The 48,315-nt window shown below is 72.5% G+C and carries 44 protein-coding genes; 21 read left to right on the top strand and 23 right to left on the bottom strand.

Features of this window, described 5'->3' with window-relative positions:
* Positions 1–854 precede the first annotated feature (854 nt).
* Genes ABZU46_RS16205 through ABZU46_RS16195 form a run of 3 tightly spaced genes read right to left on the bottom strand, consistent with a single transcriptional unit; the run spans position 855 to position 4,235 of the window.
* A complete protein-coding gene (locus ABZU46_RS16205) occupies positions 855–1,616 on the bottom strand; it encodes a succinate dehydrogenase/fumarate reductase iron-sulfur subunit (RefSeq protein WP_354858349.1) in 762 nt (253 codons plus the stop codon).
* Positions 1,613–3,550: a fumarate reductase/succinate dehydrogenase flavoprotein subunit gene (locus tag ABZU46_RS16200; RefSeq protein WP_354858347.1), complete on the bottom strand. Its 1,938-nt coding sequence runs from the start codon at positions 3,548–3,550 to the stop codon at positions 1,613–1,615. The genes ABZU46_RS16205 and ABZU46_RS16200 overlap by 4 nt, the downstream gene beginning before the upstream one ends.
* Before the next feature lies 1 nt (position 3,551).
* The gene (locus ABZU46_RS16195; protein ID WP_354858344.1) at positions 3,552–4,235 is read right to left on the bottom strand and encodes a succinate dehydrogenase cytochrome b subunit; all 684 of its coding nucleotides are present in this window, start codon (positions 4,233–4,235) and stop codon (positions 3,552–3,554) included.
* An 83-nt stretch (positions 4,236–4,318) separates the two neighbouring features.
* On the opposite strand from ABZU46_RS16195, the gene ABZU46_RS16190 reads away from it, so the two are divergent.
* Positions 4,319–5,248, top strand: coding sequence for a LysR family transcriptional regulator (locus tag ABZU46_RS16190; protein ID WP_354858343.1), 930 nt, complete (start codon positions 4,319–4,321; stop codon positions 5,246–5,248).
* Between the two features lie 49 nt (positions 5,249–5,297).
* Here the strand turns inward: ABZU46_RS16190 and hrpA are convergent, their stop codons facing one another.
* Positions 5,298–9,362, bottom strand: a complete 4,065-nt coding sequence (gene hrpA / locus ABZU46_RS16185) for an ATP-dependent RNA helicase HrpA (RefSeq protein ID WP_354858341.1) — start codon at positions 9,360–9,362, stop codon at positions 5,298–5,300.
* A 120-nt stretch (positions 9,363–9,482) separates the two neighbouring features.
* Here hrpA and ABZU46_RS16180 point away from each other — a divergent pair, with 120 nt between their 5' ends.
* Entirely contained in the window at positions 9,483–9,851 is a 369-nt protein-coding gene (locus ABZU46_RS16180; protein ID WP_354858340.1) for a cytidine deaminase, read from the top strand.
* Between the two features lie 15 nt (positions 9,852–9,866).
* On the opposite strand, the gene ABZU46_RS16175 is transcribed toward ABZU46_RS16180, so the two are convergent.
* On the bottom strand, positions 9,867–10,226 hold the full coding sequence (locus tag ABZU46_RS16175; RefSeq protein WP_354858338.1) for a YciI family protein: 360 nt from the start codon (positions 10,224–10,226) through the stop codon (positions 9,867–9,869).
* Between the two features lie 147 nt (positions 10,227–10,373).
* Here ABZU46_RS16175 and ABZU46_RS16170 point away from each other — a divergent pair, with 147 nt between their 5' ends.
* From ABZU46_RS16170 to ABZU46_RS16155, 4 genes are read left to right on the top strand one after another with little or no spacing between them, the layout of a single operon-like run.
* Complete coding sequence (locus ABZU46_RS16170; RefSeq protein WP_354858335.1) at positions 10,374–11,420, top strand: iron ABC transporter permease; 1,047 nt, start codon at positions 10,374–10,376, stop codon at positions 11,418–11,420.
* Entirely contained in the window at positions 11,417–12,514 is a 1,098-nt protein-coding gene (locus tag ABZU46_RS16165; RefSeq protein WP_354858332.1) for an iron ABC transporter permease, read from the top strand. The genes ABZU46_RS16170 and ABZU46_RS16165 overlap by 4 nt, the downstream gene beginning before the upstream one ends.
* A 20-nt stretch (positions 12,515–12,534) precedes the next feature.
* A complete protein-coding gene (locus tag ABZU46_RS16160; protein ID WP_354858330.1) occupies positions 12,535–13,458 on the top strand; it encodes an ABC transporter ATP-binding protein in 924 nt (307 codons plus the stop codon).
* Positions 13,458–14,405, top strand: a complete 948-nt coding sequence (locus ABZU46_RS16155; RefSeq protein WP_354858329.1) for an iron-siderophore ABC transporter substrate-binding protein — start codon at positions 13,458–13,460, stop codon at positions 14,403–14,405. The genes ABZU46_RS16160 and ABZU46_RS16155 overlap by 1 nt, the downstream gene beginning before the upstream one ends.
* 126 nt (positions 14,406–14,531) lie before the next feature.
* Here the strand turns inward: ABZU46_RS16155 and ABZU46_RS16150 are convergent, their stop codons facing one another.
* The 3 genes from ABZU46_RS16150 to ABZU46_RS16140 all read right to left on the bottom strand — a co-directional run bounded on the left by ABZU46_RS16150 (position 14,532) and on the right by ABZU46_RS16140 (position 17,949).
* Positions 14,532–15,566, bottom strand: coding sequence for a hypothetical protein (locus ABZU46_RS16150; RefSeq protein WP_354858327.1), 1,035 nt, complete (start codon positions 15,564–15,566; stop codon positions 14,532–14,534).
* Positions 15,567–15,630: 64 nt separating this feature from the next.
* Positions 15,631–16,275: a hypothetical protein gene (locus tag ABZU46_RS16145; protein WP_354858325.1), complete on the bottom strand. Its 645-nt coding sequence runs from the start codon at positions 16,273–16,275 to the stop codon at positions 15,631–15,633.
* Between the two features lie 450 nt (positions 16,276–16,725).
* Positions 16,726–17,949, bottom strand: coding sequence for an MFS transporter (locus ABZU46_RS16140; RefSeq protein WP_354858323.1), 1,224 nt, complete (start codon positions 17,947–17,949; stop codon positions 16,726–16,728).
* A gap of 403 nt (positions 17,950–18,352) precedes the next feature.
* Here ABZU46_RS16140 and ABZU46_RS16135 point away from each other — a divergent pair, with 403 nt between their 5' ends.
* Entirely contained in the window at positions 18,353–19,456 is a 1,104-nt protein-coding gene (locus tag ABZU46_RS16135; protein WP_354858321.1) for an LPXTG cell wall anchor domain-containing protein, read from the top strand.
* 14 nt (positions 19,457–19,470) lie between these two features.
* Here the strand turns inward: ABZU46_RS16135 and ABZU46_RS16130 are convergent, their stop codons facing one another.
* Both ABZU46_RS16130 and trmB read right to left on the bottom strand, forming a co-directional pair.
* Complete coding sequence (locus tag ABZU46_RS16130; protein WP_354858318.1) at positions 19,471–21,984, bottom strand: DUF3516 domain-containing protein; 2,514 nt, start codon at positions 21,982–21,984, stop codon at positions 19,471–19,473.
* 76 nt (positions 21,985–22,060) lie between these two features.
* Complete coding sequence (gene trmB / locus ABZU46_RS16125; RefSeq protein ID WP_354858358.1) at positions 22,061–22,681, bottom strand: tRNA (guanosine(46)-N7)-methyltransferase TrmB; 621 nt, start codon at positions 22,679–22,681, stop codon at positions 22,061–22,063.
* A 211-nt stretch (positions 22,682–22,892) separates the two neighbouring features.
* Here trmB and ABZU46_RS16120 point away from each other — a divergent pair, with 211 nt between their 5' ends.
* Positions 22,893–23,609: a hypothetical protein gene (locus tag ABZU46_RS16120; protein WP_354858356.1), complete on the top strand. Its 717-nt coding sequence runs from the start codon at positions 22,893–22,895 to the stop codon at positions 23,607–23,609.
* Between the two features lie 160 nt (positions 23,610–23,769).
* On the top strand, positions 23,770–24,435 hold the full coding sequence (locus ABZU46_RS16115) for a class F sortase (RefSeq protein ID WP_354858316.1): 666 nt from the start codon (positions 23,770–23,772) through the stop codon (positions 24,433–24,435).
* A 20-nt stretch (positions 24,436–24,455) separates the two neighbouring features.
* Here the strand turns inward: ABZU46_RS16115 and ABZU46_RS16110 are convergent, their stop codons facing one another.
* The 4 genes from ABZU46_RS16110 to ABZU46_RS16095 all read right to left on the bottom strand — a co-directional run bounded on the left by ABZU46_RS16110 (position 24,456) and on the right by ABZU46_RS16095 (position 26,766).
* Positions 24,456–24,596 carry a hydrolase gene (locus ABZU46_RS16110; protein WP_354858314.1) on the bottom strand — a complete coding sequence of 47 codons (141 nt, stop codon included), beginning with the start codon at positions 24,594–24,596 and terminating at the stop codon, positions 24,456–24,458.
* A 70-nt stretch (positions 24,597–24,666) separates the two neighbouring features.
* Positions 24,667–24,984 (bottom strand): antibiotic biosynthesis monooxygenase, encoded by a 318-nt coding sequence (locus ABZU46_RS16105; protein ID WP_354858312.1) that lies wholly within the window; start codon positions 24,982–24,984, stop codon positions 24,667–24,669.
* 26 nt (positions 24,985–25,010) lie between these two features.
* The gene (locus tag ABZU46_RS16100; protein ID WP_354858311.1) at positions 25,011–25,808 is read right to left on the bottom strand and encodes an exodeoxyribonuclease III; all 798 of its coding nucleotides are present in this window, start codon (positions 25,806–25,808) and stop codon (positions 25,011–25,013) included.
* A gap of 37 nt (positions 25,809–25,845) precedes the next feature.
* Positions 25,846–26,766 (bottom strand): PAC2 family protein, encoded by a 921-nt coding sequence (locus tag ABZU46_RS16095; protein WP_354858309.1) that lies wholly within the window; start codon positions 26,764–26,766, stop codon positions 25,846–25,848.
* A 401-nt stretch (positions 26,767–27,167) separates the two neighbouring features.
* Between ABZU46_RS16095 and ABZU46_RS16090 the strand changes: the two genes are divergently transcribed.
* From ABZU46_RS16090 to ABZU46_RS16080, 3 genes are all read left to right on the top strand, one after another.
* Entirely contained in the window at positions 27,168–28,025 is an 858-nt protein-coding gene (locus ABZU46_RS16090; RefSeq protein WP_354858306.1) for a peptidase M23, read from the top strand.
* A gap of 106 nt (positions 28,026–28,131) precedes the next feature.
* Positions 28,132–28,278, top strand: coding sequence for a hypothetical protein (locus ABZU46_RS16085; RefSeq protein ID WP_354858304.1), 147 nt, complete (start codon positions 28,132–28,134; stop codon positions 28,276–28,278).
* 46 nt (positions 28,279–28,324) lie between these two features.
* Positions 28,325–29,080 carry an EcsC family protein gene (locus ABZU46_RS16080; RefSeq protein ID WP_354858302.1) on the top strand — a complete coding sequence of 252 codons (756 nt, stop codon included), beginning with the start codon at positions 28,325–28,327 and terminating at the stop codon, positions 29,078–29,080.
* 16 nt (positions 29,081–29,096) lie between these two features.
* On the opposite strand, the gene ABZU46_RS16075 is transcribed toward ABZU46_RS16080, so the two are convergent.
* Positions 29,097–29,948, bottom strand: coding sequence for a GDSL-type esterase/lipase family protein (locus ABZU46_RS16075; RefSeq protein WP_354858300.1), 852 nt, complete (start codon positions 29,946–29,948; stop codon positions 29,097–29,099).
* A gap of 187 nt (positions 29,949–30,135) precedes the next feature.
* Here ABZU46_RS16075 and ABZU46_RS16070 point away from each other — a divergent pair, with 187 nt between their 5' ends.
* Genes ABZU46_RS16070 through ABZU46_RS16050 form a run of 5 tightly spaced genes read left to right on the top strand, consistent with a single transcriptional unit; the run spans position 30,136 to position 34,711 of the window.
* Positions 30,136–30,399 (top strand): DUF6343 family protein, encoded by a 264-nt coding sequence (locus ABZU46_RS16070; RefSeq protein ID WP_354858297.1) that lies wholly within the window; start codon positions 30,136–30,138, stop codon positions 30,397–30,399.
* Between the two features lie 12 nt (positions 30,400–30,411).
* Complete coding sequence (locus ABZU46_RS16065; RefSeq protein WP_354858295.1) at positions 30,412–31,827, top strand: NADP-dependent succinic semialdehyde dehydrogenase; 1,416 nt, start codon at positions 30,412–30,414, stop codon at positions 31,825–31,827.
* A gap of 52 nt (positions 31,828–31,879) precedes the next feature.
* Positions 31,880–32,845: a TIGR03885 family FMN-dependent LLM class oxidoreductase gene (locus ABZU46_RS16060; protein WP_354858292.1), complete on the top strand. Its 966-nt coding sequence runs from the start codon at positions 31,880–31,882 to the stop codon at positions 32,843–32,845.
* A 37-nt stretch (positions 32,846–32,882) separates the two neighbouring features.
* Positions 32,883–34,457 carry a Na+/H+ antiporter gene (locus tag ABZU46_RS16055; RefSeq protein WP_354858291.1) on the top strand — a complete coding sequence of 525 codons (1,575 nt, stop codon included), beginning with the start codon at positions 32,883–32,885 and terminating at the stop codon, positions 34,455–34,457.
* Positions 34,454–34,711 carry a UBP-type zinc finger domain-containing protein gene (locus ABZU46_RS16050; RefSeq protein WP_354858289.1) on the top strand — a complete coding sequence of 86 codons (258 nt, stop codon included), beginning with the start codon at positions 34,454–34,456 and terminating at the stop codon, positions 34,709–34,711. The genes ABZU46_RS16055 and ABZU46_RS16050 overlap by 4 nt, the downstream gene beginning before the upstream one ends.
* Before the next feature lie 43 nt (positions 34,712–34,754).
* On the opposite strand, the gene ABZU46_RS16045 is transcribed toward ABZU46_RS16050, so the two are convergent.
* The 5 genes from ABZU46_RS16045 to ABZU46_RS16025 all read right to left on the bottom strand — a co-directional run bounded on the left by ABZU46_RS16045 (position 34,755) and on the right by ABZU46_RS16025 (position 40,691).
* Positions 34,755–36,080: an MFS transporter gene (locus ABZU46_RS16045; RefSeq protein ID WP_354858286.1), complete on the bottom strand. Its 1,326-nt coding sequence runs from the start codon at positions 36,078–36,080 to the stop codon at positions 34,755–34,757.
* Positions 36,080–36,220 carry a hypothetical protein gene (locus tag ABZU46_RS16040; RefSeq protein ID WP_354858284.1) on the bottom strand — a complete coding sequence of 47 codons (141 nt, stop codon included), beginning with the start codon at positions 36,218–36,220 and terminating at the stop codon, positions 36,080–36,082. Before ABZU46_RS16040 ends, ABZU46_RS16045 begins: the two co-directional genes overlap by 1 nt.
* 127 nt (positions 36,221–36,347) lie before the next feature.
* On the bottom strand, positions 36,348–37,598 hold the full coding sequence (locus ABZU46_RS16035) for a DUF222 domain-containing protein (RefSeq protein ID WP_354858282.1): 1,251 nt from the start codon (positions 37,596–37,598) through the stop codon (positions 36,348–36,350).
* 144 nt (positions 37,599–37,742) lie between these two features.
* Positions 37,743–38,006, bottom strand: a complete 264-nt coding sequence (locus tag ABZU46_RS16030; protein ID WP_354858280.1) for a hypothetical protein — start codon at positions 38,004–38,006, stop codon at positions 37,743–37,745.
* 75 nt (positions 38,007–38,081) lie between these two features.
* A complete protein-coding gene (locus ABZU46_RS16025) occupies positions 38,082–40,691 on the bottom strand; it encodes a glycoside hydrolase family 9 protein (protein ID WP_354858278.1) in 2,610 nt (869 codons plus the stop codon).
* 273 nt (positions 40,692–40,964) lie between these two features.
* Between ABZU46_RS16025 and ABZU46_RS16020 the strand changes: the two genes are divergently transcribed.
* On the top strand, positions 40,965–41,690 hold the full coding sequence (locus ABZU46_RS16020) for a protein phosphatase 2C domain-containing protein (RefSeq protein ID WP_354858276.1): 726 nt from the start codon (positions 40,965–40,967) through the stop codon (positions 41,688–41,690).
* Between the two features lie 7 nt (positions 41,691–41,697).
* On the opposite strand, the gene hrpB is transcribed toward ABZU46_RS16020, so the two are convergent.
* Genes hrpB through ABZU46_RS16005 form a run of 3 tightly spaced genes read right to left on the bottom strand, consistent with a single transcriptional unit; the run spans position 41,698 to position 45,312 of the window.
* Positions 41,698–44,217: an ATP-dependent helicase HrpB gene (gene hrpB / locus ABZU46_RS16015; protein ID WP_354858355.1), complete on the bottom strand. Its 2,520-nt coding sequence runs from the start codon at positions 44,215–44,217 to the stop codon at positions 41,698–41,700.
* Between the two features lie 28 nt (positions 44,218–44,245).
* Positions 44,246–44,446 (bottom strand): DUF397 domain-containing protein, encoded by a 201-nt coding sequence (locus ABZU46_RS16010; protein ID WP_354858273.1) that lies wholly within the window; start codon positions 44,444–44,446, stop codon positions 44,246–44,248.
* Between the two features lie 41 nt (positions 44,447–44,487).
* Positions 44,488–45,312 carry a helix-turn-helix transcriptional regulator gene (locus ABZU46_RS16005; protein WP_354858353.1) on the bottom strand — a complete coding sequence of 275 codons (825 nt, stop codon included), beginning with the start codon at positions 45,310–45,312 and terminating at the stop codon, positions 44,488–44,490.
* A gap of 184 nt (positions 45,313–45,496) precedes the next feature.
* On the opposite strand from ABZU46_RS16005, the gene ABZU46_RS16000 reads away from it, so the two are divergent.
* Genes ABZU46_RS16000 through ABZU46_RS15990 form a run of 3 tightly spaced genes read left to right on the top strand, consistent with a single transcriptional unit; the run spans position 45,497 to position 48,282 of the window.
* The gene (locus ABZU46_RS16000) at positions 45,497–46,123 is read left to right on the top strand and encodes a GPP34 family phosphoprotein (RefSeq protein WP_354858351.1); all 627 of its coding nucleotides are present in this window, start codon (positions 45,497–45,499) and stop codon (positions 46,121–46,123) included.
* A gap of 48 nt (positions 46,124–46,171) precedes the next feature.
* A complete protein-coding gene (locus ABZU46_RS15995) occupies positions 46,172–47,695 on the top strand; it encodes an APC family permease (RefSeq protein WP_354858271.1) in 1,524 nt (507 codons plus the stop codon).
* The gene (locus ABZU46_RS15990; protein WP_354858269.1) at positions 47,692–48,282 is read left to right on the top strand and encodes a GNAT family N-acetyltransferase; all 591 of its coding nucleotides are present in this window, start codon (positions 47,692–47,694) and stop codon (positions 48,280–48,282) included. Before ABZU46_RS15995 ends, ABZU46_RS15990 begins: the two co-directional genes overlap by 4 nt.
* The last annotated feature ends 33 nt before the right edge of the window (positions 48,283–48,315 follow it).

Here is a 48,315-nt window from a genome sequence, read left to right as displayed (position 1 = left end):
CCCGGCGCAGGGATCAAGCCTGACCGCCCTGCGCCGGGCACGGTCGCCCCCAGCCCGCGCTGGTCGCCGTCCGTGCGTTCGCTGCTGACGCCGTTCGTGGACTGGGCTGGGTCGTGCGTGCGTTCGGGTTGGCGTGCCGTTCGTGGTCGGGGCGGGTCCTGGTGCGTGTGCTCGCTGCTGGCGCCGTTCGTGGTCTGGGCTGGGTCCTGCGTGCGTTCGGGCTGGCGTGGCCGTTCGTGGTTCGTGTTGGGTTGCCGTCCGTGCGGTCGGGGTTGGGTTGGCCGTTCGTGGTCCGGGCTGGGCGGCTGTCGGTGTGTTCGTCGCTGGGCGCGGTGGTCGCTGGCCCGTGCGGGGGTGGCCGCAATGTGCTCCTGCCCCGATGGAAAGGCGGTCGCCTCTTGATCGACTCGGGTTCCAGGAAGTCGGGGTGTCGTGGGCGCCGGGACAGCCCGACTTCCTGGAACCCGAGTCGATCTGGTCGTGCTGCCCGTCTAACGCCCCCGGAGGTGGCGAAAATCGCGGGCATTCACCCTTTTTGTCAACCGCGCTGGACCGAAGCGGCACGTACGCCGAGGGTGCGGCAGCATGATCGACTCCGTTACGCCGATGCGGCGGCATCCGAGCCCCTCGGGCACCGCCACATCGGCGATATCGAGTGGATCTTGCGCTCGGGCCAGGCCCACCGGGCCAGGGCCAGGGCCGGCCCGGGGTAAGGGCTGGAGTCGGACCGGGACGGTCGCTGCGTTCGGCGGGTGCCCACCGAACGCCTGACCGCCGTGCCCCGAGGGTCGGGGCACGGCGGTCAGGGTGGCCAGGAGTGGCTAGAAAGGGCCGGGGGTGGCCGGGGCGGCGGGTCAGGAGCCGGGGGTGTTGCCGCCCTTCGTGGTGGCCGCGAGGTAGTCGCGGTTGAGCCGGCCGATCGTGTTCAGCGGAATGCCCTTCGGGCAGGCCACCGTGCACTCGCCGGCGTTGGTGCAGCCGCCGAAACCGGCCTCGTCGTGCGCGTCGACCATGCCGATCACCCGGGTGTAGCGCTCCGGCTGGCCCTGCGGCAGCAGCGAGAGCTGGGTGAGCTTGGCGGCGGTGAAGAGCATGCCGGAGCCGTTCGGGCAGGCCGCCACGCACGCGCCGCAGCCGATGCAGGCGGCCGACTCGAAGGCGGCGTCCGCGTTGGCCTTGGCGACCGGGGTGGAGTGCGCCTCGGGTGCGCTGCCGGTCGGCGCGGTGATGTAGCCACCGGCAGCGATGATCTTGTCGAAGGCGCCCCGGTTGACCACCAGGTCCTTGATGACCGGGAAGGCGCTGGCCCGCCACGGTTCGATGTCGATCGTCTCGCCGTCGGTGAACTGCCGCATGTGCAGTTGGCAGGCGGTGGTGCCGCGCTGCGGCCCGTGCGCGTCACCGTTGATCATCAGGCCGCACATGCCGCAGATGCCTTCGCGGCAGTCGTGGTCGAACGCCACCGGGTCCTCGCCGTCGAGGATCAGCCGCTCGTTGAGCACGTCGAGCATCTCCAGGAACGACATGTCCGGGGACACGTCGTTGACCGGGTAGGTCACCATCCGACCCTTGTCCTCAGGGCCCTTCTGGCGCCAGATGCGCAGGGTCAGGTTCACTTGTAGCTCCGCTGCGTGGGGTGGACGTATTCGAACTTCAGGTCTTCCTTGTGCAGGACCGAGGGCTCACCGGTGGCGGTGAACTCCCAGGCCGCCACGTACGCGAACCGGTCGTCGTCGCGCTGCGCCTCACCGTCGGGGGTCTGGTGCTCGGCCCGGAAGTGCCCTCCGCAGGACTCCTCGCGGTGCAGGGCGTCGATGCACATCAGTTCGGCCAGCTCGAAGAAGTCGGCTACCCGGCCGGCCTTCTCCAGCGACTGGTTCAGCTCCTCGCCCGTGCCGGACACCTTGACCCGCTGCCAGAACGCGTCGCGCAGGTCGCGGATCTCGCCGATCGCCTTGCGCAGCCCGGCCTCGCTGCGCTCCATGCCGCAGTGCTCCCACATGATCTGGCCCAGCTCACGGTGGAAGGAGTCCACGGTCCGGTCCCCGTTGACGGCCAGCAGCCGCTGGATCCGGTCCTCGACGTCGGTACGCGCCTCGACCGCCGCCGGGTGGCTGGCGTCGACCTTCTCCAGCGGGCCCGAGGCCAGGTAGTTGGCGATCGTGGTGGGCAGCACGAAGTAGCCGTCGGCCAGGCCCTGCATCAGCGCCGAGGCGCCGAGGCGGTTCGCGCCGTGGTCGGAGAAGTTCGCCTCGCCGATCACGAACAGGCCCGGGATGCTCGACTGGAGGTCGTAGTCGACCCACAGGCCGCCCATCGTGTAGTGCACGGCGGGGTAGATCCGCATCGGCACCTCGTACGGGTCCTCGCCGGTGATCCGCTCGTACATCTCGAAGAGGTTGCCGTACTTTGCCTCGATGGCGTTGCGGCCCAGCCGGCCGATCGCGTCGGCGAAGTCGAGGTAGACGCCGAGCTTGGTCGGCCCGACGCCCCGACCCTCGTCGCACACGTTCTTCGCGGCGCGGGAGGCGATGTCGCGGGGGACCAGGTTGCCGAAGGAGGGGTAGATCCGCTCGAGGTAGTAGTCCCGCTCGTCCTCCGGAATGTCGCGCGGGTTGCGGTCGTCGCCCTTGGTCTTCGGCACCCAGACCCGGCCGTCGTTGCGCAGCGACTCGCTCATCAGCGTCAGCTTCGACTGGTGGTCGCCGGAGACGGGGATGCAGGTCGGGTGGATCTGCGTGTAGCAGGGGTTGGCGAAGTACGCGCCCTTGCGGTGCGCCCGCCAGGTGGCGGTGACGTTGCAGCCCTTGGCGTTGGTAGAGAGGTAGAAGACGTTGCCGTAGCCGCCGGAGGCGAGCACGACCGCGTCGGCCATCTCGGTGCTGATCTCGCCGGTGACCAGGTCGCGGACGACGATGCCGCGGGCCTTGCCGTCGACGATGACCAGCTCCAGCATCTCGTGCCGGGAGTTCATCTCGACGTTGCCCAGGCCGATCTGCCGCTCCAGGGCCTGGTACGCGCCGAGCAGCAGCTGCTGGCCCGTCTGACCCCGGGCGTAGAAGGTGCGCTGCACCTGGGCGCCGCCAAAGGATCGGGTGTCCAGCAGGCCGCCGTACTCGCGGGCGAACGGCACGCCCTGGGCGACGCACTGGTCGATGATGTTGACCGACACCTCGGCCAGGCGGTGCACGTTCGACTCCCGGGAGCGGAAGTCGCCGCCCTTGACGGTGTCGTAGAACAGCCGGTGCACCGAGTCGCCGTCGTTGCGGTAGTTCTTCGCGGCGTTGATGCCGCCCTGCGCGGCGATCGAGTGCGCCCGGCGCGGGCTGTCCTGGTAGCAGTAGGACTTGACGTGGTAGCCCTGCTCGGCCAGCGTCGCCGCGGCCGAGCCGCCGGCCAGGCCGGTGCCGACCACGATCACGGTCATCTTGCGGCGGTTGGCCGGGTTGACCAGCTTGGCCTCGAAGCGCCGGGTCTCCCAGCGCTTCTCGATCGGGCCGGCGGGAGCCTTCGTGTCGGCGATCGGGTCGCCCTCGGTGAAGAGTTCCATGTCAGGACACCAATCCGGTGAGAACGGCGAACGGGACCACCAGGTATCCGGCGCAGAGCACCACGGCGAAGACGAGCGCGGCGTTGCGCGCCCGACGCTCGCCCCGGGGCGTCTGCTGGCCGAGGCTGCGGAACGCGCTGAACGCGCCGTGGCGCAGGTGGAAGCCGAGCGTGACGATCGCCAGGGTGTAGAAGAGCGTGACGTACCAGCGCTCCGGCGCGAAGTCGGCGACGACGTTGCCGTAGGGCTTGCCCTCGTTGCCGACCGGGTTGAGCGTGCCGGTGGTCAGGTCCAGGAGGTGGTAGATCACGAACAGCAGGATGATCACGCCACCCCAGCGCATGGTGCGGGCCGCGTAGCTGCCCCGGACCTTCTTGCGGTGGGCGTACTTCACCGGGCGGGCGGCGCGGGCGCGCAACGCCAGCACGGTGGCGGCCCAGATGTGGGCGACGACGGCCACCACGAGGACGGTGCGCAGGATCCACAGGAACCAGACACCGGGCAGCAACGGCTTGCCGATGTCACGCAGCCAGTGCGCGTAGTGGTCGAACGAGGTCTCCCCCGTGAACACCTTCAGGTTCCCGAGCATGTGCGCGATCAGGAACAGCACCAGCAGGATGCCCGTCACCGCCATGACGGCCTTGAGGCCGACGTTCGAGCGAATGGGCGACCGAGTTTTCGTCATTACCACGGGACCGACGCTAGGAGCACTTCGATCAGTCGTCCAATGCATCAAACTCGCAGTGTTAATAGCCTTAGGCTATGTAGATGCAGCTCCATCAGCTCCGGTACTTCGTTGCGGTGGCCGAAGTACGACATTTCACCCAAGCCGCCGACATCGTCGGCATCACTCAGCCTTCTCTCAGTAAGCAAATTCACGCTCTGGAGACCGACCTCGGGGCACCGCTGTTCGAGCGGGTACGGGGCAACATCGCCCTCACCGCGGCCGGCGAGGTGCTCCTGCCGTTGGCGACCCGGATCCTCGCCGACGTGGAGACCGCGACCCGGGAGGTGCAGGAGCTGGTCGGGCTCCGGCGGGGTCGCGTCCGGCTCGGCGCGACCCCGAGCCTCGCCACCTCGCTCGCCCCGCCCGTTCTGCGCCGGTTCCGCGACGCGCATCCCACCGTCGACCTACGCGTCGAGGAGGGCGGCTCGCAGGATCTCGTCCGGAACCTGCTCCGCGGTGACCTCGACCTGGCCCTGATCATCATGCCGGCCCAGGGCGCGGACCCGGGCCTGCGGGTCGACCCGATCCTGCGGGAGAGCCTGGTGGTGGCCTCGGTGGGGGAGGTGCCCACCGCGTCGCCGACCGGCGAGCTGCGCATCACCGACCTGCGCGACCAGCCGATGGTGATGTTCCGCGAGGGCTACGACCTGCGCGACGCAACCATCCAGGCGTGCCGCGAGGCGGGCTTCGAACCGAGCTTCGCGGTGGACGGCGGTGAGATGGACGCGGTGCTCAGCTTCGTCGAGGCGGGGCTGGGCATCGCGCTCGTGCCGGGCATCGTGCTGGCCCGCAGGCCGGGCGTGCGGATCACGCCCCTCGCTCCGCCCGGGGTGCGGCGGACCATCGCGGTGGCCCGCCGCCGCGACATCGTGCCGACCCACGCGGGTCGGGAACTGCGGCGGATCCTGCTCGACTACATCCAGTCGGCGATCGACCGGGGCGAGCTTCCGCCCGGCGTGGAACCACTGTGAAGCCCTCAGGCCCGGCCGGCCGCCGTCGCGTCCGGCCGGTCCGTCGGTCTCAGCGGCCCTCGGCGTCGTCCATCGCCCGGTAGATCCGCTGTTCGGAGACGGGGTACGGGGTGCCCAGCGCCTGGGCGAAGACGTTCACCCGCAACTCCTCGATCATCCAGCGGATCTGCCGGACGGCCGCCTCCTGCCGGCGTGCCGGCGGCAGGGCGGCGAGCAGGTCGTCGTACTCCTTCTGCACCGCCGCGATCCGGTCCTGCTGCTGCCGGTCCCGCTGGGGGTTGCCGCCCAGGCGGTCCAGCCGGCGCTCGATGGCGGTCAGGTAGCGCAGCAGGTCGGGCAGGCGGGCGTACCCGGTCTCGGTGATGAAACCGGCGTGCACCAGCCCGGCGAGCTGCTTGCGGATGTCGGCGAGCGCGGCCACCACGGCGAGGTTGCGGGTGGCGCCGAGTCGCTGTTCGACGGCGTACGCGGCGGCGAGGACCCGGCGGACCCGGTCCATCACCTCGACGACGGTGTCGACCAGGTCGGCGCGGACCTTCTCGCGCAGCGCCGCGAACCCCTCGGCGTCCCACGCCGGCCCACCGGCGTCCTCGATCAGCCGGTCGATGGCCGCGCCCGCCGCGTCCTCGATCAACTCCTGCACGCCGCCGTGCGGGTTGCGACTCAGCGCCAGCTTCGCCTCGTTGCTGAGTCGGCCCTGGAGGAACCGGGCCGGGGACGGCACGGTGAGCCGCAGCAACCGGCGGGTACCCGCCCAGTGCGCCGCCTCCGCCTCGGCGGGGGAGTCGAACACCTTCACCCCGACCGTGGCGCCCTCGTCGACAAGCGCCGGGTACGCGGTCACCGCGTAGCCGGCGCGCACCTGCTCGATGGTGCGCGGAAGATCGTCGATGCTCCACTCGCGCAGCCCCGTCCGGGCGACCTCCGGCGCGGCGGCCGCCACCACCTGGCGTACCTCCTGGCGCAGTTGGCGTTGCAGGGCCGGCAGGTCCTTGCCCTCGGCGACCGGCTTCTCGTCGGCGTCGAGCACCCGGAAGGTGACCCGCAGGTGTGCCGGCAGCTTGCCCGGCTCCCAGGCGTCGCGGGGCACGGTGACGCCGGTCATCCGCCGCAGTTGGCGGGTGAGCGCGTCCAGCAACGGCTCCTCGCCGGGTGTGATCGCGGCGAGCGCGGCCCGCGCGTAGTCCGGCACCGGCACGAAGTTGCGGCGGATCGCCTTGGGCAGCGAGCGGATCAGCGCGATCACCGTCTCCTCGCGCAGCCCCGGCACCTGCCAGTCGAACGTCTCTGCCGGCACCTGGTTGAGCAGCGGCAGCGGGATGTCCACGGTGACGCCGTCGGTCGGCGTGCCCGGCTCGAAGCGGTAGGTCAGCGGCAGACTCACCCCGTCGGCCTGCCACTCGTCGGGGTAGTCGCTCTCGTCCACCCCGGCCCGGCCGTCGTTGATGAGCAGTTCGCGGGTGAAGGTGAGCAGGTCGGGCTGGTCCCGGCGGGTGTTCTTCCACCAGCTGTCGAAGTGCCGGCCGGAGGACACGTCGGCCGGAATCCGCTGGTCGTAGAAGCCGAAGATGGTTTCGTCGTCGACCAGGATGTCCCGGCGTCGCGCCCGGCTCTCCAGCTCCTCGATCTCGGCGAGCAGGCGCTTGTTGTCCGCCCAGAACCGGTGGTGCGTCTGCCAGTCGCCCTCGACGAGGGCGTGCCGGATGAACAGCTCCCGACTCAGCGCCGGGTCGATCCGCCCGAAGTTGACCTTGCGGGAGGTGACCAGGGGGATGCCGTACAGGGTGACCTTCTCGTAGGCCATCACCGCGGCCTGCTTCTTCTCCCAGTGCGGCTCGCTGTAGCTGCGCTTGACCAGGTGCTGCGCGAGCGGCTCGACCCACTCCGGCTCGATCCGGCCGGCGATGCGGCCCCAGAGCCGGGAGGTCTCCACCAGCTCGGCGGCCATCACCCAGCGCGGCGGCTTCTTGAACAACGCCGACCCGGGGAAGAGCGCGAACTTCGCGCCCCGCGCTCCCAGGTACTCGTGCTTCTGGGTGTCCTTCAGCCCGATGTGCGACAGCAGACCCGGCAGCAGCGACTGGTGCACCTTCGGGGTGTCGATCTCCTCCGGCAGGTCCGCGCCACCGCGCCGGCCCCGGCCGGCATCCGCCTCGTCCGAGGTGTCGCGCGCCGGCCGCCCACCCCGCCGGTCGCTCTCCGCCGGGGTACGCAGCACCTGGCGCAACTGGCTGACGATGTCCTGCCACTCGCGGATCCGCAGGTAGTTCAGGTACTCCGCCTTGCACATCCGGCGGAACGCGCTGGACGACAGCTCCCGCTGCTGCTCGCGCAGGTAGCGCCACAGGTTGAGGTACGCGACGAAGTCCGACTCCTTGTCGGCGAACCGGGCGTGCGCCTGGTCGGCCTGGGCCTGCTTCTCCGCCGGCCGTTCGCGCGGGTCCTGGATGGAGAGCGCGGCGGCGATCACCAGCACCTCGGTGGCGCAACCGTTGCGTTCGCCCTCGACCACCATCCGGGCCAGGCGGGGGTCGACCGGTAGCTGGGCCAGCCGCCGGCCCAGCGCGGTGAGCCGCTTCGCCGGGTCGGCCTCGGTCGGGTCCAGCGCGCCCAGCTCGTGCAGCAGGTTGACGCCGTCGGTGATGTTGCGCTTGTCCGGCGGGTCGATGAACGGGAACGCCGCCAGGTCGCCGAGCCCGATCGCGGTCATCTGGAGGATGACCGACGCCAGGTTGGTGCGCAGGATCTCCGGGTCGGTGAACTCGGGGCGGGACAGGAAGTCCTGCTCGTCGTAGAGGCGGATGCAGATGCCGTCGGACGTCCGCCCGCAGCGGCCCTTGCGCTGGTTGGCCGACGCCTGGGAGACCGGCTCGATCGGCAGCCGCTGCACCTTGAGCCGACTGGAGTAGCGGGAGATGCGGGCGGTGCCCGGGTCGACCACGTACTTGATCCCGGGCACGGTCAGCGAGGTCTCCGCGACGTTGGTGGCGAGCACCACCCGGCGCGAGCTGTGCGCGGCGAAGACCCGGTGCTGCTCGGCGCTGGACAGCCGGGCGTACAGCGGCAGGATCTCGGTGCCGAGCAGGGAGCGCTTCTTCTGTACCAGCTTGCCCAGCGCGTCGGCGGTGTCGCGGATCTCCCGCTCGCCGCTGAGGAAGACCAGGATGTCGCCGGGGCCCTCGGCGGCCAGCTCCTCGACGGCGTCGCCGATCGCCTGGATCTGGTCGCGGACGTTCTCCTCGTCGCCGTCGCCCTCCTCCTCGCCGTCGGCGACCTCGACCAGCGGCCGGTAGCGCACCTCCACCGGGTAGGTGCGCCCGGAGACCTCGACCACCGGCGCGGGCACGCCCTGCGGCTCGTCGGCCGTGGGCGGGCCGGCGAAGTGCCGGGCGAAGCGGTCGGTCTCGATGGTCGCCGAGGTGATGATCACCTTGAGGTCGGGACGCCGGGGCAGCAGCTCCCGCAGGTACCCGAGGATGAAGTCGATGTTGAGGCTGCGCTCGTGCGCCTCGTCGATGATCAACGTGTCGTACTGGCGCAGCATCCGGTCGGTCTGCAACTCGGCCAGCAGGATGCCGTCGGTCATCAGCTTCACCAGGCTGCGCTCGCTGACCTGGTCGGTGAAGCGCACCTTGTAGCCGACCACGTCGCCCAGCTCAGTGCCCAGCTCGTCGGCGATGCGGTCGGCCACCGTCCGGGCGGCCAACCGGCGGGGCTGGGTGTGCCCGATCAGGCCGTGCACGCCGCGCCCCAGCTCCAGGCAGATCTTGGGGATCTGGGTCGTCTTGCCGGAGCCGGTCTCGCCGGCCACGATCACCACCTGGTGATCACGGATGGCGGCGGCGATGTCGTCCTTGCGCTCGCTGACCGGCAACCCGGCCGGGTACGTGATCACCGGCACCGCCGCCCGCCGGGCAGCCAGCCGTTGCTCGGCCCGGGTCAGCTCGGCGGTGATCTCGGTCAGCGCCGCCTCCCGGCGCTGCGGGTCGCGCAGCTTGCGGGCACCGTCGAGGCGCCGCTGGAGCCGGCGCTGGTCGCGGAACATCAGGGGAGTGAGGCGGCGGTGCAGCTCGCGGACGGGATCGGTCGCGGCGGAGGCGGCTGGATTCTGCATGTCGTGCCCAAGGATAGGCAGCGCGGCGGCGGATCGCCCCTGGGTTACCGCGCGAGGGGTGCGGCAGCGCGGGGACGGCCGTCTAGAGTTGCGGCCGACGTCGAGCGCTGGGGGGCCGGGATGGAGCTGCGGGACACCGACCGGGCGTTGGTGCAGGCCGCCACGGCGGTCGCCAAACTGCGGTGCCGCAGCCAGCGCCATACCGGCGCGTCGGCCGCCCGGACCGCCGACGGGCGGGTGTTCTCCGGCGTGAACGTCCAGCACGACAAAGGGGACATCTGCGCGGAACTGGTCGTGATCGGCACCGCCGCCACGCAGGGCGTGACCGAGTTGGAGACGATCGTCACGGTCACCGACCGGGGACGCGAGGTCGTCGAGCCGTGCGACCGGTGCGGGCAGGTGCTCGCCGCCTACTTTCCGTCGCTGCGGGTGATCGTCGGCGAGGGGGACGACCTGCGGGTGGTCCCGATCGAGGGCCTGCTCGGCTGACGAGCTCGGCTGGCCTCAGTCGCCGGAGGCCGCCTCCAGCATCGACCGGGGCATCGGCACGCTCTCGAACCGCACGTTGCCCTCCGGCACCATCCAACTCGTCACCCGTGCGACGAGCAGGCCGGCGCGGACGGCCGGATCGTCGGCGTAGAGCGCGCGCACCTCGTCCGGGGAGATCGAGAACACGACGAAGCCCCGTAGCTGGCCGTCGTCGGCGTCCAGGAACGGCCCGGCCGCCAGCACCAGCCCCTGCTCCACGAACCCCGCCTGGTGGGCCAGGTGGGCGCTCTGCACCCGGTCGATCGCCTCCGGTGGCAGGTCCGGCGGATCCGACGGCCGGACCAGGAGGACGACCGTGTGCTGGTCGAATCGCATGGTCACACCCTATGGCGCGATGGGCGCGGCGGCCGGGGACGGCGCGAACCGGAGGCGTCCGCTTCGGTATCGACCGACGCCGGTTAGGTCACTTTCTGCAGGTCGGCTAAGGTTAGGCGAACCTAAGCTCGAACGTGCAGGAGGCTCGTGACCACCCTCGTCGACCGGCCGACGCCGGCCCGCAACCGGTCCGGTGCCCGTACCGGCCGACGGGTGGCCGTCACCGTCGGGGCGGCACTGGTGCTGCTGCTCGCCGTGCTGGCGAGCTTCGCGCTGGGCAGCCGGCCACTCGGTGTGGATGCGGTCTGGCACGCCCTCGTCGCGCCGGACGGCAGCGACGCGAGCACGATCGTCCGGGAACTGCGCATGCCGCGTACCGCCCTGGGCCTCGCTGTCGGGCTCGCGCTCGCCGTGGCCGGGGTGCTGTTCCAGGCGCTCACCCGCAACCCCCTCGCCGAGCCCCGCATCCTCGGCATCAGCGCCGGCGCGTCGTTCGGCGTGGTGCTCGCCATCTCCGTCTTCGGCGTCGGCACACTCGCCGGCTACGTCTGGTTCGGCATCGCCGGGGCACTGGTCGCCGGGCTGCTGGTCTTCGCCATCGCCAGCCGGGCCCGCGAGGGCGCGAGCCCGGTCACCCTCGCGCTGGTCGGCGCGGCGCTCGACGCCAGTCTCGCCTCCGGGGTGTACGCGCTGCTCAGTATCGACGCCCGCACCTTCGAGGAGTACCGGTTCTGGGTCGTCGGCGGGTTGGCCGGCCGGGACCTCGGCGTCACCGCCCAGGTGTTGCCGTTCGTCCTCGTCGGGCTGCTGCTGGCGGCGCTGGTGGCCCGGGGCCTGGACGCGCTGGCTCTCGGCGACGACGTGGCCCGAGGGCTGGGCCACCGCATCGGGCTGGTCCGCCTCACCGGTGGCCTCGCCGCGGTGCTGCTGACCGGCGCCGCGGTGGCCGCCGCCGGACCGGTCGCCTTCGTCGGGCTGGCCGTGCCGCACCTGGCCCGCGCCCTGGTCGGTGCGGACCACCGCTGGACCCTCGCCGTCTCCGCCCTGCTCGGGCCCGCGTTGCTGCTCGGCGCCGACGTCGTCGGCCGGCTCGTCGCCCCGCCCGGCGAGATACCGGCCGGGATCATCACCGCCCTGCTCGGCGCGCCGCTGCTGGCCGTGCTGGTCCGCCGCGCCCGGGTGGTGACCGCGTGACGACCACCCAGCGCCCGGTCCCCGGCCCGGCCGGCCCCGCCGCCTCGGCCGGTGGCGGCTCCGCACGGCTGCCGGGGCGGTCACTGCTGCGGGTCGGCCCGGTCAGCCTGCAGATCCGCCGCCGGGCGGTGCTGGTCGCCGCCGTGCTGACCGTGCTGCTCCTGCTCGCGATGCTGCTCAGCCTGTCCCTGGGAACCCCGTACGTCGCCCCGGCCGACGTGCTGCGCGCGCTCTCCGGCGCCGGCACCCCGTACGACCTCGTTGTCCTTGATCTGCGGTTGCCCCGGATCGTGCTGGCCGCGGTGGCCGGGGCGGCCTTCGGCGTGGCCGGCACGCTGATCCAGAGCGTGGCGCGCAACCCCCTCGCGAGCCCGGACGTCATCGGCATCACCCAGGGCGCCGGCCTCGCCGCGACCGTGGCGCTGACCAGCGGCGCGGCGGCGGTGCTGGTGGCGCCGAGCGCGCTGGTCGGCGGCCTGCTGGCGGCGGTGCTGCTGTTCGCCCTCGGCGCCCGGCACGGACTGGCCGCGCAGCGGTTCGTCCTCGCCGGCGTGGCGGTCGCGTTCGCCTTCCGGGCGCTCACCGAGGTGGTCATGCTCACCGCCGACCCGATCGACGGCCTGCGGGCGCAGATCTGGCTGATCGGCACCCTCGCCGGCAAGGGCTGGACCGAGGCCGGCTGGATCGCCGGCACCCTGCTGGTGCTGCTGCCGGTGCTGGCCTGGGCCGGCTGGGCCCTGAACAGCACCGCCCTGGACGACGACACCGCGCGCGGCGTCGGGCTGCGTCCGGTGGCCCGCCGGATCGGGCTCGCCGGCACCGGCGTGCTCGTCGCCGCCATGGTCACCGCCCAGGTCGGCGCCGTCGACTTCGTGGCGCTCGTCGCACCTCAACTGGCCCGCCGGCTGGTCCGCGCCGAACGGCCCCCGCTGGTCTGCGCCGCCCTGCTCGGCGCGCTGCTGCTGGTGCTGGCCGACCTGGCCGGCCGGCGCCTGTTCGCACCCACCCAACTGCCGGCCGGTGTGCTGACCGCCGCGATCGGCGGCCCGTACCTGATCTTCCTGTTGCTTCGTGGACGGCGGCGGTCGTCGTGACGCCCTCAAGGAGTCGTGTGATGCTCTCCACCCGCGACCTGGTCGTCGGCTACGACGAGAGGACCGTGCTCGACGGGCTCACCCTGGACCTGCCGACCGACGCGTTCACCGTCATCGTCGGCCCCAACGCCTGCGGCAAGTCCACCCTGTTGCGCACGATGGCCCGGCTGCTCACCCCGCGACGCGGCACGGTCCTGCTGGACGGCGCCGCCATCCGTGACCTGCCCACCCGCGACGTGGCCCGCCGGCTCGGCGTCCTGCCGCAGAGCCCGCTGGTGCCCGAGGGCGTCACCGTGGCCGACCTGGTCGGGCGCGGCCGACAGCCGTACCAGCGGTGGTGGCGGCAGTGGTCGTCGTCCGACGGCGCGGCGGTGGACGAGGCGATGACCATGGCGGACGTGGCCGACCTGGCCGACCGGCCGGTGGACAGCCTCTCCGGCGGCCAGCGGCAACGCGTGTGGATCGCCATGACCCTGGCCCAGGACACCGACGCCCTGCTGCTGGACGAACCGACCACCTTCCTCGACCTGGCCCACCAGGTGGAGGTGCTGGACCTGCTGCACCGGCTACGCGTCGAGCGCGGCCGCACCGTGGTCGCCGTGCTGCACGACCTCAACCAGGCCGCCCGCTACGCCGACCACCTGATCGCGATGCGCGCCGGCGCGGTGGTGGCCGCCGGGCCGCCCCGGGAGATCCTCACCGCGGACCTGGTCCGGGACGTCTTCGGGCTGGCCTGCGTCGTCGTCCCCTGCCCGGTCACCGGTGCGCCGCTCGTGGTGCCCGCGCACACCGGCGGCCCCGCCGCCCGGCCGTCGGGCGCCGGTGCCCCGTCCGCTGACGCGGGCGACCCCGATTCGTCGACGGCGTCCGTCCCGGACGCCCGACCCGCCACCGGCGACGCGGCGACCCCGCTCGCCGGCACGTACCCCTCGAAAGGACTCTGATGCGTCGTCTCGTCGCCGCTCTCGCCGCGGCCGTCGCCCTCGGGGCCGGCCTCACCGCCTGCGGTGAGAGCGACCCGGTCGCCGGCTCCGCCACCGGGGAGACCCGGGAGATCACCCACGCCATGGGCACCACCAAGGTCCCGGCCGACCCCAAGCGCGTCGTCGTGCTCGACACCGACAAGATCGACACGGCGCTCTCGCTGGGCATCACCCCCGTCGGCGCCGCCACCGCCGGTGAGGCGAAGAGCTGGCCGACGTACTTCGGCGCGGACAAGCTCGCCGGCATCAAGGAGGTCGGGGTGCTCACCGAGCCCGACCTGGAGGCGATCAACGCACTCAAGCCGGACCTCATCCTCGGCAGCAAGTTCCGCCAGGAGAAGTTCTACGATGAGCTGGCCGCCATCGCGCCCACCGTGTTCACCGACAAGGTGGGCATCACCTGGAAGGACAACTTCCTCCTCGACGGCAAGGCGCTCGGCCGCGAGCAGCAGGCCAAGGACCTGCTCGGCGCGTACGAGAAGCGGGCCAAGGACTTCGGCGCCACCCTCGGCGACCCCGCCGCCCGCAAGGTGTCGATCGTGCGGTTCATCCCGGGCAACATCCGGGTGTACGGCCCGGACTCCTTCTCCGGCATCGTCATCGGCGACACCGGCCTCGGCCGCCCCGAGCGGCAGTTGCTCGCCAACAAGGAAGACAAGCGCTTCGACCTGGTCAGCCCCGAGCGGATCAACGAGGTCGACGGCGACGTCATCTTCGTGACCGCGTACGGCGACAAGGCCGCCGCCGAGCAGACCAAGGTGGCCGGCGGCACTCTCTGGAAGGGCCTCGGCGCGGTCAAGGCCGGCAAGGCGTACCCGGTCTCCGACGAGGTCTGGATGACTGGCATCGGCGTCGGCGCCGCCAACAAGATCCTTGACGACCTGGCCAAGTACCTCCCCGCCACCTGACAAAGCACCCCAGACGCGGGTGCCCACGCATCGCGGCCCCAAGATCCGCGCAGTTTCGGGGAAACTGCCTCACCAGCTCGCGAGGCAGCAGGATCCCTGAAGTTGCGCGGATCTTGGCTGTTGTGGTCAGCGGGGGTGGGCACCGGCGCGAGAAGCCAGGGCTTGGCGGAGTTCGGTCAGGAAGCCGGCGAAGTCCTCGCGGAACCGCTTCGCGGTGACGTGCAGAACGATCCAGTCCTCACCGAGCAGACGGTTGAGGCGACGCCGGTCGCGGTGGAACTGCTCGGGATCGTGGTGCCACAACCCGTCGTACTCGACCGCCACCTTGAGATGGGGCCAGGCCAGGTCGAGACGAGCCAGGAACTTCCCGTCGCGCTCCACGACGAACTGGGTCACGGGAGTAGTGACCCCGGCGAGCACGATCCGCACCCGCAGTCGGGACTCCGGCGTCGACTCCGCCCCGGCGTCGGCCAGATCGACCACCCTCGCCATGCTTCTCCAGCCCCGCTTACCGATCTGCGCTCGGGCGTCCGTGTGCAGTTGGGCGAGATCCACCAGGTGTTGGTGGGCAAAGCGGTCCACAATGGCGACCGCCTCCTCTGTCGGCAGCCACTGGGCCAGATCCCAACAGGTGCGCGTCGGCGTGGTCAGCGGGACGCCCTGGCGTACCGCCACGTCGGTGCTGGCGAGCGTGCCGGTGTGCACGACGAACCCCGATACCGGCCCGAATCGCTGACCGGCGGGCACAAGCACCTCCAAGGGCTGCGCGTCGGCGGCCGATGCGGCGCCGTAGAGCGCTGCCGCGCTGCGGCCAGCGATCACCACGCCCGGTGGCAGCACCCACCGTGCCGCGGCGGCGCAACGAGTGCGATGGGTGAGCGTCAGGTTGGCATCCGCGTACACGTCCCGAAACACGGGGCGCCATGCCGCGCTGCGCAACTCCGTCCGGGTGAGCAGGCCTTGAGCGACGACGTGAGAGCCGCGGAAGACGCGCCCCTGCAGCCTCGCCGGCCGTCGTGGGGAAACAGGCATGACGTCACCCTGACCGCCGGAACTGCCCGTTGGCAGCCCCTGTGGATAACCCCTCGCCGCTTCCGGAACGCCAAGATCCGCGCAACTTCGGGGTTCTTGCTGCCTCCCGACATCCTGAAGCAGCAGCATCCCTGAAGTTGCGCGGATCTTGGTGAATGTGGGTCTGGGAGGCGGGCGCGGCGGGGGTGGGTCGTTAGGCGGCGGTGGACCAGATGGCGCGGAAGGCGGCGGCTTCGCCGGAGAGCCATCGTTCGATCTGGTCGGGCTTGGCGTCGGCGGGTGTGCGGTGGGCCTGGCCTCGGCGGACGTCGACCAGGACCGGCTCGGCGTGCGGAAGGACCGCGTCCATGTGTCGGGCCATCAGGTGCAGGGTGGCGAGCACCGACTCCTCGGTCGGCGGGGCCTCGTCGAAGTGCAGGCGGACCGCTTCGGCGCGGCCGTCGGCGTGGCGTACCCCGAAATGGGGGTTGATCTTGACGGGTAGGTCGCCCAGCATGGCCAGGGCGTCGCGGGTCTGGGCGAGATCGACGGCGGCCGGCTCGCCGAGGGAGTGCAGCCAGGCCGTGGCGCCGGGGACCAGCGACTGGTAGAGCGGGCGCCAGCGCGGCTTGACCACGTCAACCACCCCGGTCAGGTGGGTGCCGCCGGTGTGAAAGGCGATGTCGGCCTTGAGCGCCTTGACGAACTGGCCGTGCGGGTTGAAGCCGGACCGGCTGGCGCGCTGCTTGCGCAGCCCGCCGACGAAGGTCGCCTTGGTGGGGCCGGTGCGGTCGACGTAGCGGGTGAAACCGAGCAGTGTGGCGTAGGGGGTGATGGGCGTGGAGGTGGGCGCGGTCACGGGCGTCCTCCCAGGTCAGGATCTTTATTAGTACATACATTCTAATCGACAGGTCTGACATTGCCCAGCGAAGTTGAGGGGTGGACCGCTGTCCCGTCCGCCGATAGGTGGCCAGTCCGATCGAAGGTGGCCAGCGGCACCGTCCCGGAGATGCTGCCCGCGATAGAGGCAGGTCCGGGCTAACTTCAAGATCGGCATCGACGGAAGCCGGTGCGCCGGGGTGGGCGCCGTCCGGCCTGGTCATTCCGGTCGGAACGCTCCGGCCGGTTCGCCGCGGATCTGCCAGCCCAGAGCGGAGTAGAGCCCTCGCCCGTCGGCGGTGGCGGATAGCAGCCCCGTGGTCAGGCCTTCGTCCAGGGCTCGGTTAGCGAGGATGGACATCACGGCGCGGCGCGCTTGAGAGAGGACGAAGAGGCGCTCATCGAACCATGATCATGATCCTCGGCTGGATTACGGGCGGGAGAGCTCGTCCTCGACGAACGTGGGCTTGGCCAGCGTGAACGCCGGGATGGCCGCCACGAGGGCGACGGCGAGCAGGAACAGCAGCGGAAGGGTCCACCCGCCGCTCACGTCGTGCAGCAGGCCGACGAGCAGTGGACCGAGCGCGCCGAGCGCGTACGCGACCCCCTGGGCAAAGCCGCTCAGCGCGACGGTGCCGGCCTGGGTTCGGGTGCGTACGTTGATGAGCACGAGGCTGACCGGGAACAGGATCGAACCCGAGCCGATAAGCAGCACCCAGAGCAGTGTGAGGGTCGCGGGCGCGAGCAGCAGGCCGAGGTAGCCGAGCGCGAAGCTGGCGATACCGGCGGCGATTAGCCGGCCGACACCCTGCAGCCGCGTGACGAGCAGGGGCGCAACGAGCGCGATGGGCGCGCTGATGATGCCGGTGACGGCGAGCAGCGCACCGGCTTCGGTCGGCGTCGAGTCGGCGATGTCGCCGAGGATCTCGGGCAGCCACGCGAAACACGCGTAGGTAAGGATCGTGCTGGTCGAGAACACGACGGTGATCGATAGGGCCGTGCGGGACCGCCACAGTCGCGTGACGAGGGTGGTGGGCGAGGACTCGACGGCGTCGGCATCCGGGAGTCGGCGGCGGCGCTCCCGCGCGATGGTGACGAGCCACGGAACGAGCGCGACCCCCGAGCTCGCCGCCCAGATGCCGAGCGAGAACCGCCACCCGACCTGCTCGGCGACCGGGGCGGCGACCGCCGCGGGCAGGGCCGTGCTCACGCCCAGGATGCAGACGTAGACGGCGGTCAGCAGCGCTACCCGGTCGGGGAAGTAGCGCCGCACGATCGGCGGCAGCAGCACATTGCCGATGCCCGTGCCGGCGAGCGCGACGACACTGCCGACGAGCAGCACCGCGTAGTCCGGGGCGGCCGCGCGCACGAGATGGCCGACGGTCATGAGCAGCAGCGCCAGCACGATGCCGCCGTCGAGGCCGATGCCGCGGGCGACGCGCGGCGCGACGAACCCCGATACCGCCAGCAGGATCGGTGGCAACGTGCCGAGCAGCCCGGCGCCGATGTTCGATATCGGGATGTCCACCCGGATGTCACCGAGGATCGGTGACATCACCGCAACCGTCTGGCGCAGGGTGAGCGCGACGAGCACGATGCCCAGCAGCGCGGCCGCGCGTCCCGCCCACAAGGTAAGGGGCCGGTCCTCTGTCATCCCCTTACTCTAGTGTTCCAGTCGAGATCGTGATCATCACGGTTCGGTGAGCGCCTGGAAGGCGGATGGCTGTTCAGTTCCGCGCCGCGCCCCCGGCGGCTCAGCTGCTCGGGGTGGCATGGGGTACGGCGTCCGCGCCGAGTTGTCCCAGTCCTGGCCGACGCCACGACTGCTGGCCAGTTACCTGCGGGACCGGACAGCCGCGCCCTGGAGACAGGACGTTTCGTCCGGTCGGGTGAGTGACACGGGTCACTGTCGGTGGGTCTTCGGCGGTAGCATCTGCCCGAGCTCACCGGCCGTTCCCATCCCGGAGTGACGCGGCGTAGGGGCACCCGTATCCGGCATCAGGGCGTCGCGCCGGCCGGGTCGATCCACTCCCGCTCACCTCATCGCAGGAGCATCCGTGATCAATGTCCGATCGTGGCGACGGCGAGCACTGGCTGCCCTCGGGGCGGTTGTGGTCAGCCTCGCCGGGACGCTGGCCTTCATGCCCACGGCGAACGCAGATCCCCCGGGTTTCACCGTCAACCACGAGGCACGGTGCATGGCCGACGGCACCTACCAGATCCAGTGGACCGTCCTTGCCGAGACCGCCCCGACCGACGCGACGCGATACCGGTTCGTCAAGGTCGAGGTGTATCCGCCCGACACCAGCATCGACCCCATCGCTGCCAGCCCCGAAGGCGTCTTCCCGCATTCCCTGGGCAAGCCGGTGACCGGCACCCAGACCCTGCCGGGCACCGCCACCTTCGCCGACCTGGCCGTGTGGGTGCAGTGGGACGACGGCTACTCCGAGACGTCCGGCGTCGCCGCTGGCGCCCCGCTCGACGGCAGGTGCGGGCAGCCGCCCACCGATCCGACGGCCAGTTTCCAGCCTCGGTGCGACGGCACCGTGCTGGTCGACCTGGCTAACCCGCCCGCCGGGCGGACGGTCGATGTGGTGCTCGCGACCTACCCCAAGGGCTACTCACGAACCGTCTCGCTGGCGCCGGGAGCGACGGCGAAGGGCATCGTGGTTCCCCGGGGATACGACTTCTTCTCGGTGACCGTCGCGGGCGCGAGCGAGGCGTTCGCCGTGTACTCCTGGGAGTTCGATCCGGGTCACTGCGTCGTCCCGGACATCCGTGCCCGCTCGACCTGCGAAAAGCTCGTCATCGCGGTGTCGGGACCGAATGTCGGTGTGAACTCGTTGGTCCTCTTCAATCCCAACCACGGCCCGGAGCAGCGGCGGCTCGTCGAAATGGGCACCACCGTCGACGTGTCCTTCCCGGCCGTCGCGGGGTTGGCCGTCGCGCTTCGGTCGGACGCGTTCGATCCGCAGGCCAGCCACCTCAACGGTCCGTACAGGTGGGAGCAGCCCGCCGGTTGTGCCGACGGCGGGGGAGGCGGCCTGCCGGTGACCGGTCAGTCGACCGGCGGCGTGCTCGCCGCCGCCGGTCTGCTGCTGGTCGCGGGCGCGACCCTGTTCGTCGTGGCTCGTCGCCGTCGGATCTGGTTCACCGTCTGACGGGCGGCGACGCGTCAGAGCTGGCCGACGTCCGTGATCCGGACGACCGCCGCCCCGACCTCGTCCGAGGCGACGAGGTCGATCTCCGCGCTGATGCCCCAGTCGTGGTCGCCGTCCGGGTCGTCGAAGATCTGCCGGACCGTCCACCGCTCCCGGCCCTGCTCGATCATCAGCAGCGCCGGGCCACGGGCGTCCGGCCCGACGCCGATCGAGTCGTACGCCTCGAAGTACGGCGCGAGGGCGTCGGCCCACGCGTCGTAGTCCCAGCCGTCCTCGGCGTCCAACTCGGCGAGCAGGTCCCAGCGGCGCAGCGCGGCCAGCTCGACGCGGCGGAACAGCGCGTTGCGCACCAGCACGCGGAACGCCCGCGCGTTGCGGGTCACCGCGGGTGGCCGGTCGGTCAGCGAGGCGTGCGTCTGGGCCACCTCGGCCACGTCGGACGGGTTGCGCAGCCGCTCCCACTCGTCGATGAGGCTGGAGTCGACCTGGCGGACCAGCTCGCCGAGCCACTCGATGAGGTCGATCAGCTCCTCGGTCTTGGCGTCCTCGGGCACGGTCTGGCGCAGCGTCTTGTACGCGTCGGCCAGGTAGCGCAGGACGAGACCCTCCGAGCGGGTCAGCCCGTAGAACTGCACGTACTCGGTGAAGGTCATCGCCCGCTCGTACATGTCGCGGACGATGGCCTTGGGGGAGAGCTGGTGGTCGGCGACCCAGGGGTGCCCCTGCCGGTACATCTCGTACGCGGCCTCCAGCAGCTCGGCCAGGGGCTTGGGGTGGGTGACCTCGTCGAGCAGTTCGAGGCGGGCCTCGTACTCGATGCCCTCGGCCTTCATCGCGGCGACGGCCTCGCCGCGGGCCTTGAACTGCTGCGCGGACAGGATCTGCCGGGGGTCGTCGAGGATCGACTCGATCACGCTCAGCACGTCGAGCGCGTACGACGGGGACTCGGCGTCGAGCAGTTCGATGGTGGCCAGGGCGAGGGGGGAGAGCGGCTGGTTGAGCGCGAAGTCGAGTTGGAGGTCGACGGTGAGGCGGATCCGCCGGCCCGTCTCGTCGGGCTCGGGCAGCTCCTCGACCACCCCGCCGGCGCGCAGGGCCCGGTAGATGGCGATGGCCCGGCGGATGTGCCGGCGCTGGGCGGCCGGCTCCTCGTGGTTGTCGGTGAGCAGGTGCCGCATCGCCGTGAAGGCGTCCCCGGGGCGGCCGATGACGTTGAGCAGCATCGAGTGGCTGACTCCGAAGCTGGAGGTCAGCGGCTCCGGCTCGGCGTCGACGAGCCGGTCGAAGGTGGGCTGGCCCCAGCCGATCGAGCCCTCCGGCGGCTTCTTGCGGACCACCTTGCGGCGCTTCTTCGGGTCGTCGCCGGCCTTGGCGAGCGCCTTCTCGTTGTCGATGACGTGCTCGGGGGCCTGCACCACGACCCGGCCGATGGTGTCGTAGCCGGCCCGGCCGGCCCGCCCGGCGATCTGGTGGAACTCGCGGTTCTTGAGCAGCCGGGTCCGCACCCCGTCGTACTTGGACAGGCCGGTGAACAGCACGGTGCGGATCGGCACGTTGATGCCGACGCCGAGGGTGTCGGTGCCGCAGATGACCTTGAGCAGGCCGGCCTGCGCGAGGGTTTCCACGAGCCGGCGGTACTTGGGCAGCATGCCGGCGTGGTGCACGCCGATGCCGTGCCGGACCAACCGGGACAGCGTCTTGCCGAAGCCGGAGGTGAACCGGAAACCGCCGATCGCCTGGGCGATCATGTCCTTCTCGGCGCGGGTGCAGACGTTCACGCTCATCAGCGCCTGGGCGCGTTCCAGCGCGGCGGCCTGGGTGAAGTGCACGACGTACACCGGGGCCTGCTTGGTCTCCAGCAGCTCCTCGAGCGTCTCGTGCAGCGGGGTCATCGCGTACGAGAAGATCAGCGGGACCGGCCGCTCCACCGAGCGCACGACGGCGGTCGGCCGCCCGGTGCGCCGGGTCAGGTCGTCGACGAACCGGGTGGTGTCCCCCAGGGTGGCGGACATCAGGACGAACTGGGCCTGCGGCAGCTCGATGATCGGCACTTGCCAGGCCCAGCCCCGATCGGGCTCGGCGTAGAAGTGGAACTCATCCATGATCACCTGGCCGACGTCGGCCTTGGCGCCCTCGCGCAGCGCGAGGTTGGCCAGGATCTCCGCGGTGCAGCAGATGATCGGGGCGTCGGCGTTGACGCTGGCGTCGCCGGTGAGCATGCCGACGTTCTCGGCGCCGAAGACCTCGCAGAGCGCGAAGAACTTCTCCGACACCAGGGCCTTGATCGGCGCGGTGTAGAAGGTCGTCCGGCTGTCCGCGAGGGCCGCGAAGTGCGCGGCGATGGCCACCAGGCTCTTGCCCGAGCCGGTGGGTGTGTTCATGATCAGGTTGGCGCCGGAGACGATCTCGATGACCGCCTCCTCCTGATGGGGATAGAGGTCGAGGCCGCGCTCCTTCGCCCAACTGGCGAACGCGTCGAAGAGGGTGTCGGGGTCGGCGCTTGTCGGCAGCGCGGCGGTGAGCGTCATATCCCATCCATGGTGCCTGGATCATGCCCCCGCGCGCCAACCCGACCTCCGCCGGGCACCCGTCCGGGCCGGCTCGTCACCGTCGGCGGTAGATCAGGTCGGCCACCGGCCGCCCGGCGATGATCGCCCGCCGCTCGAACTTCGTCACCGGGCGGTGCGCCGGACGCGGCGCGAAGCCGCCGTACGCGTCGACGAGCTCCGGGTCCGCGTCCAGGGTCTCCCGCATCGCCTCGGCGTACTCGGCCCAGTCGGTCGCGCAGTGCAGCGTCCCGCCGGGGACCAGCCGGGAGCGCAGCAGCGCCACGTGCGCCGGCTGGATGATCCGCCGCTTGTGGTGGCGGGCCTTCGGCCAGGGGTCGGGAAAGAAGATGTGCACGGCGTCCAGGACGCCCTCCGGCAGGCCGCTGACCAGCTCCAACGCGTCGCCCTGGGCCACCCGTACGTTGCCGAGGTCACTGCGGTCCACCAGGTCGAGCAGGTTCGCGATTCCCGGCGTGTGCACCTCGACCGCCAGATAATCTCGATCCGGGTCGGCGGCGGCCATCGCGGCGGTGCTGTCGCCCATGCCCGAGCCGATCTCCAGCACCACCGGGGCCCGACGGCCGAACAGGGCGGTCAGGTCGACGGGCTCGCCCGACACGTCCCGGCCGTAGGACGACCAGAGCCGCTCCAGCGCGTCGGTCTGGCGGCCGCTCATCCGGCCCCGTCGGGGGTGGAAGGTGCGGATCGTCCGGCCCGCGGGCGGGACGGTGGCGGGGTCAGGGTCGGTGGTGGTCACAGCGACCCGAGCGTACGCGACGTCGTCCGCGGATCGGATGTGATGTGCGACCGGTAATGAGAGGATCGATCTGGTACGGCAGGCCGGGCGGTCCGCTGCCCGGCGCGGTCCTACGGCGTCGAGAGGGGGCATCGTGGCAGTGACCCGCGGCGGCGTGACCCTGTCGATGGTGACCGTGCTCGCCGGCCCCCTGCTGGCCGCCCTCCCCGCACACGCCGCACACGCCGCTGGCGGTCCGGTGGCCGCCGCGTCGGTGCTCGCCGCGCCGGCTGCCCTCGTCTCCGTCGCCGCCGTGCCCGGTGCGCTCGTCTCCGCTGGTCTCGTGCCCGTCGCCCGCCCGCTCGTGCTCGTCGCGCCGGCGCCCGGGGGTCAGCCCGAGGGCCAACCCGGAGGCGCGCCCCAGCCCGCTCCGCCGGTGGACGTCTTCGTCGAGGTGAGCCCCAGCACGGTGCAGCCCGGCTACCTGGTCGGCATCCGGGCCAGCTGTCGGGACAACTCGGTGGGCGCCACCGTCGTCTCCGACGCGTTCGGCGCGGTCGGCGTGCAACCGCAGCGCGGCGTGCTCACCGCCGCGCCGATGGTGCGCGAGCGCACCCGCCCCGGCAACTACCGGGTCAAGTTGGAGTGCCGCGACGGCGAGACCGCGTCGACCATGCTCCAGGTGGTCAAGAAGGTGCCGTCGCCCCAGCCCAGCCGAGGCCCGGCCACCGGCTTCGGTGGCAGCGCCGGGGGGATGACCGGCAACCTCTTGCTGCCCGGCGGCGCGGCGTTGACCATCACCGGGCTGATCCTCGCCGTGATGGCCCTGCGTCGACCCCGTACCGTCCGTGGCGTCGCGCGCCGCTGAGCCCGCCATGGAAATCTTCCGCCCCACACCCCCGCCCGCCGGCTCCCGCCCGCCCACGGGTTCCCGCCCGCCCGCCGGTTCGTGGTCGCCCGACGACGCAGAGCCGGCCGCCGGCTCGCGGCCGGTGCGCGATTCGCGGGTCCCCGTCGACCGACCACCGGTGGCCGCCCGTCCGCCGGTCGCCGTCGCTCCTCGGCGCAGCCGTCCGTCGGGCCGTAGCCCCTGGTCGGTGCCGCTGGCGGTGGTGCTGGTCCTGGCGGGCGTCTTCGCCACCGGGGCGGGACTGGGCCGCTCGGTCGGCCCGTTCGACTGGGCCCCGGCAGGTGGTGACCGCCCGGCCCGCAGCGAGACGGTCGGGTTGTCGGCCAGTCGCCCGGTGCGGCTCACCGTCCCGGCGATCAAGGTGGCGGCGCCGGTGGCGCCCGTCGGGCAGGCGCGGGACGGCACGATCGCCGTACCGCCGCTGGAACGGCACAACGAGACCGGCTGGTACGACCGTGGGCCGACGCCCGGCGAGCCCGGTCCGGCGGTCATCGTGGGGCACGTGGACACCAAGAGCGGCCCGTCGGTCTTCTACGACCTGGGCAAGCTGAAGCCCGGTGACCTGATCGAGGTGGCCCGCGCGGACCGGTCGACGGTGGTGTTCAAGGTCGACACCGTCGAGCACTTCCCGAAGGACCGGCTGCCCGCCGAGCGGATCTACGGCCACGACGGCCCCGCCGGCCTGCGGCTGATCACCTGCGGTGGCCAGTTCATCGGCGGTCGTACCGGCTACGCCGACAACGTGATCGCCTTCGCCACCCTCCAGTCGTCGCGCAAGCCCTGACCCGCGCCCGCCGGGCCGCGTCAGCTCAGGAAGTCCAGGAGTTGGCGGGTGGTCTCGTCGGGGGCCTCTTCCGGGATGAAGTGTCCGACCGGCACCGGCCCGCCGCGCACGTCGTCGGCCCACTCCCGCCAGATCGCGAACTCTTCGAACCCGTCGAACATGGCCGGACGCTATCAGCGCACGTCGCCGCCCGGGCGGGGTTCCGTCGAGCCCGGGATCGTCGGCAGGTGGTCAGGGCTGGGGGACGTGCAGGGCCACCTCGAACTCCAGGAGGCTGGCGCCGGTGGAGACCGGCGGGCGGGGCTTGTCGCCGGGGGCGGCGGCGTGGGCCTCGCGCGACGGGCCGGAGGCCCAGGCCTGGTACGCCTCCTCGCTCTCCCACCTCGTGTAGACGAAGTAGCGGGTCTCGCCGGACACCGGCCGGAGCAGTTCGAAGCCGAGGAAGCCGGGGGAGTTCTCCACCGCGCCGGCCCGCGCCGCGAACCGCTTCTCCAACTCGGGGCCGGCGCCCGGCGGAACCTCGATTGCGTTGATCTTCACGACTGCCATCTGCCCACCCTAGCCAGCGCCGGCGCTCAGAACGCCTCGACGGCGGGGACCAGATCCGCGTCGACCACGATCGGGGCGTGATCGGAGGGGCCCTTGCCCTTGCGGGCCTCCCGGTCCACGTACGCCGAGCGGACCGCCCGGGTGAACGGCGCCGAGGCGTACACCAGGTCGATCCGCATGCCCTTGTTCTGGTGGAACATCCCGGCGCGGTAGTCCCAGTAGGTGAACGGGTGCGGCCCCTTCATCGGGGTCGGCACCACGTCGCTGAGCCCGAGGTCGCGCAGCGCGGCCAGGGCGGCCCGCTCGGCCGGGGTGACGTGCGTGGAGTGGGTGAAGACGGCCGGGTCCCAGACGTCGGCGTCGGTCGGGGCGACGTTGAAGTCGCCGCAGACGGCCAGCGGCAGGCCACCGGCGAGCTCCGCCTCCAACGCGTCGCGCAGCGCCGCGAACCAGGCCAGCTTGTACGCGTAGTGCGGGTCGTCCGGCGTCCGGCCGTTGGGCACGTACACCGACCAGACCCGCAGCCCGCCGCAGGTGGCGGAGATGGCCCGGGCCTCCGGTGCGGGAAAGCCCGGCTCACCCGCGAAGCCGACGCGGACGTCGTCCAGGCCGACCCGGGACAGGATCGCCACCCCGTTCCAGCGGCCGTCGCTGTGGCTGGCCACGGTGTAGCCCAGCTCGCCCACCTCGGCCACCGGGAACGCGCCGTCCGGGCACTTCGTCTCCTGCAGGCAGACGACGTCGGGCCCGGTGCCGGCCAGCCACTCCAACAGCCGGGGCAGCCGGGCCTTCACCGAGTTCACGTTCCAGGTCGCCAGGCGCATGTCTCCACCCTGCCGCATCCGGTGCCGTGTCGCCGGGTCAGCTGCCCGGGGTGTCGCCGGGACGGGTCTGTTCGGCCAGGAACCGTTCCAGCTCCGCGCCGAGCTCGTCGGCGGTGGGCAGCGGACCGGCGTCGGGGGCGAGCAGGTTCCGCTCGCCGCGACCCCGGGCGAACGCGTCGTACTGCTCCTCCAGGGCCTGGACCAGGGCGGCAGCGTCCTCGGTCTGGGCGACCTGCCGGTCGATCTCCACCCGGACCACCTCGGCGGCCGAGCGCAGCCCGTCGCCGGGCAGCAGCAGCCCCGTGCTGCGCGACACCGCGCTCAGCAGCACCTCGGCAGCGGCCGGGTACTCGGTCTGGGCCACATAGTGCGGCACGTGCGCGGCGAACCCGAGCGCGTCGCGACCCTGCTCGCCGAGGCGGAACTCCAGCAGGTGACCGACGCTGCCGGGCACCTGGACCCGTTGCAGCCAGGGCTCGTACCCGCTGATCAACTCCGGACGGGTGGCGTGGGCGGTCACGCCGGTCGGCCGGGTGTGTGGCACCGCCATCGGGATCGAGTTGAGCCCGACGGTGAGCCGTACGTCCAAGCGGGCGGCGAGCCCCGCGACGGCGGCGGTGAACCGCTCCCACTGCAGGTCCGGCTCGGGGCCGGTGAGCAGCAGGAAGGGTGTCTCGTCGTCGTCGTTGAGCAGGTGCAGCTCCAGCTTGGGGGCGTCGAAGCTCTCCCAGTGGTCCTCGACGAAGGTCATCACCGGTCGCCGGGAGCGGTAGTCGAAGAGCTGGTCCACGTCGAAGGTGGCGATCGGCCGCCCCTCGAGCGAGGTGAGCAGCTGCTCGCGGGCCAGCCGGCTGGCGTTGCCGGCGTCCACGAACCCGGTCAGGGCCTGGACCAGGACCGGCTGCCCGAGGTCGGGCAGATCGTCGGTGAGCTGATAGAGCTCGTGTGGGTCGAGCACCGGTGCGGACCTCCCTGGAATGTGCCTACGCGGATGCCGGCGCGGTGGACGGCACCCGATTCGGGCAACGTACCCGCCATCCTGGCGCATTCCTGCGTCGGGCGATCCGTCGACCGCCGACTGGGCGCGATCGGACGAACCACCCGATTACGCCGAACGGCCGATGGGCGGTTCGGCCCAAAGGCCGAGTTTGTCGATCATGTCGGTCCGCGCGGCCCGATGTCCGCACCTGTCGCCGTCCGTGCCGGCCCACGTGCCGCGCCGGTTTCCTCCGGTACGCGAGGTCCGTTCCCCGGGCGGGTCGAGCCGCCCCGCTCGTCCACCCGAGGACCCCGATTCTGTGGCGAGGGCCACGTGATCACCGTGCGTGATCGGGGTTTCCGCCTGCCTAGCCTCGGTTGATGCGTGACGACGGCACCCTCGACGACCCGTACGCCCCGAGCAGCCCCACTACCGAAATGGAGGAAGGCACCTCAGCCGAACGGACAACCGCCGCGAGTCGGCTTCGGGCGTACGCCCGCGACCTGACCGGTCGACGCCGCGCCCAGGTGGCCCTCGCCACCGGCGTGGTCTGCTGCCTCGCTCTGGCCGCCGTCGCACAGGTCCGCGACGAGACCGCCGGCGCGGCGACGCGGGTCGACTCGAGCGCCGAGCTGGCGCAGCGCGCCGAGCAGGAGCGCGCGTCCCGCTCTCTCGACCGCGCCGCGACCCCCTCTGCTGCCCCCTCTGCCACCCCGTCCGCCTCCGCGACCTCCGCTGACCCGGACACCACCTCGCGTGCCCGCACGGTCGCCCCGGCGCAGCCGACCGACCCGGCGCCGGTCGCCGGCCTGGACGACGACCAGATGGAGAACGCCGAGGCGATCGTCCGTACCGGACGCAAGATGGGTGTCCCGCGCCGTGGCCTCGTCATCGCGGTGGCGACCGCCATGCAGGAGAGCAACCTCTACAACGTCGCCAGCGGCGTGCTGCCGGAGTCGCAGGACTACCCGCACCAGGGCGTCGGCTGGGACCACGACTCGGTCGGTCTGTTCCAGCAGCGCTCCAGCAGCGGCTGGGGCCCGGTCGGCCGGCTGATGGACCCCGAGTTCGCCACCCGGCAGTTCCTCAGCGCGCTGGAACAGGTGCCCGGCTGGCAGCAGATGCGGCTCACCGACGCCGCGCAGGCGGTGCAGGTCTCCGCGTACCCCGAGCACTACCAGCAGCACGAGTGGCGGGCCACCCGGGTGGTCGACGCCATCGTGCCGGCCAGGCGGTAGCCTACCGACCACTGTGGACGGTGAGGGTTGAGCCTGTCGCGTCCCGGGTACATCCGTTGCTGGTTCGGGGTACACATGACTGAGGGATCACCGACAGGAGGACGTTATGTCTTTGATGCAGCGGATCAGCACCTTCCTGAGATCGCCCAAGGGTCAGCAGCTGGTGGACCGGGGTCGGCGCGAGCTGGCCAAGCCCGCCAACCAGCAGAAGCTCAAGGGGTTGGCGGCGCGACTGTCCAACCGCCGTCGCTGACCGCGCCACCGGCCGTCCTGCCCGTACCCACCCCTGGGGAGACCCGGTGACCGACACCCCGCCCAGCGGCGGTCAGCCCGCCGCGCCCACGCCCGAGCCGTCGGCCGGCCTGCCGGCCGTGCCGGCGGCCGCGCCCGAGGGCCCGCCGGCCCGACTCTGGGACCGGATGCGCGACGATCCGCAGTACGCCCCAGAGCACCTCGCCCTGGAGGCGGTGCGCCGGCTCGGGCCGGAGGCCGCGCAGTGGGCCGCCCGCGCCCGCAGCGAGCACCCCGGTGTCTCGTCCGACGTCCTGGCCGACCAGGCGGCCCGCAAGTTCGTCAACCTGGCTCGCCTGTCCGGGGCGGTCTCCGGAGCGGCCGGGCTGCCCGGCGCCGTCCTCGACGTCGGCGTGCTGGCCTGGACCCAGGCGCGCATGGTCCTGCACATCGCCGCCGCGTACGACGTCGACCCGCTGCACAGCGACCGGGCCACCGACCTGCTCGTGCTCCAGCGGGTGCACAAGGTCGCCGAGAGCGCCCGCCTGGCGCTCGGGGTGGCCGCCGGCCGGGAACGCGCCGCCGCGCTCTTCGGCCTGGGCGGCCAGCGCCCGCTCGGGCGGGTCATGTTGCAGCTCGGCGTCCGGCTGGCGCAGATGGCCGGCGTCCGGGCCGCCAAGCGACTCGTCGCCAAGATCGTTCCGGGTGCGGCGATCGTGCTCGGCACCTGGGCCAACTCGTCCGCCACCAAAGACCTGGCCGAGCGCTCACGGGCGCTCTATCGTCGGCGCGGCACCGCCGTCCCGGAGCCTCGCCGCTCCTGAACCGCCCTCGGGTGGTTCAGTCGGCCAGGCCGGACGAGCGCCAGGTCACCTCGGCCAGCCGGCCCTGACCGGTGGCGTTGGGGTGGAACCAGTCCAGCGGGTTGAGCAGGTCCAGGGTGAAGCGGACCTTGTGCGCCGCGCCCCCGTCGTGCCGGCAGCGCGAGCCGTACGCCCGGCAGGCCGCCACCAACTGCGCGTTGTACGCGTCGATCCGGTCCCGGACGGCGGCCCGGCGGGCCTTGTCGGCGGGCGCCGTCGACGTCGCGTTGGCCAGTAGCGCCGGGCAGATGCCCCGCCGCCACGCTCGTGCCGCCCGCGCGTCGCCGTGCCCCACCTCCCAGAGCCGGTAGAGGTCGGGGATGCTCACCACCAGCACCCGGGCCTTCGGCCGGCCGGTCCGCAGCACCCGCAGGCCCCGGTCGACGTCGGCCCGGAACTGGGTCACCGGGGTCATCGCGTCCACGCCGCCCCGGCAGATGTCGTTGGCGCCGATCAGCACGGTGACGTAGTCGGCGCGGTCGCGTACGGCCGCCTGGGCCTGGCCTTCGAGGGCGTCGGCGCGGGCGCCGGGCCGGGCGTGGTTGTACGCCTTGCCGCGGATCGCGGGATTCTGGTCGAGCAGCCGGCGATAGTGGCTCTGCACCCGCAGGCCGTCCCCGGTCGACCAGGAGTTGCGCTCGCAGGAGGTGAGCACCAGGCAGGAGGCGAAGCCGGTGCTGATCGAGTCGCCGAGCGCGGCGATGCCGCCGGGCCCGCCGGACGACGGCGGGCTCTTCGTGGGACGGGGGGAGGCCGACGTGCCGCCCTCGCAGGCCAGCGCGACCAGCGCGGCGAGACAGGCCAGGGCGGCAACCCAGCGTCGAGGCATGACATCCCCCGTCTCGCAGCACAGAGCGACAGCGCGGTAACTCTATGCGCTGGACGTGGTCGGGCGGGAAGTTGCTGTCGGGTATGTGGCCGAGCGCCGTCGAAAGAGCCGCATGAGTGCTATAAGCGCCACCAGCGCGCGCGATTGCTACCGGTTAACAGCGCCGATCGGGGGTAGCTCAGGAGGTATGACGAGATCGCAGCCCCGGCGTGCCCGTGGCACGGTCGGCCACGCGTACAGCGCGCTGAACCTCCGGCTCACCCTCGCCGGCTTCGGGTTGGTGATCATGGTGCTGTTCGCGGTGCTGGCGTTCTGGGCGGGGCTCGCCTGGCTCGGCGTGCTCTGCGCGATCTTCGCAGTCGTCGCCGTGGTCGACCTGGTCGTGATCCAGCGCCGCCGCGCCGCTCGCCGCCGTGAGGAGCCGGGCGTACGACACTCGCTGTTCGAGTGACAGGAGGACGAGATGCCCCACATCGCCACCACCAACCCCGCCACCGGACAGGTGCTCAAAACCTACGAGGCGATGTCCACCGAACAGCTCGACGCCGCCATCGAGCGCACCGACCTCGCGTACCAGCAGCTGCGCGGCACCACCGTCGACCAGCGCGCCCGGTGGATGAACGCCGCCGCCGACCTGCTGGACGCCGAGCGCGACGAGATCGCCCGGATCATGACCACGGAGATGGGCAAGACGTACGTCGCGGCCCAGGCCGAGGTGACCAAGTGCGCCACGGCCGCCCGCTTCTACGCCGACAAGGCGCCCGCGTTCCTCGCCGACCAGCCGGCCGACGCCGCCGCCGTGAAGGCGACCCGGGCGTTCATCCGCTACCAGCCGATCGGTGTGGTGCTCGCGGTGATGCCGTGGAACTTCCCGCTCTGGCAGGTGATGCGCTTCGCCGCCCCGGCGCTGATGGCCGGCAACACCGGCCTGCTCAAGCACGCCTCGAACGTGCCGCAGACGGCGCTGCTGCTGGAGGACGTGTTCCGTCGCGCCGGCTTCCCCGAGGGGGCGTTCACCACAGTGCTGGTGGGCTCGGACGCTGTCGAGCGGATCCTCGCCGACCCCCGGGTCCGCGCCGCCACCCTCACCGGCAGTGAGGCGGCCGGGCGTTCCATCGCCCAGATCGCCGGCCGGGAGGTCAAGAAGACCGTGCTGGAGCTGGGCGGCAGCGACCCGTTCGTGGTGATGCCCTCGGCCGACCTGGACGCCGCCGCCGAGGTGGCCACCACGGCCCGCTGCCAGAACAACGGCCAGTCCTGCATCGCCGCCAAGCGGTTCATCGTGCACACCGACGTCTTCGACGCCTTCGCCGAGAAGTTCGTTGCGAACATGGCCGCGCTGCGCGTCGGCGACCCCATGGACCCGGGCACCGACGTGGGTCCGCTGGCCAGCGAACGCGGTCGCGACGAGGTGCACGCCCAGGTGCGCGACGCGGTGGACAAGGGCGCGACGGTGCTCTGCGGCGGCGAGCTGCCCGCCGGCGACGGGTGGTACTACCCGCCGACCGTGGTCACCGACCTCACGCCGCAGATGCGGATGTGGTCCGAGGAGGTCTTCGGGCCGGTCGCCGGCCTGTACCGGGTGTCCTCGTACGAGGGGGCGATCGAGGTGGCCAACGGGACCAGCTTCGGCCTCGGGTCGAACGCCTGGACCCGGGACGCGGCCGAGCAGGAGCGCTTCGCCACCGACCTGGACGCCGGCAACGTCTTCATCAACGGGATGACCACCTCCTACCCGGAGCTGCCGTTCGGCGGCGTGAAGAACTCCGGCTACGGCCGGGAGCTGTCCGAGCTGGGCATGCGGGAGTTCTGCAACATCAAGACGGTCTGGGTGGGCGAGGGCGCGGCTTCCGCCGGCGCCGGCGCGCACGCCGAGTAGCTTCCCGCGCGGCACGCATCACCGGACGCCGTCATGGGTAGGAAGTGCGCCCATGACGTCGTTCGGATTCCACGCCTCCCACGAGCAGATCCCTCCGCGCGCCCTGCTGGAGGCGGTGATGCACGCCGACCGGGCCGGCTTCGACGCGGCCATGTGCTCCGACCACTTCTCCCCGTGGAGCGCCCGGCAGGGCGAATCCGGCTTCGCCTGGTCCTGGCTGGGTGCCGCGCTGCAGGCCACCGGCATGCCGTTCGGCGTGGTCAACGCCCCCGGTCAGCGGTACCACCCGGCGATCATCGCGCAGGCGATCGGCACCCTCGGCGCGATGTACCCGGGTCGGTTCTGGGCCGCGCTGGGCACCGGCGAGGCCAGCAACGAGCACATCACCGGCGACGCGTGGCCGCGCAAGGACGTCCGCGCCGCCCGGCTGCGGGAGTGCGTGGACGTGATCCGGGCGCTGCTGGCCGGTGAGGAGGTCAGCCACGACGGTCTGGTCCGGGTGGACCGGGCCCGGCTGTGGACCCGCCCCGAAGAGCCGCCCGCGCTGGTCGGCGCGGCCGTCAGCGTGGCCACGGCCCGCTGGTGCGCCGAGTGGGCCGACGGGCTGATCACCGTGAACGCGCCGGTGGAGCACCTGCGCGAGATGATCGACGCGTACCGGGACGCCGGTGGCCGCGGCCCGCTGCACCTCCAGGTGCACGTCTCCTGGGCGCCGGAGCAGGCGCAGGCCGAGGCGCTCGCGTACGACCAGTGGCGCAGCAACGTCTTCGTCCCTCCGGTCTGCTGGGACCTGGAGACCGTCGAGCACTTCGACGTCGTCTCGGCCGACGTGCCACCCGAGCGGATCGCCCAGGTGGTGAACATCTCGGCCGATCTGGGCCGGCACGTGGGCTGGCTGGAGGAGTACGTGGCGCTCGGATTCGACCAGATCGCCCTGCACCATGTCGGGCAGGAGCAGCGCGGGTTCATCGACGCGTTCGGCGCCGAGGTGCTGCCGAAGCTGCGCCCGGGCGGCTGATCGGGCGTCGGCCGACCGACCCCTAGGCTCGTACCCCATGGAAAGCCTGTTTCCGGTCGTCGTCTTCCTGGCGATCGCCACCCTGGGCGCGGCGCTGGCCCGCCGGCTCGGCCTGCTCGCGCCGATCGTGCTGGTCGTACTCGGCCTGGCGCTTTCGTTCGTGCCGGGCTTCCCGCAGATCCGGCTCGACCCGGAGCTGGTGCTGATCGGCATCCTGCCGCCGCTGCTGTACGTCGCGGCGTTGGAGACGTCGGTGCCGGCGTTCAAGAACAACATCCGGCCGATCCTGCTGCTCGCCGTGGGCCTGGTGCTGTTCACCGCGTTCGCGGTGGGCGTCGTGCTGCACCTGCTGCTGCCGCAGGTCCCGTTCGCGATCTGCCTTGCCCTCGGCGCGGTGGTCGCCCCGCCGGACGCCGTGGCCGCCACGGCCGTCGCCCGCCGCGTCGGGCTGCCCCGCCGGGTGGTCACGATCCTGGAGGGGGAGAGCCTGGTCAACGATGCCACCGCGCTGGTGCTGCTGCGGGTCGCGACCATGGCCTCCATCGGCACGGCCGTCGGCACCGACAAGATCGCCCTCGAGGTGCTGCGGTCCACCGGCGGCGGCATCCTGATCGGGGCGCTCGGGGCGCTGGTGTTCGGCTTCCTGCACCGGCGGATCAGCGACCCGCTGCTGGACAACGCACTGTCGTTGATCATCCCGTTCGCGGTGGTGTTCACCGCCGAGCACCTGCACGCCTCCGGTGTGGTCGCGGTGGTCGTCACCGGTCTGGTGCTCGGGCACAAGCTGCCGCAACTGCTGTCGGCGGCGTCCCGGTTGCAGGTCGGCGCGTTCTGGCGGCTGGTCCGGTTCCTGCTGGAGGGACTGGTCTTCCTGCTGGTCGGGCTGCAACTGCGGGAGGTGCTGCGCGAGCTCGACGAGCCGACCGGCTCGCTCATCCTGATCACCTTCGCGGTGCTCGCCACCGTCTTCCTGACCCGGTTCGTGTGGCTCTTCCCGGCCACCTACCTGGCCCGGTTGGTTCCCCGGATCCGCCGTCGGGATCCGGCCCCGTCACCGAAGTTCCCGATCATCATCGGCTGGGCCGGAATGCGGGGCGTGGTGACGCTCGCTGCCGCCCTGGCCCTCCCGCTGACCCTGGCCGACGACGAGCCGTACCCCCGGGCCCTGTTCATCTGGCTGGCCTTCGCGGTGATCGTGGTCACCCTGGTCGGTCAGGGCGCCACGCTGCCGCTGGTCGCCCGGCGGTTGAAGCTGCCCCAGGACGACCCGGTGCAGGACGCGTTGTCGGCCGCCGGAGTGCAGCAGCAGGCCAGCAGGGCCGCACGGGACCGGTTGGAGGAGTTGGCCGAGAGCGCACCGGGGTCCGTGGTGGACCGGCTGCGCCGGGTGCAGGAGGACCGCACCAACATGGCCTGGGAACGGCTCGGCGGCGACGAGCGGGAGACCCCGTCGCAGGCGTACGGTCGGCTGCGACAAGAGATGATCGACGCCGAGCGGGACGTGTTCCGGGCCGCCCGGGACGCCGGTCGAATTCCTGAGGAGGTGCTGGTGCGGGCCTATCGTGACCTGGACCTGGAAGAGTCGTTGCTGCGGCAGGAGGTCGAGCAGTGAGCTGTCAGCACCTGACCGAGGCCGGCACCGCCGAGCCGCGCACCCCCGACGAGTGCGCCGACTGCGTCGCCATCGGCGACACCTACTGGGTGCACCTGCGTACGTGCCTGAGCTGCGGCCAGGTCGGCTGCTGCGACTCGTCGCCGAACCAGCACGCGAGCAAGCACTTCGCGTCCACCGGCCACCCGGTGATCCGCTCGGCGCAGCCCGGCGAGGCCTGGCGCTGGTGCTTCGTCGACGAGGAGATCGGCTGACCGGTCCCGGACAGCGCTGGCCGGCCTGGCGCTCGGCCACCGCTCACCGGCCGCCGGTCCGGCGCGGCGTCGCGGGGCGGCCGGCCAGGGCCCACCGGGTGAGCGCGGGGCTGGCCAGGCCCACCACGGCGAAGAGCGCGCCGACGGCCAGCCAACCGGGCGTCCCGCCGTCGAGCACCACGAGCGTCAACAGGGCCGGGCCGGCGGCGCGGGCCAGACCGGCCAGCATGCCGTCCGCTCCCTGGTAGGCGCCGACCGCGTCCGGCGGGGCGAGGTCGTAGGCGAGTCCCGTTCCGCCAGCGCTGTGCCACAGGTCACCGGCGGTGTAGACGACGGTGGCGACCAGCAGCAGTGCGACAGCCGCGGCGGTGGGCAGGCGGGCGGTGGCCGCGTACAGCAGCATCGTGGCGGCCAGCACCAGGCCGGCCCGGCGCATCGTCCGCGCCGCCGCAGCGGCGGTGTCCGCGCCCCGGCTCAGAGGTACCGCCAGCAGGACGGTGAGCACCGTGTTGGTCAGCAGCACCGCCGACACGACCGGCGGGGGCGCTCCGACCACGGTCACCGCCCAGAGCGGCACCACCAGCGTGAGGACCGTCTGATGCAGGGCGAGCACCGCCGACGCGCCACTGACCGCGAGGAAACGGCCGTCACGCAGCGGCCGTCCACGGCGGGCAGTGACCGTCGGGGCCGGCACGGTCGTGGGCTGCGCAGCCGGGGCTGGCACGGTCGGGCGCTGCGCGGTCGTGGGCTGTGCGGTTGGGGCCGGCGCGGTTGTGGGCTGCGCGGTTGGGGGACAGGCCGGCAGCCGCAACAGCAGCGCCGCCGACACGAGATAGGTGGCCGCGTTGCCGGCCACCAGGATCTGGTACGCCAGGTGCGTGTCGGCGGCCAGCGCGAACCCGGCCAGACCCGCCCCGACCGCGATGCCCAGGTTCGCCACCGCCCGTAGCGTGGCGAAGGCGTGCACCCGACCCTGCGGGCCGGCGACGGCGGCGATCAGCGCGGCGCGGACCGCGAGGTTGCCCGAGGTCAGCAGCAGGTCGAGCACCGCCACGACCAGGAACACCGGAAACGAGCCGACCAGCAGGTACGTTGCCGCGACCACCGCCTGGAGCACCTGGAGGACGGCCCGCAGCGTACGCGGGTCGCGCCGGTCGGCCAGACTGCCGAGCGGCACGCTGGCGGTCAACCCGACCAGCCCGGCGACGCTGAGCCCGACGCCCACCTGGGCGGCGGACAGCCCCACGTCCCGGGTGAGATAGATGGCCGCGCCGGTCAGCCACAGTCCCGAACCGACGGTGTTCGCCAACGTGGCGAGGGAGAGGGTGCGCAGCCGCCCGGCCGGCGGCAGCGGCGACACACCCCGCATCAGCGTGAGATGACCATGGCCGAGGCGGAGTCGATGACCCGGTCGCTGTGGGTGGCTGGGTCGCCGTCGGTGGCCTGGGCGCGGCGCGTGGCCCGGTTGTTTCCGGTGGCCCGTTCGAACGTGTCGCCGTTGACCGTCATGGTGGCGACGCTAGGCAGGCCGGGCGGAGTTGGCGGTCCCGAAAGACGCGAGGCCGGTCACACCGCCCCGCCACGATGGTGTGGATCCGAGGGCCCCGCTCGTCACAGCTGGTGGGCTGGGCCGCGGTCACGTCCGCCGGTGGTAGTGGTTGCGGCGGGGGAGTTGGTCCGGGTCGAGCCAGGCCGGCGGGACGAATTCGGGGTGGCCGTCGAGGCCCAACCGGACGGTCCACTCGCCGTGGTGGAGGTGTCGGTGGTGGTGGCCGCAGAGGAGCACCGCGTTGGCCAGGCTGGTGTCGCCGCCGTCGGCCCAGTGGTGGATGTGGTGGGCGTCGCACCAGCGGGGTGGGCGGTCGCAGCCGGGGAAGGCGCAGCCGCGGTCGCGCAGGACGAGGGCGCGGCGGAGTGGGCCGGTGATGAGGCGGCGTTGTCGGCCGACGTCGAGTGGTTGGCCGGCGCTGCCGAGGACGGCGGGGAGGATGGCGGCGTCGCAGGCGAGGCGGCGGACCGTCTCCGGGGTGAGGCGGGGGCCGGTGTCGAGGGTGCCGGCGTCGAGCTGCCGGGCAAGCGTGTCGAAGCTGGTGGTGACGACGATCTGCGCGGGCTCGCCGCCGTGCTCGGGTAGCTCGCCGGTGCGCAGGGTGAGGCGGCAGAGGTCGGCGAGGGCGTCGTGGCGGCGTTGCCCGGGACTGCGCGCGTCGTCCGGGCCGGACGGCGCGGTCAGCGGGTCGATCGCGGCGCGGAGCAGGCCGCCGGCCTCGGCGTCCAGGGTGCCGCTCAGCCGCAGGCGGCCGTCCGACAGCTCGGACAGGGTGACGTGACGGTCCCGGTCGGAGCGGCGGGCCTCGGCCTCCAACGCGGCCCGGGCAGCGGCTTCGGCGACCTCCGGTGCGACATGGTCGAGGATCCGGGTGCCCAGCTTGCGCAGGAGAGTCGGCTCGAACTGCCCGGCCCACCCGACCAGCACGCCGACCGCCTTGTCGGCGGCCTCGGCGCCGGCGGCCATGTGCACCGTGCTGACCGTGTCGCCGATGACGCGGGCCTGCTCCACTGTGATGTCGCCGCCGGCCAGAGCGGCGCGCACCCCCGGCGCTCCGGTGTCCAGCGCGCTGGCGAGGTCGACCAGGCGGCGGGCGGCGGAGACCGTGAGTCGTAGCCGCTCACGCAACCAGACGGCCGTCGAGGACGCGCCCTGCGCCTGGGCCGTGCCGCGGCCGTCCAGCTCACGCACGAGGGCCAGCTGCACGGCCGCCAGGCGCTGCTCAAGCCGGTGCGCGGTGTCGAGTGCCGCGACGAGGTCGGGCTCGGTGAGTGCCCAGGCCGGCGCGTCGACGCACGCCGCGACCGCCGCCTCAGCCTGCGTCAACTCCTCCACCATGGACCGAGAATAGAACAGGTGTACGACAACTTTGATGCTGCCTACATCGGCGGTCGTCTCATACGGCTCAGGCTGGTTGCCGGGTGCGGGCCGCTCTGCTGTCCCGATTGCCGCCGGCCGTCAGATCGACAATGGAAGCGGGCCTCAGGGCATGCCGCCGGAGTCGCTGGCCACGCCGCTGTCGTAGGCCCGGTTGTCGTCCCCGCCGTACCCCTTGCCGCGCAGACTGCCACGGCGCTGGCGGCGCTGCTCGTGTCCGCTGGTCCGGATCGCCTGGCGGGCTCGGCGCATCGTCTCCTCGGGCCCGTCGGCCTGGTTCCGGCGACGGCGCCGCAGTGCGAAAAACGGCAGGACGGCCAGCAGTAGCGCTGCCGCCGCCCCGGCCAGGAGCCACGTTCGTCCATCCATGCTCGTGATGGTAGGTACGCAGGTGCAGCCGTGCTGGTGGCCGCCCGGGGGAGGGCGGCCACCAGCCGTGCCTGCTCAGGACAGCGAGCAGGGGTTTCCGTTGACGGTGACCAGACCCGGCCTGGGGTTGGCACCGCCGTTGGTGGTGGCGTTGAAGCCGAACGTCACCGTGCCGCCGGGCGCGATCTTGGCGTTGTACGACTCGTTGCGTGCCGTCACCGTGGCGCCGGCCTGGGTGACCTTCGCCAGCCATGCCTCCCGGACGCGCTGGTCACCGGTGAACGCGAACCGCACGGCCCAGCCGTTGACGGTGGTGGCGCCGGTGTTGCGCACGGTCAACTGCGCCGTGAAGCCGGTGCCGCCCTGCCAGGCGCCGTAGTTGACGTAGCTCACCGAGCAGGTGCTGGCCGGCACCGCGCCGGCCTCGCCCTGGTCGGCCAGGAACGAGGAGATCCAGGCCAACGCCGAGTTCCAGTTGATCGCGACCTCGTTGGTCGAGTACGAGTTGATGTCGTCGACGTAGCAGAACATCGGCTTGCAGCCGGCGAGCAACTGCGCCGCGAACGGATCCTGCAGGGCCGCGTTCGCGCCACCGGCGAGGGAGCCGTCGGGCGGGCGGGGCAGGCCGGGGTTGAGCTGGTGGCCGAAGATCCGGCTGTGCTGGTTCTGCGCGTTGTGTTCGCCCCAGCCGGTGACGTACGAGATGTTCAGGGCGTTGCGGCCGAGGATGTAGTCCATCGCCTGGACGGCACCGTCGCGGTAGGTGGCGTTGCGGGTCAGGTCGAAGGCGGTGGCCAGGACGATGGCGTTGTTGATGATGCTGCTGTTGCCGCCCCAGAAGTAGCTGTTGGCGTCACCGGGCATCGGCAGCCCGTACGCCTGCCGGCGCAGCTCGGCCAGGTACGCGTCGGCGGCGCCGGTGACCGAGGCGCGGACCCGGGTCAGCTCGGCGGCCGGCAGCCCGCTCGGCACGGTGGCCAGGTCGAGGCGGCCGAGCGCCGCGACGCTCTGCCAGCCGAAGCCCCGCGGGTCGAACACGTCGCCGGTGTGGTGCGGCGAGGCGCTCAGGTCGGTCAGGTAGGTCTGCTCCCCGGTGCTGAGGTACAGCTCGACCGCCGCCCAGTAGAACTCGTCGGTGACGTTGCTGTCGTCGTACGCGCCGCCGCCGGTGCCGTCGTTGGGGCTGGCGTACACCGCGGGATGGGCCTTGGCGGCGGCGTAGGCCGTCTTCGCGGCAGTGGCGCAGCGGCGGGCGAACGCCGCGTCGTAGGGGGCGAACAGCCGTGCGCACTGGGCGGCGGTGGCGGCCAGGTTGAGGGTGGCCGCGGTCGACGGCGGGTGCAGCTCACGTGGCTGCGGGTCGTCCTGCGGGGCGAGCGGCAGCCCGGTCCAGTTCTGGTCGTGGATCTTGTGGTGGACCATGCCGGCGAGGGGCTTGCCGGCCGGCACCTGCATGCGCAGCAGGAACTCCAGCTCCCAGCGGGCCTCGTCGAGGATGTCCGGCACGCCGTTGCCGCGCTCGGGCACCCGCAGCGAGCCGTCGGCCAGCCTCGCGCCGCCGTCGGCGGTGGCCGCCGTCTTGGTCCGCTCGAACGTGTTGAGCAGCTGGTAGGTGGCGATGCCGCCGTTGACCACGTACTTGCCGTGGTCGCCGGCGTCGTACCAGCCGCCGCGCACGTCGAGGGAGTAGTCGCAGACGCCGGGCTGGCAGGGCACGGTGGTGTCGCCCCGGTTGGGGGCCACGCCGAGGTGGCCGGCGGGGCGGGCGTACTCGTCGCCGATCAGGTCACCGTCGATGGCGATGCCGCTGCGCTGGGCGTAGAAGAACTGCAACGAGTCGGCGCGCAGCCGGTCGTAGAGGGTGCCGGAGATGTCGAACGGGTGGCTGGTCTCGCCGTCGACGGTCAGGGTCAGCCCGCTGCCCGGCGTGCGGTAGCTGGAGAAGTCGACGGTCTGCACGTTCTGCCCGGAGGCGGCGTCCACGCCGCGCGTGGTGGTCGTGCCGCTGGCCAGGACGGCGCCGGCGGCCGAGCGCAACTGCCAGGGCAGCGGCCCGGTGGCCTCGGTGACCACTGTGGCGTTCTTCGGGCCGCCGGGCAGGTAGCCGACCTGGTTGACGCGCACCCGTGGCCCGGTGTCCGGCTCGTACGGCTCAGGCGGCTCGCCGCCGCGCAGCGAGACGTCGTCCAGGCAGATGGTCTGCGTCGCGGCGCTGCCGCCGACCTGGAAGATCAGTTGGGCGTTCGGGTTGTCGTCCGGCACGGTGAAGGTCTTCTCGACCCGCTGGGCGGTGCCGGTCGCGGTGGCGTCCACAGCGGCGTACGTCGTGTACGGGGCGCTGCCGAGCTGCAGCACGGCCTTGACCGCCGCGCCGGGGGTGGCGGAGACGGCGAAGCCGAGGGTGTATTCGGCGCCCGCGATCAGCGGCACCCCGTCCTGGCCGATGCCGGCGTCCCAGGGGTTGGCCAGCCCGCCGGGGACCGTGGTGCAGAGCCGGCCGTCGGTGACCGCGAGCGCGCCGGTGCCGAAGGAGAACCAGGGGCTCACGCCGGCGCTGAAGTCGCCGTTGTCGATCTGCTCGGGGGCGTCCGGTGGAGGGTCGGCGTGGGCCGCGCCGGCGCCCGCGCCGGTGAGGGCCAGGGTGGTCGCCGCGGCCAGGAGGAGGCGGCGTCGGGATGGCGTCACGGGGAGTCCTTCCGGGACGGGAAGAGGAACGGTGATGGTGGTGCGGTGGTGTCGAAAACCTGGGAGCGCTCCCAAGTATCGGCTCGATGTTTCCAGCGGCGGATCGCCCTGTCAATTGATCCGACTGGATGGGTTCTGGCGCGCGACGAGGGCGGCCGGTCCGGCCGCGCACTGTCGTCGCGTCGGCTGGGCAGCGTGAGATTGGCCGCGCCACGCCCCGTCGTCCTGATCTCCTAGAGACAACTGCGCCCTTCGCCTGGCAGGCTGCCTCCCATGACCCTGAAGCTGCGTTCCGTGGGAACGAGCGACCGTGGGCTGATCCGCAGCGGAAACCAGGACGCCCTGCACGCCGGCACCTGGCTCGTCGCCGTCGCCGACGGCATGGGCGGAATGGCCGCCGGTGACCTGGCCAGCTCGCTCACCATCGACGCGGTCGCTCCGCTGGACGTGGAGACACCCGAGGACGCTCTGGTGGCCGCCCTGCAGGACGGCATCGCGCTGGCCACCGCCCGCATCCGGCAGGCGGTCGCCGACGACCCCGAGCGCCAGGGCATGGGCACCACGCTGACCGCCCTGCTCTTCGCGCGTACCGGCAGCTGCCTGGCCCTCGCCCACGTGGGTGACTCGCGGGCCTACCTGTTCCGCGAGGGTGTGCTCAAGCAGGTCACCCGCGACGACACCTTCGTCCAGATGCTCGTCGACCAGGGCGTGATCACCGCGGACCAGGCGAGCAGCCACCCGCGCCGGGCGGTCGTCACCCAGGCGTTGCAGGGTGAGGACGTCTCCCCGTCGTACGCGACGATGGTGCCCCGGGCCGGCGACCGGTGGCTGCTGTGCAGCGACGGCCTCTCCAACGTCGTCCGCCCGGACACCCTGGTCGAGGTGCTCACCGGCTACCCGGACCGGTCCGCCTGCGCCGGCAAGCTGATCGACCTGGCGCTGCACGCGGGCGGGCCGGACAACGTCACAGTGGTGGTGGCCGACGTCGTCGAGGAGTAGCCCCTCCTCAGCGCCGACGCGGCGCGGCACGCCGGGTTGGCGTCGCCGTGCCCGGGTCCTCCGGCCACGGATGTCGGGGATAGCGGCCGCGCAGCTCCGAGCGGACCTGCGGATAGCCGGTACGCCAGAACGACGCGAGATCCGCGGTGACCGCCACCGGGCGGCCGGCGGGGGAGAGCAGGTGCAGCAGCACCGGCACCCGGCCGCCTCCGACGCGCGGGGCCGCCGGCCAGCCGAACGTCTCCTGAAGCTTGACCGCCAGCACCGGCGCCGCCGGATCGGCGTAGTCGACCCGTATCCGCGAGCCGCTGGGCACCTCGATGCGTTCCGGCGCCAGCTCGTCGAGGCGCGCGGCCTGGGCCCACGGCAACAGCCGGCGCAGCGCCGAGGTCACGTCCACCCGGCTCAGGTCGGAGCGTCGCCGGGCAGCGGCCAGTTCCGGCCCCAGCCACGTCGGGGCGGTCGCGAGCAGCGCCTCGTCGCTGACGTCGGGCCACTCGTCGCCGAGGTGGTGCCGGCAGAACGCCATCCGCTCGCGCAGCCCCCGTGCCGCCGGCGTCCACGGCAGCAGCCCCAGCCCCTCCTGGCGCAGGCCGGACAGCAGCGCCGCCGCCACCTCCGCCCGGTCCGGGCGGTCCAGCCGCCGCGCCACCAGCTCGATCGCGCCCAGCCGGGTCACCTCCCGGGCCACCACGTCCCCGTCGGACCAGCCCACCTCGCGGCGCGTGGACAGCAGCGGGCCGGCCGCCTCTCGGGCGGTCGCCTCGTCCAGGGGGGTGGCCCGACGGATCCGCGCCGACGGCGCGCCGGGGCGGCGGTCGGCGACGGCCACCGCGAGCCAGTCGGACCCGGCCAGCCCCGATCCGACCGCCAGCTCCGCGGCGGTCCCACCCGTCATGAGGTACGCGGACCCGCCCGGCCGCCGCACCCGGGCCAGCCGCTCGGGGTACGCGAGACCGACCAGCAGCCCGGCGGCGAGATCGTCGGTGAGTCCGCCCGAGGCTGCCCGCCCACCGGCGGGCAGCGCGGCGCGTAACCGGCGTACCTCGGTGCGCCAGCGGGCCGTGGCGCCCGCGTCGGTCCCGGCGCGCAGCCGACGCCAGCCGGCCACCAGGTCGTCGCCCGGGCCGGCCGCGCTCTCCTCGGCGAGCAGGGCCACCACCTCGGCGGCGCGGTCCGCGCCGACCCGACCGGCGCCGTCGAGCAGCGCACGGGCCAGCCGCGGGTGCGCCCCGGCGGAGGCGATCACCCGGCCCCGCCCGGTGATCCGGCCCGTCCCGTCGACCGCGCCCAGCGTCTCGAGGGTGTCCCGGGCCACCGCCATCGCCGCGGCCGGCGGCGGATCGGGCAGCGCCAGCCCGACGCCGTCGGGGCGCCCCCAGGCGGCCAGCTCCAACGCGAACCCGGTCAGGTCGGCGGTGGCGATCTCCGGCTCCGGCCGGGCGGGCAGCCGCTCGTGGGTCGCCTCGGACCAGCAGCGGTAGACGTACCCCGGGGCCTCCCGGCCGGCCCGGCCGGCCCGCTGGGTGGCGGCGGCCCGGGAGACCGGCACGGTGATCAGCGCGCCCAGTCCACGGGCCAGATCGATGCGGGGCACCCGGGAGAGTCCGGCGTCCACCACCACCCGCACGCCCGGCACGGTGAGGCTCGTCTCGGCCAGCGCGGTGGACAGCACCACGCGACGCCGGCCGTCGGGGACGCCGGGCCGCAGGGCCGCGTCCTGCTCGGCGGCGCGCTGGCGGCCGTGCAACGGCAGCAGGTCGACGGTGTCCCGCAGGTCGCCGAGCCGTCCGGCGACCGCGGCGATCTCACCGGCCCCGGGCAGGAAGACCAGCACGTCGCCGTCGTGCTCGCGTAGCGCCCGACGGACGGTGGCGGCCACGTGGTCGAGCAGGGCGCGGTCCACCGGCCCGGCCCCCGGCGGCGCGACCGGCCGCGGCGGCGGCGCCCAGATCCGCCGTACCGGGTGCAGCGCCGACTCGGCCCGGACCACCGGGGCGGCGGCGGTCCCGCCGAGCAGCGCGGCGAACCGGTCGGTGTCCGGCGTGGCGGACATCGCGAGCAGCCACAGGTCCGGTCGGAGGGTGGCCCGGGCCTCCACCGTGAACGCGAGTGCGAGGTCGGCGTCGAGCTGCCGCTCGTGGCACTCGTCGAGCAGCACCGCACCGGTGCCGGGCAGCTCCGGGTCGTGGTGCAGCCGGCGGACCAGCAGGCCGGTGGTGACCACCTCGATCCGGGTGGCCGGGCCGACCCGGCGCTCACCGCGTACGGCGTAGCCGACCCGGTCGCCGACGCGCTCGCCGAGCAGCTCGGCCATCCGCCGGGCCGCGGCGCGTGCCGCCACCCGCCGGGGTTGGGCGATCACCACCCGGCCGTCGACCCGGTCGGCCACCGCCAACGGCGCGAGAGTGGTCTTGCCGGTGCCCGGCGGGGCCACCAGGACCGCGGCGCCGGCCGCGTCGAGCGCGGTCAGCAGCGCCGGCAACGCCGGACGGACCGGCAGGTCCAGGGTTACGTCGGAGAGCACGGCCCAGTCTCGCACCGGTGCGGGGGACTCAGCCGCGACGGACCTCGGGAAGACCGTGCAGGAACGAACGCCAGGCGGCCGAGCCGAACGCGAGCACCGGGCCGGAGCGATCCTTGCTGTCCCGGACGGCGACCCGACCGTCGACTGTCGCGACCTCCACGCAGTTGCCGTTGCCACTGCTGCGCGTGCTGGTGCGCCAGTCCGCCCGGGTCAGGTCGAGCGCCGTCATCCGTGGTACCTCTCGTCTGCGTCGGCGTGCCGCAGACGCGGTCACGCAAAGTTACGAGAAGCCTCCTTGAGGTGGGTCAGCGACGCCCCCGGATCGAGTGCCATCCGGCACAGCTCCTCGTGCAGAAGGCTATACCCGAGCACATGATCGGCATCCTCCAGAGCCAGGCCCATCGTAAGGTTATCCAGGTAAACCACTGACGCGTCGGCGGCGTCGGCGAAGTTGAGGATCACGTACGGGGTGGTCATCGCCGGATGCTCGCCGGCCGCGAACGGCAGTACCTGAATTGTCACGTTGGGTAACTGGGCGATGTTGCTCATGTGGGCCAGTTGCTCGGCCATCACGGCGGGGCCGCCGACCGGGCGCAACAGCACGGCCTCGTTGAGCACCACCGACAACCCGACGGGGTCCTCGCGGCGCAGCACCTCCTGGCGGCGCAGCCGGGCCGCGACCTTGCGCTCCACGCCGTCCTCGCCGGCCGTGCGGCGGAAGATCGCCCGGGCGTACGCCTCGGTCTGCAGCAGTCCGGGCACCGACTCGGCCTCGTACGTGCGCAGCGCCGCCGCCTCCGCCTCCAGTCCGACGTAGAACTCGAACCACTCCGGCAACACGTCGCTGTAGTTCTGCCACCAGCCGCGCTGCTGCGCGCCCCGGGCGATCTCGATCAGCGCCTCGGCGTCCGCGCCGGTGACCTGGTACAGGGCGAGCGCCGCCCGCACGTCGCGGGGCTTGATGCCGATCTGCGCGGTCTCGATCCGGGACAGGTTGCTCTTGGACATGTCGAGCTGGCGGGCGGCCACGTCGAGGGTCATGCCCGCCCGTTCCCGGAGCTGGCGGAGCTCGCGTGCGATGCGCCGACGGCGCACGGTGGGGCTGGCGGCGGGCCGGATGGTGGAGGCGGCGGTCACCGTCCGAGTCTGTCACGACAAGATCCGCAGGTCGCGCCTGCACGGAGTGCAACTTTCAAATCTGGGAGTTGCGTTGCAGTAGCCGTCGGTGCATCCTTTTCCGGGCGCGAACACTGTGGACACAGCCGAGCGGGAGGACCGTTTGCTCATCGCCGACGAGTTCTTTCTCATCGCCCACAACGACACCCGCGGCAAGGCCAAGCTCCACCCGGCGGCGACCGGCCTCGGCCTGGCCGCCGGGCTCCTCGGTGAGCTGACCCTCTACGGGCACATCACCGTCTCGGGTGGACAGGTCACCGTCATCGACCGGCGCCCACCCGCCGACGCGCTGGCGCACACCGTGCTCGACCAGTTGATCGGTGAGTCGCAGCACCGGGCCGTGAACGTCTGGCTCAGCTTTCTGGCGCAGAGCGCGACGACCTCGGTGGGCGAGCGGCTCGCCCGGGCCGGCGTACTGCGCCGCCACGAGAGCCGGCGGCTGCTCCGTACCTCGGTCAGCTATCTGCCGATCGACCTCAACGCCGTGGCCTGGCCGGCCACCCGGCTGCGGGCGCTGCTGGAACGCCCCGACCCGCCGAGCGTGCCGGACGCGCTGCTGCTCGGCCTGGTCGTGGCCGCCGGGCTGACCCGCGAGGTGCTGTGGAGCGCCGGCCCCCGCGCCCACCACCGGCTGAACGTCCTCATCCCCGCGCTACCGGCGCCCCTGAAGGAGCTCGTCGGGCACACCGAGGCCGCCGTCGGCGCAGCCGTGCTGCGCGGCATCCCCTGATTCCCCCGGTAACCCCAACCCCTCCCCCTCGACATCCGGAGTAGTCGTATGCCATCGACATCGACAGTCGACCGACCCAGCAATGTCTCCGAAGCCCTCGCGAGGGGACGCCTCGGCGTCCCCTCGGTCATCTTCTTCGTCCTGTCCGCAGCCGCGCCGCTGACCGTGGTGGCCGGCGTCGTCACCACCGGCTACGGCGTCATCGGCGTGACCGGCATCCCGCTGGCCTTCCTGGTGGTCGCCGCAGTGCTCGCCCTGTTCTCGGTCGGCTACGTGGCGATGTCCCGCCAGGTCGAGAACGCCGGCGCCTTCTACGCCTACATCTCGCGTGGCCTCGGCCGGCCGGCCGGCGTCGGCGCCGCCTGGGTGGCGCTGATCGCGTACAACGCGCTCCAGGTCGGGCTCTACGGCACCATCGGCGTCGCGGCCGAGCCGGTGCTCGACCGGATCTTCGGCGGACACCCGCACTGGTCGATCGTCGCCCTGGTGGCGTGGGCGCTGGTCGGCCTGCTCGGCCTGCTGCGGGTCGACATCAACGGCCTGGTGCTCGCCGCGCTGCTGGTCGCCGAGATCGTGGTCATCCTCGTCTTCGACCTGGGCCAGCTCGGCAACCCGGCCGACGGTCAGGTGAGCTTCGCCGCCCTGTCGCCGGACAACCTCTTCGTGCCGGGGGTGGGCGCGGTGCTGGTGCTGGCCATCCTCGGGTTCGTCGGCTTCGAGTCCGCGGTGGTGTTCAGCGAGGAGAGCAAGGACCCGAAGCGGACGGTGCCGCTGGCGACGTACCTCTCGGTGGCGATCATCGCCGGGCTGTACGCGCTCTCGTCCTGGACCATGACCGTCGCCGTCGGGCCGGACAAGATCGTCGCTGAGGCCGGGGAGCAGAGCGTCGGGCTGATCTTCAACCTGGCCGCCGCCCAGCTCGGCGACACCGCGGTCACCATCGGGCAGGCGCTCTTCCTGACCTCGGTGCTCGCCGCGATGATCTCGTTCCACAACACCACGGCCCGCTACACCTTCGCGCTGGGCCGGGAGCGGGTGCTGCCGGCGGTGTTCGGGCAGACCTCGCCGCGGACCGGCTCGCCCCGGGCCGCGTCGCTGGCACAGAGCGTCCTCGGCCTGCTGGTCATCCTGCTCTACACCGTCAACGGCTGGGACCCGGTGGTCCAGCTGTTCTTCTGGGGCGGCACCACCGGCGGGTTCGGCGTCCTGCTGCTCATCGCCACCACCTCGGTGGCGGTGATCGCCTACTTCGTCCGCCACGGCGGCGAGACCCTCTGGCGCCGGGCCATCGCACCCGGCCTGGCCACCGTCGCACTCGTCGTGATCATCTGGTTGGCCGTGTCGAACTTCGCCAACCTGCTCGGCGTCGCACCCGACTCCAACCTGCGCTGGGAGCTGCCCGCCGTCTACCCGGTGGCGGCCGCGCTCGGCATCGCGTGGGCGCTGCTGCTGCGCACCAACCGTCCGGACACGTACGCCCGGATCGGTCTCGGCGCGGCGAGCGCCGCGGCGGCCGTGCGGTCGGGGGAGCAGCCGACGCCGACGCCGGCTGGTGCGGAGGTGTCCCGATGAGCGTGGCCGTCGAACGGCTCGGGCCGCAGGACACGGCGCTGGTCGCCAACCGGATCGCCGAGGCGTTCACGGCCCTGGAGGTGACCTCCTGGCTGGTGCCCGACGCGAGCAAGCGCGAGGCCGTGCTGGCCGGGGACTTCGAGATCCTGGTCGACCACGCGATGCGGCACGGGTTCGTGCACGCCACCGCGGACCGGGCCGGAGTCGCGGTCTGGTTTCCGTCGGTCGGTGAGCCGGCCCCGCCGCCGCCTGACTACGACGCCCGGCTCGCCGCCGCGTGCGGCGAGTGGACCGACCGGTTCCAGCATCTCGACGAGTTGTTCGCGGCGAACCACCCGCATCCGGACCACCACCACATGGCCTTCCTGGCCGTGCAGCCGGGACGGCAGGGGCACGGGTTGGGCACCGCGTTGATGAGGCACCACCACGCCTGGTTGGACGCCAACGGGATGCCTGCCTACCTGGAGGCGAGCAGCCCGCGCAGCCGGGACCTGTACGCGCGGCACGGTTACCGGGCCGGCGAGCCCTTCCGGGTGCCCGACGGCACGCCGTTCTGGCCGATGTGGCGGGAGCCCGCCGGCCGCTGACGGGACCGGCCGGGCCGCTGCCCCTGAGGGAGC

The organism is Micromonospora sp. NPDC005197 (genome assembly GCF_040608295.1).
Lineage (GTDB): Bacteria > Actinomycetota > Actinomycetes > Mycobacteriales > Micromonosporaceae > Micromonospora.
This window is presented reverse-complemented; position numbering and strand designations above follow the sequence as displayed.

Excerpts from the sequence above, each read along its gene's own strand:
- ABZU46_RS16180 (WP_354858340.1), top strand. The coding sequence starts at position 9,483 with ATGGAGCTGCGGGACACCGACCGGGCGTTGGTGCAGGCCGCCACGGCG.
- ABZU46_RS16045 (WP_354858286.1), bottom strand. The coding sequence starts at position 36,080 with ATGCGGGGTGTGTCGCCGCTGCCGCCGGCCGGGCGGCTGCGCACCCTC.
- ABZU46_RS16075 (WP_354858300.1), bottom strand. The coding sequence starts at position 29,948 with ATGCCTCGACGCTGGGTTGCCGCCCTGGCCTGTCTCGCCGCGCTGGTC.
- trmB (WP_354858358.1), bottom strand. The coding sequence starts at position 22,681 with ATGAGCGGCCGCCAGACCGACGCGCTGGAGCGGCTCTGGTCGTCCTAC.
- ABZU46_RS16130 (WP_354858318.1), bottom strand. The coding sequence starts at position 21,984 with ATGACGCTCACCGCCGCGCTGCCGACAAGCGCCGACCCCGACACCCTC.
- ABZU46_RS16060 (WP_354858292.1), top strand. The coding sequence starts at position 31,880 with ATGACGTCGTTCGGATTCCACGCCTCCCACGAGCAGATCCCTCCGCGC.
- ABZU46_RS16160 (WP_354858330.1), top strand. The coding sequence starts at position 12,535 with ATGCTCTCCACCCGCGACCTGGTCGTCGGCTACGACGAGAGGACCGTG.
- ABZU46_RS16155 (WP_354858329.1), top strand. The coding sequence starts at position 13,458 with ATGCGTCGTCTCGTCGCCGCTCTCGCCGCGGCCGTCGCCCTCGGGGCC.
- ABZU46_RS16105 (WP_354858312.1), bottom strand. The coding sequence starts at position 24,984 with ATGGCAGTCGTGAAGATCAACGCAATCGAGGTTCCGCCGGGCGCCGGC.
- ABZU46_RS16140 (WP_354858323.1), bottom strand. The coding sequence starts at position 17,949 with ATGACAGAGGACCGGCCCCTTACCTTGTGGGCGGGACGCGCGGCCGCG.
- ABZU46_RS16040 (WP_354858284.1), bottom strand. The coding sequence starts at position 36,220 with ATGACGGTCAACGGCGACACGTTCGAACGGGCCACCGGAAACAACCGG.
- ABZU46_RS16150 (WP_354858327.1), bottom strand. The coding sequence starts at position 15,566 with ATGCTGCTGCTTCAGGATGTCGGGAGGCAGCAAGAACCCCGAAGTTGC.
- ABZU46_RS16090 (WP_354858306.1), top strand. The coding sequence starts at position 27,168 with ATGCGTGACGACGGCACCCTCGACGACCCGTACGCCCCGAGCAGCCCC.
- ABZU46_RS16110 (WP_354858314.1), bottom strand. The coding sequence starts at position 24,596 with ATGTTCGACGGGTTCGAAGAGTTCGCGATCTGGCGGGAGTGGGCCGAC.
- ABZU46_RS16100 (WP_354858311.1), bottom strand. The coding sequence starts at position 25,808 with ATGCGCCTGGCGACCTGGAACGTGAACTCGGTGAAGGCCCGGCTGCCC.
- ABZU46_RS15990 (WP_354858269.1), top strand. The coding sequence starts at position 47,692 with ATGAGCGTGGCCGTCGAACGGCTCGGGCCGCAGGACACGGCGCTGGTC.
- ABZU46_RS16020 (WP_354858276.1), top strand. The coding sequence starts at position 40,965 with ATGACCCTGAAGCTGCGTTCCGTGGGAACGAGCGACCGTGGGCTGATC.
- ABZU46_RS16175 (WP_354858338.1), bottom strand. The coding sequence starts at position 10,226 with ATGCGATTCGACCAGCACACGGTCGTCCTCCTGGTCCGGCCGTCGGAT.
- ABZU46_RS16010 (WP_354858273.1), bottom strand. The coding sequence starts at position 44,446 with ATGACGGCGCTCGACCTGACCCGGGCGGACTGGCGCACCAGCACGCGC.
- ABZU46_RS16190 (WP_354858343.1), top strand. The coding sequence starts at position 4,319 with ATGCAGCTCCATCAGCTCCGGTACTTCGTTGCGGTGGCCGAAGTACGA.
- ABZU46_RS16200 (WP_354858347.1), bottom strand. The coding sequence starts at position 3,550 with ATGGAACTCTTCACCGAGGGCGACCCGATCGCCGACACGAAGGCTCCC.
- ABZU46_RS16085 (WP_354858304.1), top strand. The coding sequence starts at position 28,132 with ATGTCTTTGATGCAGCGGATCAGCACCTTCCTGAGATCGCCCAAGGGT.
- ABZU46_RS16030 (WP_354858280.1), bottom strand. The coding sequence starts at position 38,006 with ATGGATGGACGAACGTGGCTCCTGGCCGGGGCGGCGGCAGCGCTACTG.
- ABZU46_RS16055 (WP_354858291.1), top strand. The coding sequence starts at position 32,883 with ATGGAAAGCCTGTTTCCGGTCGTCGTCTTCCTGGCGATCGCCACCCTG.
- ABZU46_RS15995 (WP_354858271.1), top strand. The coding sequence starts at position 46,172 with ATGCCATCGACATCGACAGTCGACCGACCCAGCAATGTCTCCGAAGCC.
- ABZU46_RS16035 (WP_354858282.1), bottom strand. The coding sequence starts at position 37,598 with ATGGTGGAGGAGTTGACGCAGGCTGAGGCGGCGGTCGCGGCGTGCGTC.
- ABZU46_RS16065 (WP_354858295.1), top strand. The coding sequence starts at position 30,412 with ATGCCCCACATCGCCACCACCAACCCCGCCACCGGACAGGTGCTCAAA.
- hrpA (WP_354858341.1), bottom strand. The coding sequence starts at position 9,362 with ATGCAGAATCCAGCCGCCTCCGCCGCGACCGATCCCGTCCGCGAGCTG.
- ABZU46_RS16195 (WP_354858344.1), bottom strand. The coding sequence starts at position 4,235 with ATGACGAAAACTCGGTCGCCCATTCGCTCGAACGTCGGCCTCAAGGCC.
- ABZU46_RS16070 (WP_354858297.1), top strand. The coding sequence starts at position 30,136 with ATGACGAGATCGCAGCCCCGGCGTGCCCGTGGCACGGTCGGCCACGCG.